This is a genomic window from Streptomyces sp. SID12501 (assembly GCF_010550245.1).
Classification (GTDB): Bacteria; Actinomycetota; Actinomycetes; order Streptomycetales; family Streptomycetaceae; genus Streptomyces.
The window spans coordinates 56,281-113,951 of record NZ_JAAGLU010000027.1 but is presented as its reverse complement, the minus strand read 5'-3'; the positions used below and the strand labels follow the sequence as shown (position 1 = coordinate 113,951).

General features: G+C 69.1%; 43 protein-coding genes, 2 pseudogenes and 1 riboswitch (1 of these 46 running past the window's edge). Of the genes and pseudogenes, 29 read left to right on the top strand and 16 right to left on the bottom strand.

Annotation, left to right across the window (positions count from 1 at the left end; all coding sequences use genetic code 11):
* Positions 1 to 61: 61 nt before the first annotated feature.
* From G3I71_RS29840 to G3I71_RS29825, 4 genes are all read right to left on the bottom strand, one after another.
* The gene (locus G3I71_RS29840) at positions 62 to 4,741 is read right to left on the bottom strand and encodes a CHAT domain-containing protein (RefSeq protein WP_164319322.1); all 4,680 of its coding nucleotides are present in this window, start codon (positions 4,739 to 4,741) and stop codon (positions 62 to 64) included.
* 190 nt (positions 4,742 to 4,931) lie between these two features.
* Positions 4,932 to 5,348, bottom strand: coding sequence for a hypothetical protein (locus G3I71_RS29835; protein WP_164319320.1), 417 nt, complete (start codon positions 5,346 to 5,348; stop codon positions 4,932 to 4,934).
* Between the two features lie 133 nt (positions 5,349 to 5,481).
* Positions 5,482 to 6,432 carry a hypothetical protein gene (locus G3I71_RS29830; protein ID WP_164319318.1) on the bottom strand — a complete coding sequence of 317 codons (951 nt, stop codon included), beginning with the start codon at positions 6,430 to 6,432 and terminating at the stop codon, positions 5,482 to 5,484.
* A gap of 3 nt (positions 6,433 to 6,435) precedes the next feature.
* Positions 6,436 to 6,684, bottom strand: a complete 249-nt coding sequence (locus tag G3I71_RS29825) for a hypothetical protein (protein ID WP_164319316.1) — start codon at positions 6,682 to 6,684, stop codon at positions 6,436 to 6,438.
* Between the two features lie 349 nt (positions 6,685 to 7,033).
* On the opposite strand from G3I71_RS29825, the gene G3I71_RS29820 reads away from it, so the two are divergent.
* The 4 genes and pseudogenes from G3I71_RS29820 (at position 7,034) to G3I71_RS29805 (ending at position 12,253) form a co-directional block, all read left to right on the top strand.
* Positions 7,034 to 10,474: a CHAT domain-containing protein gene (locus G3I71_RS29820; RefSeq protein ID WP_164319314.1), complete on the top strand. Its 3,441-nt coding sequence runs from the start codon at positions 7,034 to 7,036 to the stop codon at positions 10,472 to 10,474.
* 149 nt (positions 10,475 to 10,623) lie between these two features.
* Positions 10,624 to 10,708, top strand: a riboswitch (ZMP/ZTP riboswitch).
* Between the two features lie 34 nt (positions 10,709 to 10,742).
* Positions 10,743 to 11,075 carry a hypothetical protein gene (locus G3I71_RS29815; protein ID WP_164319312.1) on the top strand — a complete coding sequence of 111 codons (333 nt, stop codon included), beginning with the start codon at positions 10,743 to 10,745 and terminating at the stop codon, positions 11,073 to 11,075.
* Positions 11,076 to 11,228 (top strand): annotated as a pseudogene (locus tag G3I71_RS29810) (IS1380 family transposase); the annotation flags it as partial.
* Positions 11,229 to 11,647: 419 nt separating this feature from the next.
* Positions 11,648 to 12,253, top strand: coding sequence for an SMI1/KNR4 family protein (locus tag G3I71_RS29805; protein ID WP_164319310.1), 606 nt, complete (start codon positions 11,648 to 11,650; stop codon positions 12,251 to 12,253).
* A 67-nt stretch (positions 12,254 to 12,320) separates the two neighbouring features.
* Here the strand turns inward: G3I71_RS29805 and G3I71_RS29800 are convergent, their stop codons facing one another.
* From G3I71_RS29800 to G3I71_RS51420, 4 genes and pseudogenes are all read right to left on the bottom strand, one after another.
* Positions 12,321 to 16,685 (bottom strand): hypothetical protein, encoded by a 4,365-nt coding sequence (locus tag G3I71_RS29800; protein WP_164319308.1) that lies wholly within the window; start codon positions 16,683 to 16,685, stop codon positions 12,321 to 12,323.
* A gap of 1,060 nt (positions 16,686 to 17,745) precedes the next feature.
* On the bottom strand, positions 17,746 to 18,279 hold the full coding sequence (locus tag G3I71_RS51425; protein WP_239149423.1) for a hypothetical protein: 534 nt from the start codon (positions 18,277 to 18,279) through the stop codon (positions 17,746 to 17,748).
* Complete coding sequence (locus G3I71_RS29790) at positions 18,270 to 18,824, bottom strand: hypothetical protein (RefSeq protein WP_239149422.1); 555 nt, start codon at positions 18,822 to 18,824, stop codon at positions 18,270 to 18,272. Before G3I71_RS29790 ends, G3I71_RS51425 begins: the two co-directional genes overlap by 10 nt.
* Positions 18,825 to 19,195: 371 nt before the next feature.
* Positions 19,196 to 19,301: pseudogene (locus G3I71_RS51420) on the bottom strand (ATP-binding cassette domain-containing protein); the annotation flags it as partial.
* Between the two features lie 407 nt (positions 19,302 to 19,708).
* On the opposite strand from G3I71_RS51420, the gene G3I71_RS29780 reads away from it, so the two are divergent.
* The 4 genes from G3I71_RS29780 (at position 19,709) to G3I71_RS29765 (ending at position 23,671) form a co-directional block, all read left to right on the top strand.
* Complete coding sequence (locus G3I71_RS29780; RefSeq protein WP_203731728.1) at positions 19,709 to 20,806, top strand: IS110 family transposase; 1,098 nt, start codon at positions 19,709 to 19,711, stop codon at positions 20,804 to 20,806.
* Positions 20,807 to 20,838: 32 nt separating this feature from the next.
* On the top strand, positions 20,839 to 22,137 hold the full coding sequence (pcaC, locus tag G3I71_RS29775; protein ID WP_164319305.1) for a 4-carboxymuconolactone decarboxylase: 1,299 nt from the start codon (positions 20,839 to 20,841) through the stop codon (positions 22,135 to 22,137).
* 85 nt (positions 22,138 to 22,222) lie between these two features.
* On the top strand, positions 22,223 to 22,855 hold the full coding sequence (locus G3I71_RS29770; RefSeq protein ID WP_164319303.1) for an MBL fold metallo-hydrolase: 633 nt from the start codon (positions 22,223 to 22,225) through the stop codon (positions 22,853 to 22,855).
* A gap of 36 nt (positions 22,856 to 22,891) precedes the next feature.
* On the top strand, positions 22,892 to 23,671 hold the full coding sequence (locus tag G3I71_RS29765; RefSeq protein ID WP_164319301.1) for an exodeoxyribonuclease III: 780 nt from the start codon (positions 22,892 to 22,894) through the stop codon (positions 23,669 to 23,671).
* 180 nt (positions 23,672 to 23,851) lie between these two features.
* Here G3I71_RS29765 and G3I71_RS29760 read toward each other — a convergent pair whose 3' ends face one another.
* Positions 23,852 to 25,663, bottom strand: a complete 1,812-nt coding sequence (locus G3I71_RS29760; RefSeq protein ID WP_164319299.1) for a GDSL-type esterase/lipase family protein — start codon at positions 25,661 to 25,663, stop codon at positions 23,852 to 23,854.
* Between the two features lie 176 nt (positions 25,664 to 25,839).
* Here G3I71_RS29760 and G3I71_RS29755 point away from each other — a divergent pair, with 176 nt between their 5' ends.
* The 3 genes from G3I71_RS29755 to G3I71_RS29745 all read left to right on the top strand — a co-directional run bounded on the left by G3I71_RS29755 (position 25,840) and on the right by G3I71_RS29745 (position 27,351).
* Positions 25,840 to 26,280: a DUF6278 family protein gene (locus G3I71_RS29755; protein ID WP_164319297.1), complete on the top strand. Its 441-nt coding sequence runs from the start codon at positions 25,840 to 25,842 to the stop codon at positions 26,278 to 26,280.
* 124 nt (positions 26,281 to 26,404) lie between these two features.
* Complete coding sequence (locus G3I71_RS29750; protein WP_164319295.1) at positions 26,405 to 27,148, top strand: amino acid ABC transporter ATP-binding protein; 744 nt, start codon at positions 26,405 to 26,407, stop codon at positions 27,146 to 27,148.
* Positions 27,149 to 27,159: 11 nt separating this feature from the next.
* Entirely contained in the window at positions 27,160 to 27,351 is a 192-nt protein-coding gene (locus G3I71_RS29745) for a hypothetical protein (protein WP_164319293.1), read from the top strand.
* Positions 27,352 to 27,628: 277 nt separating this feature from the next.
* On the opposite strand, the gene G3I71_RS29740 is transcribed toward G3I71_RS29745, so the two are convergent.
* Positions 27,629 to 28,390, bottom strand: coding sequence for a hypothetical protein (locus tag G3I71_RS29740; protein WP_203731726.1), 762 nt, complete (start codon positions 28,388 to 28,390; stop codon positions 27,629 to 27,631).
* A gap of 103 nt (positions 28,391 to 28,493) precedes the next feature.
* On the opposite strand from G3I71_RS29740, the gene ggt reads away from it, so the two are divergent.
* Positions 28,494 to 30,302 carry a gamma-glutamyltransferase gene (gene ggt / locus G3I71_RS29735; RefSeq protein WP_164319291.1) on the top strand — a complete coding sequence of 603 codons (1,809 nt, stop codon included), beginning with the start codon at positions 28,494 to 28,496 and terminating at the stop codon, positions 30,300 to 30,302.
* A 1-nt stretch (position 30,303) separates the two neighbouring features.
* Here ggt and G3I71_RS29730 read toward each other — a convergent pair whose 3' ends face one another.
* Together G3I71_RS29730 and map are read right to left on the bottom strand one after the other, a co-directional pair.
* Positions 30,304 to 30,453 (bottom strand): hypothetical protein, encoded by a 150-nt coding sequence (locus G3I71_RS29730; RefSeq protein WP_164319289.1) that lies wholly within the window; start codon positions 30,451 to 30,453, stop codon positions 30,304 to 30,306.
* Positions 30,454 to 30,618: 165 nt separating this feature from the next.
* Complete coding sequence (map, locus tag G3I71_RS29725; RefSeq protein ID WP_164319287.1) at positions 30,619 to 31,410, bottom strand: type I methionyl aminopeptidase; 792 nt, start codon at positions 31,408 to 31,410, stop codon at positions 30,619 to 30,621.
* A gap of 32 nt (positions 31,411 to 31,442) precedes the next feature.
* Between map and G3I71_RS29720 the strand changes: the two genes are divergently transcribed.
* The 9 genes from G3I71_RS29720 to G3I71_RS29680 all read left to right on the top strand — a co-directional run bounded on the left by G3I71_RS29720 (position 31,443) and on the right by G3I71_RS29680 (position 42,832).
* A complete protein-coding gene (locus G3I71_RS29720; RefSeq protein WP_164319285.1) occupies positions 31,443 to 31,703 on the top strand; it encodes a helix-turn-helix domain-containing protein in 261 nt (86 codons plus the stop codon).
* 165 nt (positions 31,704 to 31,868) lie between these two features.
* Positions 31,869 to 33,641, top strand: a complete 1,773-nt coding sequence (locus G3I71_RS29715; protein ID WP_164319283.1) for a hypothetical protein — start codon at positions 31,869 to 31,871, stop codon at positions 33,639 to 33,641.
* 163 nt (positions 33,642 to 33,804) lie between these two features.
* Positions 33,805 to 34,647 (top strand): nitrilase-related carbon-nitrogen hydrolase, encoded by an 843-nt coding sequence (locus tag G3I71_RS29710; RefSeq protein ID WP_164319281.1) that lies wholly within the window; start codon positions 33,805 to 33,807, stop codon positions 34,645 to 34,647.
* A complete protein-coding gene (locus tag G3I71_RS29705) occupies positions 34,644 to 35,930 on the top strand; it encodes an aspartate aminotransferase family protein (protein WP_164319279.1) in 1,287 nt (428 codons plus the stop codon). Before G3I71_RS29710 ends, G3I71_RS29705 begins: the two co-directional genes overlap by 4 nt.
* A gap of 22 nt (positions 35,931 to 35,952) precedes the next feature.
* On the top strand, positions 35,953 to 37,521 hold the full coding sequence (locus G3I71_RS29700; protein WP_164319277.1) for a PucR family transcriptional regulator: 1,569 nt from the start codon (positions 35,953 to 35,955) through the stop codon (positions 37,519 to 37,521).
* Between the two features lie 189 nt (positions 37,522 to 37,710).
* Positions 37,711 to 38,553 carry a nitrilase-related carbon-nitrogen hydrolase gene (locus G3I71_RS29695; RefSeq protein WP_164319275.1) on the top strand — a complete coding sequence of 281 codons (843 nt, stop codon included), beginning with the start codon at positions 37,711 to 37,713 and terminating at the stop codon, positions 38,551 to 38,553.
* A 106-nt stretch (positions 38,554 to 38,659) separates the two neighbouring features.
* The gene (hydA, locus tag G3I71_RS29690) at positions 38,660 to 40,063 is read left to right on the top strand and encodes a dihydropyrimidinase (protein ID WP_164319273.1); all 1,404 of its coding nucleotides are present in this window, start codon (positions 38,660 to 38,662) and stop codon (positions 40,061 to 40,063) included.
* 16 nt (positions 40,064 to 40,079) lie between these two features.
* Positions 40,080 to 41,099, top strand: coding sequence for a TIGR03842 family LLM class F420-dependent oxidoreductase (locus tag G3I71_RS29685; protein WP_164319271.1), 1,020 nt, complete (start codon positions 40,080 to 40,082; stop codon positions 41,097 to 41,099).
* 161 nt (positions 41,100 to 41,260) lie between these two features.
* Entirely contained in the window at positions 41,261 to 42,832 is a 1,572-nt protein-coding gene (locus tag G3I71_RS29680; RefSeq protein ID WP_164319269.1) for an NCS1 family nucleobase:cation symporter-1, read from the top strand.
* Positions 42,833 to 42,897: 65 nt separating this feature from the next.
* On the opposite strand, the gene G3I71_RS29675 is transcribed toward G3I71_RS29680, so the two are convergent.
* Positions 42,898 to 43,560, bottom strand: a complete 663-nt coding sequence (locus tag G3I71_RS29675; RefSeq protein WP_164319267.1) for a hypothetical protein — start codon at positions 43,558 to 43,560, stop codon at positions 42,898 to 42,900.
* A 286-nt stretch (positions 43,561 to 43,846) separates the two neighbouring features.
* Here G3I71_RS29675 and G3I71_RS29670 point away from each other — a divergent pair, with 286 nt between their 5' ends.
* The 3 genes from G3I71_RS29670 (at position 43,847) to G3I71_RS29660 (ending at position 47,609) form a co-directional block, all read left to right on the top strand.
* Entirely contained in the window at positions 43,847 to 44,683 is an 837-nt protein-coding gene (locus G3I71_RS29670) for a class I SAM-dependent methyltransferase (RefSeq protein ID WP_164319265.1), read from the top strand.
* Positions 44,684 to 44,784: 101 nt separating this feature from the next.
* A complete protein-coding gene (locus tag G3I71_RS29665) occupies positions 44,785 to 46,677 on the top strand; it encodes a gamma-glutamyltransferase (RefSeq protein ID WP_164319263.1) in 1,893 nt (630 codons plus the stop codon).
* 86 nt (positions 46,678 to 46,763) lie between these two features.
* Positions 46,764 to 47,609 (top strand): inositol monophosphatase family protein, encoded by an 846-nt coding sequence (locus G3I71_RS29660; protein ID WP_164319261.1) that lies wholly within the window; start codon positions 46,764 to 46,766, stop codon positions 47,607 to 47,609.
* Here the strand turns inward: G3I71_RS29660 and G3I71_RS29655 are convergent.
* The gene (locus G3I71_RS29655; protein WP_164319259.1) at positions 47,545 to 48,207 is read right to left on the bottom strand and encodes a hypothetical protein; all 663 of its coding nucleotides are present in this window, start codon (positions 48,205 to 48,207) and stop codon (positions 47,545 to 47,547) included. The two genes, G3I71_RS29660 and G3I71_RS29655, sit on opposite strands and share 65 nt — an antisense overlap.
* Positions 48,208 to 48,303: 96 nt before the next feature.
* On the opposite strand from G3I71_RS29655, the gene G3I71_RS29650 reads away from it, so the two are divergent.
* Together G3I71_RS29650 and G3I71_RS29645 are read left to right on the top strand one after the other, a co-directional pair.
* The gene (locus G3I71_RS29650) at positions 48,304 to 49,713 is read left to right on the top strand and encodes an NAD(P)/FAD-dependent oxidoreductase (RefSeq protein ID WP_164319257.1); all 1,410 of its coding nucleotides are present in this window, start codon (positions 48,304 to 48,306) and stop codon (positions 49,711 to 49,713) included.
* A complete protein-coding gene (locus tag G3I71_RS29645; protein WP_164319254.1) occupies positions 49,710 to 50,222 on the top strand; it encodes an O-acetyl-ADP-ribose deacetylase in 513 nt (170 codons plus the stop codon). Before G3I71_RS29650 ends, G3I71_RS29645 begins: the two co-directional genes overlap by 4 nt.
* 157 nt (positions 50,223 to 50,379) lie before the next feature.
* Here G3I71_RS29645 and G3I71_RS29640 read toward each other — a convergent pair whose 3' ends face one another.
* The gene (locus G3I71_RS29640) at positions 50,380 to 50,730 is read right to left on the bottom strand and encodes a metalloregulator ArsR/SmtB family transcription factor (RefSeq protein WP_164319252.1); all 351 of its coding nucleotides are present in this window, start codon (positions 50,728 to 50,730) and stop codon (positions 50,380 to 50,382) included.
* 295 nt (positions 50,731 to 51,025) lie between these two features.
* The gene (locus G3I71_RS29635; RefSeq protein WP_164319250.1) at positions 51,026 to 52,789 is read right to left on the bottom strand and encodes a SulP family inorganic anion transporter; all 1,764 of its coding nucleotides are present in this window, start codon (positions 52,787 to 52,789) and stop codon (positions 51,026 to 51,028) included.
* 342 nt (positions 52,790 to 53,131) lie between these two features.
* On the opposite strand from G3I71_RS29635, the gene G3I71_RS29630 reads away from it, so the two are divergent.
* The 3 genes from G3I71_RS29630 to G3I71_RS29620 all read left to right on the top strand — a co-directional run.
* Positions 53,132 to 54,673 (top strand): AlkA N-terminal domain-containing protein, encoded by a 1,542-nt coding sequence (locus G3I71_RS29630; RefSeq protein ID WP_275409291.1) that lies wholly within the window; start codon positions 53,132 to 53,134, stop codon positions 54,671 to 54,673.
* A gap of 40 nt (positions 54,674 to 54,713) precedes the next feature.
* Positions 54,714 to 55,196 carry a methylated-DNA--[protein]-cysteine S-methyltransferase gene (locus G3I71_RS29625; protein WP_164319248.1) on the top strand — a complete coding sequence of 161 codons (483 nt, stop codon included), beginning with the start codon at positions 54,714 to 54,716 and terminating at the stop codon, positions 55,194 to 55,196.
* A gap of 250 nt (positions 55,197 to 55,446) precedes the next feature.
* A protein-coding gene (locus G3I71_RS29620) for a DUF4982 domain-containing protein (protein ID WP_343243112.1) crosses the window boundary here: on the top strand, positions 55,447 to 57,671 show its 5' portion. The gene runs 298 nt beyond the window's last position; the window shows 2,225 of its 2,523 coding nt (coding positions 1-2,225); the start codon lies at positions 55,447 to 55,449; its stop codon lies beyond the right edge, outside the window.

The following is a 57,671-nucleotide window of genomic DNA, read 5'->3' as shown; positions in this document are numbered from 1 at the left end:
GCGCGCCTGCGGGAACCTCGCCTACGAGTGCCCGCCCCCAGAAGACTAAAGACTGAGCCGCTCAGGCGCCGGTGTGCAGGTGGGCGACCCAGGTGCTGACCAATAGAGGATGGGTATCGCGGAGTTCGCGCTGGGCCTTGTGCAGTGCCAGAGCCACGTCGCCGGGTCCGGAGCCGGTCTCGGTGAGATGGCCGTAGAAGGCCGTGGCGATCTGGAGGGCGGTCGTGTCGTCCACTGGCCACAGGGTGCCGATGACATGAGGGAAGCCTGCGAGTTGGAACGCCGATGTGAGGTGGATGGCTTCGTCGAGCAGGGTATCGGCGGCGGTGACGGCCGTACTGCAGGCGGAGAGGTAGGCGAGCCGGCCCTGTCCGAGGTTGAGGGTGTTCAGACGTCGCACGGTCATGGGAGCGGAGGCGTGGTCGGTGAGGAGCAACGTGCTTTGCGAGGGTTCCGTCGGATGACACACGGCATGGCAGGCGAAGTGGACGATCGGGTAGTCGGCCAGGTGCTCCATGACCTGAGCGCTCGTCGCGTCCGTGAGTCGGAGGGACGCGGGAAGCCGGGACTTCAGTAGGTGGGCTTCCTTATCGGCGCAGTTGAGCGGGGCGTTCATGCCGGGGGTCGTCGGCATGGAGATGATCAGCGCCTTGTCGAGTGGCCGGTGCTGGCTTCTGTCGCGCGTGCGGGAGTGGTCGAGTGCCCGGATGCTGGGCGAGAAGGAGGAGACCACCCGGTCCAGTACGGTGCGGCGATCGGGGGCGTCGAGGGCCTCGTCGTGACGGCCGGCTGCGTGCAGGGGGAGCTGCCCGAGCAGACCGCCCGGTATCCACCACACTCGGGGCCATGGGGCTGATGTGCGGTGCGCGGAGTCGATGCCGAGGCGGTGCAGCACGGGACCGGCCGCACTGTCCCAGAGCCATGCGAGAACGGTCCGCATACGTCCTTGGGCGCCCGTACGATCCACGGCTCTCAGCTGCGGGTCGGTGGCCTGCCTCAGTGCATGCTGGAAGGCCCGCACCTGATGTCTCACGGCATGCGGAGTGAGAGTCGGCAGCGCCAGACTCATGATGCCGTCTTCAGTGATGATCAGGGCATCGCTGCGGTAGTCGCTCACGTTGTAGACGACGATGGGACCTTGGGCTGCCTGGGCTGTCAGCTGCCGCAGGGTCGGCGGCCGCGCGAACGAGGCGAAACCGGGCTGCCTGCGGATCTCCTGCAGCACCTCGGTGAGCTCTTCGGTCAGGCGGCGACTGTGCTGGGAGGCTCGGGTCGCTGAGCTGGTTGCTTCTCCTTCCACCTCGCCTTCGCCGTCGGGGAGATGGAGTGCGGCGCGCAGCTCTACGAAATGGTGGGCCAGTTGTGGATGGTGTTGCCGCAGGAGGGCGATGTCGCCCCGGACCTCCAGGGCCTGGCAGATCAGTACCGCACGGCCTGACTCCAGCAGGGTTAACGCCTGGTAGGCAGGCGGCTCCTGCGTCTCCGCATCCGCAGTGCGGAGCGTGAGTGCCGCGGCGTCGGCCACCAGGCCGGGGAAAGCGGACAGGGCGCTTTCCTGCAACGCGCGCGGCCGATGCCGAGGGGCCGTGTCGGGGAGCAGTCGCATCGCATTGGTGAGCAGTTGGGTGGCATCCCTGGGGCGGTCGGGGGCGCAGAGTGCGGCGGCGGATTGGGCGGCGTGGATGCGCAGGGACGGCGGTGCTGTGGGGACGGCCGCCGCCTGCGTGTACGCCTGGATCGCCGCTTCGCGGTCGGCCTCATCGCGCTCTTGTTGGTGGCGTTGGAGCAGCAGTGCGGCCAGCCGCGTCAGGTCGCAGGCGTGTGCCGCCCGCGGTACCACGGTTCCCGCTACGGCACACTGGGTAGCCTCGATGGCCGCGTCCAAGGTCGTGCTGTCCTGGGTACGTAGGTGAAGCGGCCGCAGCAGCTCTCCGAGACTTGACTGACACACTGTCCGATCGGGATCTCCCTCGGGCAGGTCGTCGTTCACGGCGCGGTAGGCACGGATCAGTTCCTTCAAGTCCTCGGTGGATTGTGCGGAGGCCGGGGTCCACCAGTTGATCAGTGCCCCGTACAGGTCGCAGTCGGGATGACCCGGAAGCACGTAGGCCCGTGCCAGGTATACCTGCAGGAGGGCCGTCGCCCCGTCCTCCTCACGCCCGGTCTGTTCGAAGACGCGCCGCAACGCGCAGGCGAGGTTGAAGTGGAGCCGGCCCCGCAGGCGGCACCGCCGGCATTGCCCACAGCCGCCACGTGGAAGCAGCTTGCTCAGGTGTCTCAGCGAGGCGATCACGCTGGTGAGGTCCTCTTGTTCGCCCGTCCGCTCGTACCGTTGCCACAGGGCATCGGCCAGGAAGCAGTGGTGCGCGGCCCGCTCCGGGTTGTTGAAAGGGGTGGCCGCCAGTGCAGCGCGCATGGCGCGTACGGCCGCGTCGAGCTCGTGCAGGTCACCGGAGCGCTCGTAGGTGGTGAGTAGAGCGCAGGCCAGCAGTTGGTGGGTGTACCGCGCAGGCACGGATGGCTCCGGTTCTTCGAGTGCCTTGTGCTGTGCGTCGATCAGCGTCTGGACGCGCAGCGCGCCGTACGGGCGGGCGGCGGGGTCACGGAGCTCGTGCCTGAGCGCCTTCAGCGAGGCGTCGTAGTCCAAGTGGCCGGTGGTCGTGGTTGGTAGGTTGATCGGCTGCAGAACGGCTCTGTAGGCGTTGATCAGTTCCTCTACCCCGGCCAGGCTGCCGAGGGCGGCCGGCGACTCACGCAGGACTTGCCTGAAGCGCTGCGCGTAGAGCCATCCGGGGGTCCCTGGAGGCACGTTGTCCAGAGCTTCACCCACCTGGGTCAGGAAGGGAATCAGACCTTCGTTCCAGCCGGGCGTCTCCGTATGCGCCACCCCCAGTCCATCGACGAGGACGGGGTAGAGAGACTGTGGCCAGCTGTCCGCCTGCATGAAGAGCCGGTCGGCGGATGACTCATCAGGGGGCGGATTCCCTTTCGTGGCCGTGGCCCCGGCCCACGCGTCCCGCCAGTCCCGGGTGAATGTGAAGCGCCACCGGTATGCCCCACGAAGAATGTGCTCCAGCACACCGACCTGCGGGGTGCCCTCTTTGGCCCACTGGAGGGCCGCGCTCAGTACGTCCACCGCCTCGTTCGCGTCGGACGGGGCGTTCACGGCTTCGGACCGCAACAGCAGTGCGATCCCAAGGTTTTGGGCGTGCAGCGGGTATTCCGGGTCCTCGGTGCCGCCGGCATCCAGCAGCAGCTGGTTGATGCGGATCTCCGCGTCGAGGTCCGCGGTGCTCCGGGTCAGGTTGTGTCGGAGATGATGGGCGCCGGCGAGGTCGTGCAGGAGCGAGGGACGTAGGGGGTGATCGGGCGGAGCTTCGTCGACAGCTGCCTTGGCGGCGGACACCGCCTTGTCGATGTCGTCAGGCCGGCTACCCGACCATTGAGCCCGCTGGCCCAGGGCCGAGCCCAGACGTTGCAGGGCGTCGAGTCGTACGGTCCGACCGGGCGCCGAAGCCGCCGCGGCCGACCCGTACAGTTCGATGGCCTTGTCAAGGTCCGCTAGTAATGCCAGGCGGCTCGCCCGCGTCTGCAGGATGCGGCCGTGGAGCAGGAGAACGTCGGCGGTCGGCGGCGCCTTGGCGGGCAGATCACGCTCGATGGTCTCGAGTAGCGTGATTGCTGCGTCGAGGTCCTTTGGCTGGCCGGTGATCTCGGAGCGGCCCGCCATGACGGTGACGAGATGGCGCAGGGAGGGGATGTACAGCGGGGACGTGATGCGGACGGTGTGGACGAGCGCGGTGAGCGCGTCGATCAGCTTGTCCAGGTCGGGCAACCGTTGGTGAAGCTGGTACCGCGCGGACAACAACTCGGCCAAAGAGCTGATCTCGTCGATGCGCAGGACGTCCGGGTGGTCGACCGGTGCACGGTCGTTCAGCTCCTGGAATGCGTTGATGGCGTCCTGCAAGTCGGTGGCAGACCGGAACCGTTGGTAACGGCTGTCCAGCGCGGTGGCGAGGTCGTGGAGCCGGGACTGTCGATCGGGGGCGGACTCGGCAGCCACCAGGGCGTTGCACGCGGCTCGGACGGCCTCGTCGAGTTCTGTCTTCCCTGCCATGTGCGCTAGTCGCAGGCGCCGCGTCTGGCGACGCTGGAGCTCCAGCTGGGTGGCCATCGGGTGGTCTGGCGGTGTGATCCCCTGAGCCCTGCGGAACGCCTCGTCAGCCGCTTCGAGGTCCGCTGTGGCGTTATTGGCGTGAAAGCGCTCGATCAGGCAACTGGCCAGTACGGACATGCCGGGGGCTTCATGGCCATGGCCCCGCGGAGTGGCTTTGGCGATGGCGCGGCCCACGTCGATCAGGAGGTCCAACTGCTCCGGCGTATACGTTCCGCCCGCGGGCAGCACTCGGGCGATGGTCTCCTCCCGAACCCCAGGCGCCGCCAGCTCCAAGCTGCGCGCCCACAGCGACACCAGCTCGCTGGGCGGAGGACCGGCCGAACCGGCGATCGTCTCCTCCAGCCGGCCGGTCGCCGACCGGAGAACGCGCGCGGCCAGGACCGGCACCACGGATGCCGGAAGGTCTTCCCGTCCAGCGACGTAGCAGGGCAACAGCAAGTCCTGGGCCTTCGCGGCGTTTTCCATGGCGTCGCGCCAAGGAAGGAGGCGACTGCGGTACCAGTGGAACAACCCCAGCGTGAAGTGGCACCTGAGGTCGACATCGGCGTTGAGGAAAGTGGCCAACGCAGCCGCCTCGCATTGGGCGCCTTCGTCCAGCAGATGCGCAGGATCACCACTGGTCCGGAAGCGCTGCAACCGCGCTTCCATATCCGCGAGGAAGTCTTGTTCCACCGCCCCGTCAGTCACCCCCGGTCACAACGATAACTAATCATCCCATGACGGGATTTGGCAGACCATCCCGCACTCAGCCCGGCTACCTTTGCCGGGGCCAGCCGACCGTCAGCGGGATGAGATGACCCTGCACCTGGACGGGCAGGGTCATGGCCTGCCCGGTCCGGGCGTCGAGGGGACCGGTGTGGTCGAAGCCCAGACTGCGGGCCAGGTCGCTCGCGTGCAGTCGGGGCGCCGCCTCCACCAGCAGGGCGTATGCCTGCACGGCCCGGCGCCCTCGCTGCCGTGCCGTGAGGAACAGGCCGGCGACCAGGAGGAAAGCGGGCCACCACAGATAGGCCACGGCGACGTAGAGCACGGCCCAGCCGGCCAGCGTTGTGGCCTCGCTGACCGCTTCTCTGGCCTCCTTTATCTCGGCGCGCGCGGTATCGGGCAGCACGAGCCACAGACGAGGCCACACACTCGGCAGGTCCAGGCCGCACTCCTGCCGGTAGGACACACCACCGTCTTGCGGAAGGGGAAACATCGTGACACGGACTCACGGTTCCCAGGCATTGCGAGCGCCCTGAAAACGGACTAACGGCCGACGGCATCCGCAGCGGCGCTCGTACTGGTCGAGGCTGCATCGGCCTTCAGGGAGACACACAGTCGGATGTGGACGCGGGCGGGCGGGTGTGCAGCAGGTGAGTGAGGGTGTCACCGAGTTGGGGAGTGAGGGGGCCGACATGATCGATGCCCAAGTGGCGTGCGAGCTCAACCGCGTGAAGGCGCGTGGCGGCTTCGCGTAGCAGCGCGTCCGTGGCAACTGCGGAACGAATCCGGTATCGGGCAGTGAGCAGAAGTGTTACGGCAACCGGGGCCGCGGGCCACCACCAGCAGGTGAGTGCAGCGTAGAGCACAGCCCAACCACCGAGCGTAGTGGCGCGCGTCAAGTCCTGACGTGCCATGGTGATCTCGGCACGTGCGGTGTCGGGCAAGTGGAGCCACAGATGAGGCCAGAGGGTACCCAGGTCGAGATGGTGGTCACGATCGAGGCGAACGGCCGTTGCATGGACGCGGTCCCCGCTCCAGGTCGGCCGGTCCGGCCTTTCGGAAGCGATCCGGGAGCGGGTCTGATGGGCGGCGCGCCACTGAGCGGAGTCAGGAGGTGCGCCTCCATGGTGCGTGCGACGGGCTCTCGCCACGCCTGCCTGGTAAGCCGAGTGGGCGCTGTCCCAGTGCTGTCGACGCTTACGTACACGATGGTCGGCGATCCATCGGAAGGGAGCAGGCCAGTTGCGCCATCCGACGGCGAGCGCGGCGCGCTCGACGAGGGAACCGAGTGCCTGAGCGGTGATGCCCGCCAGCGCCGCGCCCACGAGCACGGCGGCCAACACCACCACCTGGCCGCCGACGGTGGACGCGGCGGGAGCCTTCGCCCAGCCGCCGATCCGGTCGGCCAGTAGCACCACGTCGAGTGCGTCCGACTGTCCGAGCGTGAGCGCCGCTGTGGCGACGGAGAGGTACAGGGCCCCGGGTAGGACGAGCAGAGACAGCCAGCGCTCGGCGAGTTTCTTGCCGAGTTCTCCCAGGAAGCCGCCCACGGATCACAGCCTCGTGCGGATCATCTCGTGCCCGCTTATGCGGCAACGGAGCAGCGGCTCGGGCTGCGGCCAGGGGCGACCGGAACAGATGCGCATCGGGCACTTGTACCAGAGCTCGAGCGGCTCCTCGTCGTGCCCAGGGGGCAGCAGCGATCGTCGCTGCTGCCCGTACAGCCCCAACGCGTCGCCGGCGTTCAGTAGCGCAGCATGCAGGCGATCCAGCGCGGCCGCCAGGTCTCCGTCGCCGGTCACGGCGCTCAGCACAGACCCCAACGGCGTGTCGTCACCGTTGTCGGCGTCCCTTAAGACCTCACGAATTGCCTCCCGGGTCGCACACACGACCGCGAGGCCATCGGCAGCTCGCTGCGGCAGAGCCCTCATTATGTTCCCCTCCGGCGTACCCGGACTCCGACGGGCCGGGCCCGGACACAGCCAGGTTTGTGAAACGCATCAGATGATGAATCATCCGATCACATCCGCCCAAGTCATCGGATCCTAGGTCACATTCGGCTAGCGTCGCTGCCATATGGCGAAACGCGGGGGGCTTGTGCAGGAGCGAAATCACTGGACCGCGTGCCTTGAGTCCCGGCTTGCATGGGTAGTGGCACAGCACGACGTAACGGCGGTACTGGATCCGGCCGCTACAGAAGCAGCCCGCCGGCTGTCCGCCCTACTGAGCGATGACGACTACGACGTCCGGGCCCGGTACGCGTTGGCCTGGTTCCACTGGTACCGCTCGGTGGCCCTGGCCGACGAGCAGGCTCGAGGACATCGCGAGGCGGCAGTCGCCTTGTTCACGCTGTGCTTCGTATCGGGAGTCCACGACATTCCCCCTCCTCTGCTGCCAGACGTTGCAGACGCCGTACAGCCTGTGGCCCGCACTGCGCTGCAACAAGCTGTCGACGCACAGCACCCCGGTCTCCTCACCGCTGCCGTGACCCTCTGGCAGTCTGTCGTGACCGTCACCAGAGCAGACCATCCCGATCTGCCCGAGCGACTGTCGAACCTGGGCATCGCGCTTGCCGGCCGATACCGAAAGACTGGTGAACCGGACGACTTGGCGGCAGCGGTCGTGGCAGGGCGGGCCGCCGTGGATGCGACGGCCATCGACCATCCGAGGGCACCCGGACGATTGGTCAATCTCGGCAACGCCCTCATTGCCCAGTACAAACGGACGGACGCGGTCGCGGACATCGATGCAGCGATCGCCGTGGCCCGGGCAGGGGTGAACGCCGCCCTATCGGGCCATCCCGACCGCGCGGCAAACCTGACCCATCTGAGCCTCGCGTTATCAGCGCGGTTCGAGCGCACCGGGAACGCGGAAGACCTGCTTACTGCGATCGAGGCCGGTCGCGAGGCCCTTCTGATCACGCCCGACGGTCACCCGCACCGGCCGGCGCTGCTCTCCAATCTCGGCGGGGCTCTCAGGGCGAGATTCGAATTAACCCAGGACCCAGCCGACCTCGATGCCACGTTGGAGGCGGACCAGGCGGCCTTGAACGCCACCCCCGATGATCATCCGGACAGGGCCACCCGGCTGCTCAACCTGGCAACCACGTTACGGCTCCGATCGGAGGCCAGGGGCGACGCAGCAGCCCTGGACGCCGCTGTCGAGGCTCACAGGGCAGCACTGTCGGACATCCCGGACAACGATCCCGTCCGGGCCGAATCGTTGTCGAACCTAGCCGTGGCGCTGGAGCGGCGATACCGGCTGAACGGAGCCCTAGCAGACCTCAACGGTGCGGTCGAGGCCATGCGCGCCGCGGTCGCCGCGATACGGGCCGATCACGTCACATGGGCGGGCAGCCAGTCCAACCTCGCCTTGACCCTCACAACACGGTTCGCGCGACTCGGCCATCGGGCGGACATCGACGAGGCTGTCGAGGCGGCCCGAAACGCCGTCGACGCCACCCCGGAAGGCTCCCCCCGCCGCGCCGGACGCCTGTCGAACCTCGCTATGGCGCTGGAATCCCGGTTCGGGCGATTTGGGGGCAAGTCGGACATTGGTGAGGCTGTCGAGGCTGCCCGTAGAGCTGTCGACGACACCCCCTCCGGTCACCCCGATCAGGTGAAGTGGCTGGCCAACCTCGCCGGGGCGCTGCGGGAGCGCGCCGCTCGGTCCGGCGCCGCACGGGATATGGACGAGGCCGTCGACACAGCCCGGGCCGCGCTGTCCGCCGCCACCCGTGAACGCGACCACCCGCACCGAGACGAAGCACAGCTCACCTTCGGGCTGGCCCTGAGCGTTCGATACGCGTCTGCCCGTGCTGAGGCAGACCGCGATGTCGCGTCGACCGTCCTCGCGGGCGTACTCGAACGCGCCACCGCCGTGCCGCTCCTGCGCGTGTTCAGTGGCATCACCGCGGCGCAGCTGATCGCCCCGTCCAACCTCGGGCGAGCGTCCGACCTGCTTGAACACGCGATCACGCTGCTCCCGCTGTTGACGCCTCGGCACCTCCAACGAGGGGACCAGCAGCACGCTCTCGCAATCTTTACCGGGCTGCCTGCGGAATCCGCAGCACACGCCCTGTCTGACGGGCGACGGTCCGAGGACCGGCGAGCTGCCCGAGCCCTGCACCTGTTGGAAACGGGCAGAGCCGTTCTCCTCAACCAGTCAGTGGACACTCGAAGCGACCTTAGTGCCCTCCGCCGGGAACACCCTCAGCTCGCGGCGCGGTTCGTGGAATTGCGCGATCTGCTGGACAGCCTCCCCGACACTATGTCCGCCGACGCCGAAGAAACCTCCCCCTGGCTGCATCGCTCAGCAGACCAGCGGCGCAATATCACAGCCGAGTTCGAGACGACGCTGACCCTGATCCGCGATATCGACGGCTACGCCGACTTCGCACTCCCTCTGAGCGAAGAAGAACTGATCGCCCAGACCAAGGACGGGCCCATCGTCGCCCTGAATGTCAGTACCTACCGCAGCGACGCTCTGCTTCTCACGGCAGACGGCATCAGGTCCCTCGAACTTCCTGGCCTGCCGCGCTCAGAGGTGGTGGAGCGGATCACTGCGTTCCGTCAGGCACTCCGCTCCGCGACGGACGGAACGACGCCGACCAGCAGACGACGTGCCCAGGCCGACATCACTGACACGCTCGCCTGGCTCTGGGACGCCGTGGCAGAGCCGGTGCTCCGGGCTCTGGGCCATCATGGGCCGCCCCCAACCGGCGCGGTGTGGCCACGCATCTGGTGGGCGCCAGGCGGCCTGTTGAGCGTCCTGCCTCTGCACGCCGCAGGTCATCACTCGGACCCATCGGACGATCCGCGGTGCCGGACGGTGATGGACCGGGTCGTTTCCTCCTACACCCCGACCGTCCGCTCCCTGCGGCACGCCCGCCGGACCGCAGGCACCACAACGGAGTATGTACAGGACCGCGCGCTGATCGTCGCCATGCCCGTCACGCCAGGCGTCCCCGGGCGCCTGGAACACGTTCCCGCCGAAGTGTCCATCGTGGGCGACCTCCTGCCCCACCATGTGCTGCTCATGGAAAAGGAACGCGGACGTTACGCGGACAGCGACACGGCACGAGACAATCGCACCGTGGCCCAAGACCTCCGCCCTACTGGCGAGAACGTCCTGTCACACCTGCCCCGGTCTTCCATCGTCCACTTCGCCTGCCACGGTGACGACCATCCCTCGGATCCCTCCCTGAGCCGACTGCTCCTCCTCGACCACGACACGAGCCCGCTCACCGTGGCCCAACTCGCGCAGCTAAAGCTCGGACACGCCCGTCTTGCCTACCTGTCCGCATGCGGCACCGCCCTCTCAGCCGTGCCTGAACTGTGGGATGAAGCCATTCATCTCACCAGCGCCTTCCACATGGCAGGCTTCGCACATGTGGTGGGCACGCTCTGGGAGATCAATGATGCCTACGCCTGCAGGTTCGCTGAGCGCTTCTACAAGTACCTCTTCGCACAAGGCAAGGCGCTCGCGACCGAGAACTCGGCTCTCGCCCTGCATCACGCCGTGCGCGCCGCGCGGGATGAACTGGCCCGGCTGCCCTCCTTCTGGGCGGCATATCTCCACGTTGGCGCCTGATTGCCCAGCGAGCACCAGGAACTGAGGTCCCCGGGGCTCGGCGGTGGCCGGCACCGACTCCTACCGCCTGGCTGTCACCTGCGCCCGCGCCGAAGCGGCTGCCGCGAGTTGACTGCGCGCCCCGACCCGGCACGACGCCGAGTAGGATCCTGTTCGGCCGCAACTTGCGAAGGTGGACAACCACCGGGGAGCGGCCGTTTTCCCGTGTGAGCGTCGACCGCCTGGGCGCCTGCGTCAGTGATGTCCCGCTGACCCAGGAGGCTATGACGTGGATTTGCGTTACGGAATCAACCCGCAGCAGCAGGCGGCCTATGTCGCACCAGTACGCCCCGGCCAGTGGCCGGTCCGAGTGCTGCAGGGCAGCCCGTCCTACATCAACATGCTGGACGCGCTGAACAGTTGGCAACTGGTGCTGGAGGCCGCCCGAGCCCTGCACCGGCCAGCCGCCGCCTCCTTCAAGCACGTCTCGCCGGCCGACGCGGCGGTGGCCGGGCCCGTCGACGACGTCACGGCTGAGCTCTACAGCATCGACCGCGACGGTGTCGGTGCGCTCACCAGTGCCTATCTGCGGGCCCGCGATGCCGATCCGAAATCCTCCTAACCTCGCCGCCTGCGATTCCGCCTGTTCTCCGCGGCCGCTCAGCTCGTCACTACCGGCCGACGCAAGATTCTCCGCCTCGCCCAGCACTGGTCCTGGACCGGCGAGATCACCACTGCCCTCGAACGGCTCGCGCTCCTGGCCACCCCCGGCTGATCAGCAAACTTCCGCCATCCCGACGACAACACCACCCACCCCGGCCGTGGAACCCGGCGCCGCCCGACGCGACAACGGGGCCGTCGGCCTGCCCACCATCAGCTTCGGAAAGCGAAAGGGTCCACCGACTCCGTTGGCGGACCCTTGCGAATGATCGAGGTTAGCCGTTGTTAGCCCACTTCCGAGACGAGAAAACCCCGCCTGACCTGCATATTCTCTCGCCTCCGATTCTTGTGACATCTTTCCGGTGACGGGTGGCTCCATTTTCCAGGGGCGAGAGTCCGAGAATGACCTCGCTGCCGGGTTGCCACGTCGACGTGTGCACAATGGTCACGAAGGCGGTGCCTCTGGCAAGAAGCACGCGCCCGCTCCCCGTAGGACATGCTCGTGCTGTCATTGGCCGCGACAGGAGGTAGTTCGTGTTGTCTCAGGAAGTACGGATTCAGTGTGCATGGAAGAGGATCACCGAATGGTTGGGCGAGAATACGCCGCGTCATGCCGAAGCAATGAATCCTGGAGTCGGCGAGAGTCTTATCGATGCCGCTGAAGAGGAGATGCCGACTGCGGTCGTCCCCGCTGAGCTTCGGGCATGGCTGCTGCTGAACAACGGCAGTACCGCCAAGGACGTGCTGGATGGACGCTTTTATCAACCGCACCAGGATTCGGTTTTCCTACCCGGCAACAACGTCTTCCTCGACCTTCGCCGGGTCGTGGACGTGCATCGGGATCTCCTCGCCTCGGGGGCGGACTGGCAGCCTCAGTGGATCCCGTTCGCCCAGAAGTCCGATGCCCCCTACGGCTATTTCCTTGACACGGGTGCAAACTCTGCGCAGGCTCCGGTGATGTACTTCGCGGAGGCAGCTCTTCCCCAGCTCGTCTTTCCCTCTCTGGCCGAATTCCTCGAAGCTACGGCCGACGCCCTGGAGCACAGGAGCGGGATCCGCGCTCTGGGGAACCGAGTCCAGTATGGACCCGTCACAGACGCGGGGATGCTGCGCTGGAAGCGTGTGGAGACCGCCTCCTAGTGTCCCGATGAGGGACAACGCAGGTGGGCCCGGAAGCTCGCGCTTCCGGGCCCACCCTGTGCCTAGGTCACCTGACGTCGCAGACGCCGGCGGTCATCGCGCAGTTGTCGAAGCCCGGCAGGCCGACCCAGTAGTCGTCACCATCCTGCAGGCGGTTTCGGTTGATGAAGCCCCCGAAGAACGACATGGACTGGCTGTTCTGGTTGAGGGACATGCTGGAGCGACCGCATACCTCCCCGCCGACCGGCAGGTCGTAGTTGTCGTCGCTGAGAAGCGTCCAATGTCCACTTCCCGCCTTGACCGCGTACGTCGACAGGCACCTCGTCGGGTCCGTCACCTGGTTCGTGCCGCCCTTGCTGGCCGGCATGCCCGCACTCTGGTAACTGTTGGCGAAGGCGAACTCGTCACAGCTCGAACTGTCCTGGTTGGAGGAGCTCAGCTCCGGGGACAGGCCGATGTCCGCGCGGCGGACGTAGGCGGGCGTTTCCGGGCAGATGACATCCCGGTTGTCCGTGGAGGTCCAGTCGTCGCGGTTCATATACGTGAGCGGCGTACCGCCGCCCTTACGGCCGAAGTGTTTGTCGTTGCGCGTCTGCACGAGCCAGGCGTGCGCGGCTGCGGCCGGAAACTTCTTGGCGTTCATGACGTAGGTCGGCTTGTAGTGGTCGAACACGCAGCCGGGGCTGGCGGTGACCACCCTGTCGCACCGCAGCTGTGAGTACTGGTCCGTGCTGACGGCGACGACGTTCTGAGAGGGGTTCCCCGCTATGGAGGCTCCGAGTTTCCAGCTCACACCGACCAGGTCCGAGGTGCGGGTCTGTCCCCAGAACAACGACATCTGCACGTCGCCGACATGTCGGTCACCGACGCCCCATTCCCAGGTGGATGAGGTCTTCCAGATGGCGGTGCTGTTGGTGCAGTCGAACGCGCAGGTCTCGCCGAAGGTGATGGTGACCGGTAGCGTCGTTGCCACCCCGGTCGCGGAGGTCGGTACGAGCTTGAACTTGGTGTTCATGCCGTTCTCGTTGCTGTATGACTTGATCTCTGCCTGGACGTCGAAGTCCAGCGTGCCGAGGATCTTCTGGCTCTGGTCGGTGATGACGACTGGTATGTGGTCCTTCAGGCATGCCTGGGTGCGGTTGATCCACTGCACATGGTTGCTGAAGGGCTTCTCGTCGCACCATTCGACGAAGCTTCCGGTACCGGCCGCCTGGACGGCCGCCACCGAGGTGGCCGACGTGGCAGAGGGAGTCGCCGGGCCGGTGCCGCTGATCACGCTCAGGCTGACATCGGTCGGGGTGGTGATGTCAGCGGGCTGGTCAACGCTCAGGTCCGGATCGCCGAAGATCACGTCAGGCAGCTTCGACTGGTCACCCGGTACGAAGGCGACCGCGTCCCAGGCGATGTCCTTGTCCCCGGTGCCCCCGCTGGTGAAGTTGGACAGCCGCACCTCGGGGAGCTTGTCCTTGAAGCGATAACCGCCCAGGGAGACCCACTTGTTGGACTGGTTGGCGTTCTGGGAGATTGTCTTCTTCTTGGTGCCGAACGCGGTGACGATCTCGTAGATCGCCTCGGTAGTCTGCGCACCGTGGTCGGGTATGTGCACGAAGACCTCGGCGTCACCACCGCGGCCGGGGACCGTGGAGTTCAACTTCCAGACTCCGGTGGCCTCCATACGGTTGGCCGTGCCCGCCGTGGACTCTGGCTGACGGGTGTGAGCGAAGTAGAAGTGGTTGCCGTATCCCGCCCCGATCTGGTGGGTGTCGATCTTCCCTGGGTACGTCCCGTTCCACGGGCTGTAGTTGAGGGTGAACGTGCCGTCCGACGCGGACGCTCCGCAACTTCGTGACGCAGAGCCCGCCGGTACCACGCCCTTGTTGACGTCGTCGACGATCAGGGCGCCCGAGGGCAGGCCGCTGGAGCATCGCGGTGGGTAGGAGTTGGCGTCCGCCTGCTCGGGGTAGGTGGTGTTGAACCGGTGGACTTGGTTGCCGCACTGGGCGCCCGTCGTGCAGCTCTTCCATGTCACCGACTTGTTCCACCAGCAGTGCAGCCAGTGGCTGTTGGTGTCGCTGTTGCCGGAGTCGAGCGTGCAGGCACCCTGGCCGGGGTCGTTGGAGTCGTTGTCTCCGATCTTCGACGGGACACAGGAGTTGGAGGAGTCGCAGAACAGGTCCACCGGCGGCTTGGCCGAGGTGCGGTAGGCGTTGCTGTTCCACCACGCGGCGAGGTACCCAGCCTTCACGTCACCGGGGCCGAACAGGGCGGCGATGGGGCGCGCGGCCCAGCCGATGACCTTCTCCTCGTAAGGCCAGTCCTGCGGGTGCGAGGCGTCGGCATAGTTGTCGCCGCCGGCCGCGTTCTCAAGAAATGGCAGTCGGTTGGCCTTCCACAGCGGGTTGGCGGGGTTGTTGGTCCAGCCCACGCCCTGGTGCCCGGCGGAGTCGGAGGTGACGTAGAAGCCCGAGTTGTAGGCCCACAGGGCGAAGAACCAGTTCTCGATCCACCTCGGGTGGCCGTCGTTGACCTTCATACCCGCCTTGCGGGTCTGGTTCCACTTGCCCGACAGGATCTGCGCGCCATAGGCGATGTTGGCGGTGTAGTCCAGGGCGACGGCCTCCTGCTTGAGAGCGCTCATCGCCGTCTCGTCGGGCTTCTCCTTGCCGGCCAGCCGCATGCCGTCGGTGGCCTGGGTGATGCCGTAACCACAGTCCGCCTCCGACCAGTCGATGGCCCACGGATCCTGCTGCTCACCGCTCGCGCTGTAGTCGACGCCGTAGTAGTTGCCGATGAGGCTGTTGGAACTGACTCCGGGCACGGCGACGCGGGCAGCCTGCCACATATTGGACTCCTGGGCGGTGACGCCGAGGAGGATCTGTGATGGGATATGCCACTTGTCGTTGTCGCCGTCCTCGGTGTCCAGCTTCCCGTTGGGGTCGCCTTCGAGGAGGATCGGCGGGAACAGGCCCTGCGGCTGGTAGCCGGCCATGCCGGTGTTCTTCCAGTCCGGGGAGCGGTAGAAGTCGAGCTTGCCGACGACGGCCTGGTCTGCCGCCCATTCGACCTGGCGCGGAGTGGGCTGGAACGCCTGCTTCTTGACGTCGTTGCGGGCCACGGCGCAGGTGCGCTCGGAGGCGTCCTCGCTCGGGTTGCCAGCCGCGGAAGCGACGAGCTGGGTGGGCGCGGCCTGCGTGGAAAGGCCGGACGAACTCTTGTCCTGAATGGATGACTTGGTCAGCTGCGGCAATGCCGGGGAAGCCGCCGCTCCCTGCCGCTCCGACTTCTTGCCGCCGATACGGTGCTTGCCGGGCACGGCGTCCAACGTGACCGTCCGCTTCGTGTCCAGCAGGCGCAGGCTGACACGGGCGGTGCGCTCGGCCAGGGCTTCGTCGGCCCGGATGCGGCTGTCCTTGCCGTCGGCCCAGGCAGTGGTGAGGGCGGCGGCGCCATGGCTGGAGACGAGCGCACCCTTGGCGACATCGCCGGGGTTCCTCACCGTCTTCGGTAGTGTGCCCCGGGTGGTGGCCGTGCCAGAGATGTAGACGGTGCCGTCGGCCGAGGAGGTCAGGTCCCACTTGGCCAGCCCGCCCGAAGCAAGCGTGCTGGCCGGGGAGTTGCCCTTGCGTAGCCGACCAGCGTCCAGGTGCCGGGCGTAGCTACGGGCCGTCTTCTCGGTGCTGATGTCCTTCGCGCGGTCGATGTAGGTGACACCGCCCGTGGCGTCGACCGTAAGCTGAAACGGTACCGACTCGGTGCGCGTGATTTCCCTGAGCCTGCCCTTGGCCTGGGCGGCGACCAGCCGGTTGCCGTTGGCAGCGACGATGCCGTTCCTCGTCGGCACGGCGGAGGTAACCTCACCCGGATAGGTAGCCGGGGTGCTGGCCTTGCCCGTGGCAGCGTCCACAGTGACCAGCCGGGTCTGCTGTTTGACGTCGCCCTCGTACGAGAGCTGCGTGAACACGGCCTGCTCACCGTCACCACAGCCCGGGCTGAAGTAGGCCAGCGATGCCTGGAACGGCAGCTTGGTGACCTGGCCCGTGGTCAGGTCCACGAGAGCAGCGAAGGCCCCCCGCGTCATGAGTTCGGGCTTGTTGGTGAAGGTACGCGGGGCGTAGGCGACGGCTGCGCGCTTACCGGAGGCGGTCAGACACGCGTTGCCGATCCAGGTGTCGGTGTCGAAACCGGGCTCGGAGAGGGTCGCGGCGGTCTTCCAGGCATAGCCGTCGTTCTCGTCGGCGACCAGGAGGTGGAAGCCGGTACCGTCGCCGGAGGTCGTGAAGGCAGTGTCGGTGGACTCCTTGTAGCCTTTACCGAGGAATTCGGTGCGGTCCTTGGCGGGGATGCCGGCAGGCTTGTCGACATCCTGGGTGTCCGGGGCCTGCCATTGCACGGCGTTCTTCGGTGGCGTCGGTTCGGATGCTTGTGCGGGCATACTCAGTGGTAAGGCCAGCGCCGTGGTCACTGCGACAGTGATCGGCGCCAGGAACCGCTTACTTGCACGTCCTGTCTGTCTCACGTTTTTCCTCTATCGGTTTCGGTCGTACACCGTCGGGATTTCCGCAGAAATAGGCTGCCATCGCGCGTCACTCGACAACTGAGTGCGGTGACGTGCGGGTAGGGCTGAGAGTCTAGGAACCGTAGATGGCCTGGGAGATGCTCTGGTAACCGGAGTTGAAGTAGAAGCCGGTCATGGAAATTTCTGGCCGCTCTCCGAGGAACACTGGACCGGCGGTCGGCTCTCGTACTGTCGGCTGGCCCATCTGCCCCGCCGACAGGGAGTAAGTGCATTCCGCCGCCTGCATTACATCTGAAGCCCAGTACCGCCTGAGCATGTTGGCGTTGAACGCAACCGCGGGCAATCCTGGAACCGGCGGGTTGAACGTTTCGATTAGGCGATATCCGCGTACTTCCCGGACCCGGTCACGCACGCGTTGCCGATCCAGGAGTCCGCATCGAATTCCTCTTCGCGCAGGGTGGCTACGGTAGTGAACTTGTAGCCGTCCTTCTCCTTGCCGGTCAGGACATGAAAGCCGGTGCCGGCACGGTCCTTCTTGCTGACCTCACGGGGCTTGCTCGCAGCTTTCGGCAGACTCTTACCGCCCTGAACGGCGTTGTCGGGGACCGCGGGGTCCCTGAGCCTGCGCGGAGATGGGCAGTGACGAGGCGAGAAGCGCAGTCGCCGCCGCTATCACCACCGCGCGTTGCCTCTGTCTTATGCGCACAGTAAAAGGCGCTCCCTCTTCTGTTTTCGGTCAACGATGGGAGTGAACTCATCCAGCGGATCGAACCGCGGGCAAAGGAAGTGGCACCTCTGTGCGGGCAGAGATGTCGTGCCTGGCAGAACCTCAGGCGTTCGAAGTAACGGTTGGCGCGCAGAGCGAAGGTGCGGGACGTGCAGGCCAGCTTCACCGAGGGTTGCCGTGAGCAGACCGAAGACCGAAGACCGATGCGATGCAACGCTGCCGCACTTCCGCGTGGGTACAAGCGGTAGGTCAGTAATAGATGACGGAGTCGATGTAGATTTTCGGGTCGTCCGGTAGCTCCCCTTGGAAGGACGCACCCATGACAGCGCTTTCTGAGGCCGTCTGGCCGGCGGCGACCTGCCGGAAGTCGAACGTGTTGGTCGTCACCCAGTCCTTTCCGTCGCCCACACTGACAGTGACCCTTATGTTGTGAGCCCTGTCGGTGGAGTTGGTGGAGTTGCAGGCGATATTGATGCCGATCTCATTACGCGTGGCTCGGATCTCCGTATCACCGAGCGTGACGACTTTCGTCTTTCCCTGATGACTGATGACCGGGGTCTCACCGTCCGTTGCCGTCGGACGGCGGGACGGTTCCGGGTCGACTTCGGGTGATGTCGGCGTGCTCGATGTGCTTGGTGTGCTGCTCTTCCCGGCCACAGGATCGGGCGAGGAATCACGAACGGAGTCCTTGCTGCTCGAACACCCGGTGACCAGTACGGTGACCAGCAGCGCTGCGCCCCATGTCGCGGGGCGCAGCCCATGTGTCGGTGGCATCAGTCGCAAGCCCCCACCTTGAGATAGTTGTCGACGACCACTTTGCTTCCGACCTTCATGTAGGAGTACGCTTGGCCGCAGTAGCCCTTGTTCTGGTAGACGGGCCCGGCGTAGGTGCTGTACGTCCCGAAGTCCTGGTCGTCAGGGGTGGCGGTGTAGTTGTCCTTCAGGCGGACACCCATGGAGTAGGCGGTGCCCGTGTCATTGAAGAACACGGCGCAGATCGGCCTGTCGTAGTAACTGCTGCCTGACGTGGTGCCGTTGGTCCAGGTGTAGGCGGTCCCGTAGGTGCTGTAGCGGGCAGCGCCGGTGGATATGGTGTAGCCGGATCCGCACACACTAGCGGCGGCGGCGGCAACGACCGTGTCGGCCTGGATGATCTGCTTGGTCTCGGCAGATGCCTCTGTGTCGACCTTGATGCCGTTGACGTCCATGACCTCGACCGGCGTGTTGACCTCCAGGCCGGGGTGGTCGGCCGCCGACGCGGCGGGCGCGATCACGATGACAGCCAGCAGAGCTACTAAGGCCCCACCCATACGTGTTGCTAACTTCATTTTCTCCCCCTTGTAGTGACAGGCAGATGCCTGGAGCGCACGTAACGTATCGCAGTAAACGTACAAACGATCGATATTTTTCGATCCCTCTGTCCGTTAGGTGCCGGTTCTCCCACGCTTCACGAGCAAGCGTTTTCTGCCATATTCACCCTCGGGCCGATGGGGTTTGAGGCGGACTCCGGACCCGGCACGCGAGGTCGTACCGGCGGATTTTTGGGCATCTCCGAGTCGTCGGTGTTGAGGCGGTGTCGGCGCGGGCAGGTGATATCCAGCCGGAAGGAAAGTCGTCTGCCGACATGCTGGTGTTGCTGTCGCCGACTCACAGGTGGGCCTTCATGTACGTGCCCTTCAACGGGGTCCACCCCAGGCGGGAGGAGGGCAGCGGCGCGGGCCAGGGGCGAATTGCCCGCAGCCGCTGGGGCCGAGCAGACCGACCGCTTCGCCGGGCGCGACGGTCAGGGAGGCGTGCCGGACCATGGGCGCGTGCCGGTCGTATCCGGCTGGTGCGGCGGGTGACTTGGGTGTCCGTCAATGCCGGTCACGAGCAGACGAAGGGTGAGGCCATTCTCTCGTCTGGCGGCAGTAGTTGGTCTCCGGTCCGGACGAAGTCTTCCGAGAGTGATCGGACGCTGCCCCTGTGCCGGTCCTGGTGGGACTGTTGCGTGGTGCTGTCCCGGGCGGGGTCTGACTCTTGAGATCTTTGACCGAAGTGTCCAGTCACGGGCTTGTCGACTGTCGTTGCGGGATGGTGTCTGCTGTCACCGAGCCACAGGGCGTGTCCCAATAGGGGCCTTGCCGAAGTTCAGGCGCCATCACGGTTCAGACCGCCCGTCCAGGCCGGTGCCAGCCACCCAGTACGTCACCACGCGGGAGGCGAACCAATCATGACGACCCGACAGAGCAGCACCTCCTCCAGCACAGATCCTCCCGTTCGGCGCGAGGTCGTCCTGGGCGTAGACACGCACGGCGAGGTTCATGTCGCCGCCGTGATCTCCCCGCTCGGGCAAATCTTGGGCACCGAGTCCTTTCCGGCCACGGCGGCTGGCTACCGACAGCTGCTCGTCTGGGCCCGCAAGCGGGGGACGGTGCGCCGGGCCGGCGTGGAGGGCACCGGCACCTTCGGCGCGGGCCTGTCCCGCTACCTGCTGGCTCAGCGTGTCGAGGTGTTCGAAGTGAACCGGCCCGACCGCTCGGCCCGCCGTCAGCTCGGGAAGTCGGACCCGCTCGATGCGCAGGCTGCTGCGCGGGCTGTGCTCAGCGGTCGCGCCCAGGCCCGGGCCAAAACCGGCGACGGTCCGGTGCACAGCGCCCGGATGTTCAAACTCGCCAAGGTCTCCGCGGTCAAGGCCCGCACCCAGGCGATCAACCAGCTCAAGGCCGTCCTGGTCATAGCTGACCCCGCCTTGCGGGAGCGGTTGTCGAGCCTGGGCAATGCCGAGCTGTTCCGCACCTGCGCGCGCCTCGGCCTGCGCGACGGCGGGGGCGACGAGGACGCGGTGGCCCAGGCCACCCATATGACCCTGAGAATGCTCGCGGAGCGCATCGAGCAGCTCACCGGGCAGATCGATGAGCTGAACCGGCGCCTGACCCTGCTCGTCGAACGCCACGCCCCGCAGCTGCTCGTACCGGTGGGCATAGGCCCGGACAGTGCCGTCACGCTCCTGATCACCATGGGAGACAACCCCGAGCGGCTGAACACCGAGGCATCCTTTGCTGCCCTTTGCGGGGTCAGCCCCGTCGAGTACTCCTCGGGCCGGCGGAGCACGCGTCGGCTCAACCACGGCGGCGACCGGCAAGCCAACGCGGCCCTGCATCGCATCGTGTTCACTCGGCTGCGTCACGACCCGCGCACCCAGGCGTACTACGAACGCCGCACGCAGGAGGGCAAGACCCGACGTGAGATCATCCGATGCCTCAAGCGGTATGCCGCCCGAGAGGTCTTCAACCTGGTCAGACCGGTTTCCCGCACCCCCGCGTTATAGGGGCGTCCGTGAGAGATGAGAGGGTTTGACGGGTGAGCGAGACACCACCGAACACCCTGCAATACCGCTTTGACGGGCCAGAAGAGGCTCCGGTCCTGATCTTGGGTCCCTCCCTGGGTACTACATGGCACATGTGGGACCGGCAGGTGCCGGAGCTGGTGAAGCAGTGGCGGGTCTTCCGGTTCGATCTGCCCGGGCACGGCGGTGCCCCCGCGCATCCCGCCGGGTCGGTCGCCGGCCTGGCCACCCGTCTGCTCGCCACGCTCGACACGGTCGGCGTGCAGCGCTTCGGCTACGCGGGATGCGCGCTCGGCGGTGCGATCGGCGCCGAACTGGCGCTGCGCCACCCGGAGAGGCTGGCCTCGCTCGCGCTGATCGCCGCCTCGCCGCGCTTCGGAACGGCCGACGAGTTCCGCCAGCGCGGGGTGATCGTCCGGACGAACGGGCTCGGCCCCATCGCCCGTACCTCACCCGAGCGCTGGTTCACCAGCGGCTTCGCCGCCGCACAGCCGGCGATCACCGAGTGGGCCGTACAGATGGTCCGCACCACCGACCCCGGCTGCTACATCGCGGCCTGCGAATCGCTCGCCTCCTTCGACGTACGGGATGAACTGGCCCGTGTCGGTGTGCCGACCCTCGTCCTCGTCGGCTCCGACGACCAGGTCACCGGCCCCGCCGAGGCCCGCACCCTGGTCGCGGGTATCCCGGACGCCCGCCTCGCCGTGGTGCCCGGTGCCTCCCACCTGGTCCCGGTCGAGCAGCCCGCAGCCGTCACCGACCTCCTCGTACGCCACTTCTCGACGGCGTGGCAGCCCGCGTACGACACCACAACCGGCCGGACGGCCATCTCGGCGGATCCGGTCAAGCCGGTTCTGGCCGCACCCCGGCCGGCCACCCCCATCGCGGAGATCGCGCCGCCCGCCCCGCAGCCCGAGGCGCAGGGCCGCCCGGACCAGTACGACGCCGGGATCAAGGTCCGGCGTGAGGTGCTCGGCGACGCGCATGTCGACCGGGCGCTGGCGCAGGCGGACGAGTTCTCCGGGGACTTCCAGGACTTCGTCACCCGATACGCGTGGGGCGAGATCTGGAACCGGCCCGGCCTCGACCGGCGCTCCCGCAGCTGTGTCACCCTCACCGCCCTCGTCGCGGGCGGCCACCTCGACGAACTCGCCTTCCACACCCGCGCCGCCCTCCGCAACGGCCTCACCCCGGTCGAGATCAAGGAAGTGCTGCTCCAGGCCGCCGTCTACTGCGGGGTGCCGGCCGCGAACAGCGCGTTCAAGGTGGCCCAGCAGGTCATCCGCGAGGAGACGACGCCCGACGAGGAATGACGCTTGAGGGGCGACCCTCGATGCGGGTGGTGAAAGCACCAGCCCCAGCCGTTCACAGCCCGGGCCCGAGCGGCAGGATGGACCCATGAAACTCACGAAGAAGTCGCACGCCTGCGTCCGCCTCGAGAAGAACGGGCAGACGCTCGTCCTCGACCCCGGGGGATTCAGCGAGCAGGACGCCGCGGCCGGCGCCGACGCGATCCTGGTCACGCACGAGCACGGGGACCACTTCGACGAGGGACACCTGCGCGCCGCCCTGGACGCCAATCCGGCCGCCGAGATCTGGACCCTCGCCGCGGTCGCGGAGCAGCTCTCCGCGGCCTTCCCGGGCCGCGTCCACACCGTCGGCCACGGCGACACGTTCACCGCCGCGGGCTTCGACGTGCAGGTCCACGGCGAACTGCACGCCGTGATCCACCCGGACATCCCCCGCATCACGAACGTCGGCTACCTCGTCGACGGCGCCGTCTTCCACCCCGGCGACGCCCTCACCGTCCCCGACCACCCGGTCGACACGCTGCTGCTTCCGGTCATGGCCCCGTGGAGCAAGCTCTCCGAGGTCGTCGACTACGTCCGCGAGGTCAAGCCGCGGCGCGCGTACGACATCCACGACGCCCTCCTCACGGACCTCGCCCTCCCGATCTACGGCCGGCTGGTCGGCGGCCTCGGCGGCGCCGAGCACGCGCGGCTGACGCCGGGGGCGTCGGCTGAGGTCTGAGACGCGTTGTCAGACCCGGCGGGTAGGTTGTGAGGCATGCGTATCGCGACCTGGAACGTGAACTCGATCACCGCCCGCCTGCCGAGGCTGCTGGCCTGGCTGGAGAGCACCGGCACGGATGTGCTGTGCCTCCAGGAGGCCAAGGTCGCGGCCGAACAGTTCCCGTCCGACCAGCTGCGCGAGCTGGGCTACGAGGTGGCGGTCAACGCGACCGGCAGGTGGAACGGCGTCGCGGTGATCTCCAGAGTGGGCCTGGAGGACGTGGTGCGGGGCCTGCCCGGCGACCCGGGTTACGAGGGCGTCGAGGAGCCCAGGGCCGTCTCCGTGACCTGCGGCCCGGTCCGCGTCTGGTCGGTGTACGTACCGAACGGCCGCGAAGTGGACCACCCCCACTACGCGTACAAGCTCGGCTGGTTCGAGGCGCTGAAGGCAGCGGTCGCGGCCGACGCGGCAGGCAGCCGCCCGTTCGCCGTCCTGGGCGACTACAACGTGGCCCCGACGGACGACGACGTCTACGACCTGGCCGCCTTCGAGGGCCTGACCCACATCACGCCGGCCGAGCGCGCGGCCCTGGCCGCCCTCCGCGAGACGGGCCTGACGGACGTGGTCCCCCGCCCCCTGAAGTACGACCACCCGTACACGTACTGGGACTACCGCCAGCTCGGCTTCCCCAAGAACCGGGGCATGCGCATCGACCTGGTCTACGGCAACGAGCCGTTCGCCCAGGCGGTGAAGGACGCGTACGTCGACCGCGACGAGCGGAAGGGCAAGGGAGCGTCGGATCACGCCCCCGTGGTGGTGGACCTGGAGGTGTAGGGGACCTGTTCGCGGGGGGTTTGGTCTCAGGCGCGGTGACCTGCTCTCCTGGGCCTGGGGGACCTTTTCAGCGCCGGACGTGCGTCTCCGGCCCGTCCGGCGATTGAGGACGAGCGCGTTCAGCGCGAACGGGGGTCTGGGGGCAGCGCCCCCAGGGACGACCACCCGACCCACGGTGTCCTAGGGAACCAGCGCCCCCAACTCCACCGCCCCAGCCAGCGCAGCGAGCCCCGCGTCGCCCGGATGCAGATGGTCCCCACTGTCGTACGCGGGCAGCAACCGCGCAGGCTGCGCCGGATCCCGCAGCGCCGCGTCGAAGTCGACGACCCCCTCGAAACCGGAGTCGGCATCAGAGCCCGACGCGGCCTCCTCCCGGATCCACGTGTTCACGGCCACCCGCTGCCCGTCGACCACGGAAGTGCACCGCGCCTCACCCGCGCACGGCCCGATCGTCGCGACCAGCACCCGTACCCCGCGCGCCCGCGCCCGGTCCGCCAGCTGCTCCAGGCCGGCGATGACATCGTCGGCCGACGCGCCCGTCCGCAGGTCGTTCACGCCCTGGAAGACGATCGCCGTACGCGCCGACGTCTGGGCCAGGACATCCCGGTCCACGCGGTGCAGGGCGCTCACCCCGCCCGAGTCGGTCGAGAGGCCGTCGCCCGGGTAGCGGTCGGTGAGGACGCGGTTCGCGGCGATGCCCTGGTTGAGGACGCCGTAGTGGGGGACCGTGCTCTGGGCCAGCAGCCGGTCGGCGAGCACATCGGGCCAGCGCCGGTTCGCTTCCAGGGTCGATCGCTCGCCGTCGGTGATCGAGTCGCCGAGCACCACGACCGACCCGGGCCCGCCGCCGACGTCCACGCCGGTCAGCAGCGGCCACGTCGTCAGCGTCGAGGTGTACGGCGTCGGGGAGCCGTCCGCCGTGTGGTCGCCCGGCTCGCTGACGTACGAGCGCTGCTGCGTGAGCCGGTGCAGCGGCGCGGCCGTCACCGTGCCCGGCAGATGGAAGCTCACCAGCAGACTGGCGTCCGGGGGCACCGTGAAGTCCAGCGGATCACTGAACGCCTGTGCCCCGGCCGGGAGTTCGGTCCCGCGCGCCCCCAGGAACGTCAGCGGCACCGGCGTATCGCTCGCGGTGGCGCCCGACGCCTGCACGGCCACCGTCGCGCCGCCGATCCGTACCGGCGCCGACGCGAAGGTGTTGTCGAAGCGGACCCGTACCCGTGGCCCGCCGGCCGACGTGTGCACCACCAGCCGCAGCGTCCGGTCGGTCCACGGGCCGACGGTCGCGTACGTCGAGGTCGGCGCCGCCCAACTGCCCGTCCAGCCGGCCGTGTCGGGCCGCACCGAGAGGGCGAACACATGCAGGTCGGCCGCGTACGGCAGCCGGACGGAGTCGACCTGGCGCCCTCGCGTGATCGGCACCGTGACGACGTACAGCCGTGCCTTCTCGGCGAGTTGGCCGGTGGGCGTGTTCACATGCGGCAGCGCGACCGTCTTGGAGCCGAGGGGGCCGCCGCGCCAGTCGGGGGCGGTCAGCCGGTACGAGGACAGGGTGCCGTCCGTGTACGAGACGGTGCCCTCGCCGCTCACGTCGGCGCCACCGGTGCCCGCGACGAGGAACGCGAGGGCGTCCCCCTCTCCTCGGACACGCACGGGCTGGCCGGCGGCGCGGACGTTGTCCGGTTGGCCCGGTTCCCGGCACGGCCAGGTCAGCCGGGCGCCCTGGACGGTGAGGGCGCGGCCCCGGGTCCAGCCGGCGGCCGTCAGGTCCTGGGCCGACACGGAGGCGCCCGAGCCGTCGAAGTCGGCGGCGCCGGGAAGGACGTCGTCGCTGACGGCGGTGTTGTCGAAGTACTGGGTGAGGGGGAGGGGTTCGGTGGCGTGGGCCGTGGACGACAGGGGTGTCAGCGTCGCGCACAGGGCGAGGACGACGCCCGGTCCCCAGAGACCTCGGGCTCCCGGCCCCCGTCTGCCTCGGCCACCTCGGCGCATGTCCGTCCCTCCGGTCAGCTGGGCCCGCCGTTCAACGCAGTGTGAAGCTAAGGAGCCGCCAGGCGCCCGTCAATGCGGCAGGTGCGCCGGGCGGGGGCACACGCGGAAGTTGGCCGGAAGCGGCGGCCCCGCGCGCCCTGTGGTGCGGTCGGCGGTGTGAATGACACGCTGGACGTATGAACATCCCTTTCCTGGGCAACTGGCGCAAGAGGCATGGACCCGCCCGAGGTGCGGCGGTGTTCTCCGCGGGGGAGCACGACCCCGAGGCGGTCGCCGGGCTTCTCTCCGAGTGTGAGCTGCTCCGCTCCCAGGCACACCGGGCGGGCGTCGAACTCGATGACTCCGCCGCCTCGTTGGAGGCGCTGGACCAGCTGGTGCCGGGCTGGCGGGACGACGAGGACTCGCTGAACTGGCTCGGCAACGACGCGGGCCTCTATCTCGGCACGGTCATCGTGCGGACGGTCCCCGGCGCGGCCTGGGACTTCTGGCCGGACGGACAGCCCGTCGTACGGCTGTCGTCGGGCCGTGAGTTCGACGTCGTCGCCTCGGGACACGAGTGGGCGTCCAGCGGCGTGCCCGAGCTGTCGCAGCTGTACGCGGAGGTCGCGGAGACGTAAACACGGTGCACGCATCTGGCGTAAATACGGCTAATGCCCGAAAAGTGCGTGTCGCGCTTTAACTCCACTCTTGTCTGGATAGTTTGCGGCAACCACGACACAGCTGAAGTGAGTAGGGCTGGGCATGGCTGTCGATCCGTTGATCGAGCTGCATGAAGTCAACAAACACTTCGGTGAGCTGCATGTCCTTCAGGACATCAACCTCACCGTAGGCAGGGGTGAGGTGGTCGTTGTCATCGGCCCGTCAGGGTCGGGCAAGTCCACTCTGTGCAGGGCGATCAACCGGCTGGAGCCGATCGAGTCCGGGACGATTCTGCTCGACGGTCAACTGCTGCCCGACGAGGGCAAGCCTCTCGCGCGGCTCCGTGCCGAAGTCGGGATGGTCTTCCAGTCGTTCAACCTCTTCGCCCACAAGACCGTCCTCCAGAACGTCTCGTTGGGCCAGGTCAAGGTGCGCGGGCGCAGGAAGGACGAGGCCGACAGGCGCTCCCGAGAGCTCCTCGACCGGGTCGGCCTCGCCTCGCAGGCGCCGAAGTACCCGGCCCAGCTCTCCGGTGGCCAGCAGCAACGCGTCGCCATCGCCCGCGCCCTGGCCATGGACCCCAAGGTCATGCTCTTCGACGAGCCGACGTCCGCGCTCGACCCGGAGATGATCAACGAGGTTCTGGAGGTCATGCAGCAACTGGCCCGCGAGGGCATGACGATGGTCGTCGTCACCCACGAGATGGGCTTCGCCCGCTCGGCCGCCAACCGGGTCGTCTTCATGGCCGACGGACGCATCGTCGAGGACCGCAGCCCCGAGGAGTTCTTCACCGACCCGCGCAGCGACCGCGCCAAGGACTTCCTCTCCAAGATCCTGCACCACTGAAGCCAACACCATTGGCTGCCAAGGGAGTTGAGGAGGTCGTCAACCTGCTGACCGACAACCTCCCGACAGCGGCCAGGGCCGGAAAATCGGCCGCGCCGAACCTCGACTACGATTTGCCGTTCATCCCCATCGGGATGTGGACCGAGGTCGAGGCCGTCGCACCGGCCGAATCAGGGACGCTGCTGCCAGGCAGGCAGCGGTAGAAGGGCATGCGCTCGCCCGGCGGCAGCCGGAGATCACTGCTCGCGCAGGGGTAACGACGCCCATCAGGGGTCGTGCTCCGGCGGGCGGAAGGTCAGCTGCGCCGGTCGGGTTGTGCTCGACGCAGACGGGTCGACCTGACCGGCCGGCCTGCCGAGGCCGAGCGGGCCCGCGTCGCAGAGGTACGCGACGCGGGTGCCGCTCTCCTTGTTTCCGGTGACCGGACCGTCGTGTGCGACGTGATCGTTCCCCCGTACTTCCGTTCTCCCGTCCGCGCCGCTAGGAGGCGCGGTGGGAGTTGGGTGGAGCGACGGCCGCTACCGGCACAGGGGTCTGCGCCGCCCGGGTGATGTCCGTGACGACCTCGACGACATCCGGTCCGTACGCCTGCGAGTTGACGACCTTCAGGAGCAGGGCGAAGGAGTTGTTGCCGTGTTTGCGGGCCAGCCGTTCGTGGTTGCGGGCAAGGTAGCGGGTCGCCGCCTGGTTGGTGATCGCGCGCTGGCCGCAGAAGAGGAAGACCGGCCGGGCTTCGCCGCTCTGGCCGGCGGTGAGCCGCGCGAGGATCACGTACTCGCTCCTGCCCCCCTCCAGCCGGTAGCGCTCGGTGCCGATCTGGAAGGCGCCGCGGTCCGGGCCGGGTTCCGCGTCGACGTTGACGCGGACGCCGGGGAGCAGGGAGTGCAGATGCGCCAGCATGCGGCGGTTGGATGCGGGGCCGCCCACGCAGAACTCGGTCCGCTCGCCGAACCCCTGCTGCGCCGCGTCGTGGGCGACGACCTGGGCGTGGGCGTTGCAGTCCTTGATGAGGGCGGCGAGTTCCAGCAGCGCGAACACGTCGTGGCGCATCACCGTCAACTCGGGGCCACCGGCCTCGCGGTTCACCACGAGCAGCGACTCGGAGTTGTCCGGGAGCCCGAAGAAGGCCTGCTTACGGCGGAGTTTGCGCCTCCACAGATAGGTGCGGGCCAGCCAGCCGAGGGCTGCGCTGATACCGGCCGCGACCATACCGAGGACGATATTGCGCACATCGTCAGTCATGGGCGCGCATGGTAGCGGTCAACCGCAACGGTGTTCGAGAGGCCCTTACGGGACCGCGGGGATGAAGTTACGCTGCGCGGACGGCTGTTGACTGGAGGTATTGATGCGTCGCCCTGTCGCGCGGAGTCTGGCGGTCCTGGCGGTTTCGGCAACAGTGGTTTCGGTGGGGGCGGCAGCGCCACCTTCCGGCGCCACGCCGGCGGATACAGCTCTACGCAAGGTCCCGGTCGCCGTCGGGTACGGCGGTGCCGTGGCGAGCGTGGACGCGGATGCCTCGGCCGCCGGGATCGAGATCCTGCGCAAGGGCGGCAACGCGGTGGACGCCGCCGTCGCCACGGCCGCCGCGCTCGGGGTCACGGAGCCCTACTCCAACGGCATCGGTGGAGGCGGCTACTTCGTCTACTACGACGCCAAGTCCCGTACGGTACGGACGATCGACGGCCGCGAGACGGCACCCCTGACGGCCGACTCGGGCCTGTTCCTGGAGAACGGCCAGCCGATCGCCTTCGCCGACGCCGTCACCAGCGGACTGGGCGTCGGTACGCCGGGCACGCCCGCGACCTGGCAGGCGGCGCTGGACAGTTGGGGCACCAAGGGGCTCGGGACGCTGCTGAAGCCGGCGGAGCGGCTCGCGCGCGACGGCTTCACGGTGGACGACACGTTCCGCTCGCAGACCGCTTCGAACGAGACGCGGTTCAGGAACTTCCCGGACACGGCGAAGCTTTTCCTGCCGGGCGGTGCGCTGCCGGTGGTCGGGTCGACCTTCAAGAACCCCGATCTGGCTCGTACGTACGAGGAGTTGGGCCGCAAGGGCGTCGGCGCCGTGTACCGCGGGAAGCTGGCGAAGGAGATCGTCGACACGGTCAACAAGCCGCCGGTGGACCCGGGTTCGAGCTACAACGCGCGTCCCGGCAAACTGTCGCTGAAGGACCTGGCGGCGTACAGGGCGAAGCGGCAGGCGCCCTCCAAGACGTCGTACCGCGGCCTGGGTGTCTACTCGATGGCGCCCTCCTCGTCGGGTGGTACGACGGTCGGTGAGGCCCTCAACATCCTTGAGAGGACGGACCTTTCGAAGGCGAGCGACGTCCAGTTCCTGCACCGCTACATCGAGGCGAGCCGGATCGCCTTCGCGGACCGGGGGCGCTGGGTGGGCGACCCGGCCTTCGAGGACGTACCGACGAAGGAACTGCTGTCGCAGTCGTACGCCGACTCGCGGGAGTGCCTCATCAAGGACGACGCGGTGCTGACGAGCCCGGTCGCGCCCGGGGACCCGCGTAACCCGGCGGCCTGCACGAGCACCGGTATCGCGGCGCCGACGACGTACGAGGGCGAGAACACCACGCATCTGACGGTGGCCGACAAGTGGGGCAACGTCGTGTCCTACACGCTGACGATCGAGCAGACCGGCGGCAGCGGCATCACGGTCCCGGGGCGCGGGTTCATCCTGAACAACGAGCTGACGGACTTCTCCTTCGCTCCGGCCAGCCCGGCCGTCCACGACCCGAACCTGCCGGGTCCGGGCAAGCGACCGCGCTCGTCGATGTCCCCGACGATCGTCCTGGACGCCCACGGCAAGCCGGTGGTGGCTCTTGGTTCGCCCGGTGGCGCGACCATCATCACGACCGTCCTGCAGACCCTGACGGGCTTCCTGGACCGGGGGCTGCCGTTGGTCGACGCGATCGCGGCGCCGCGCGCGAGCCAGCGCAACCAGACGACCACCGAGCTCGAACCGGGGCTGTGGAACAGCGAGTTGAGGACCAAGCTGGAGGCGATCGGCCACGGCTTCCGGCTCAACCCCGAGATCGGCGCGGCGACCGGCGTGCAGCGCCTGCCGAACGGCAAGTGGCTGGCGGCGGCGGAGACGGTACGACGGGGTGGCGGGTCGGCGATGGTGGTGCGCCCGGCGTCCTGACTCAGCCGGCGACGGGCGGCGGCACGGTGTTCGAGGCCGGCCGCCAGTCCCCGTAGCGGCTGACGGCCGCCGCGGGCCAGGTGTACTCGTACAACGAGATCGCGCGGGCGTTGCCGTGCGGCACTTCCAGGCAGACGTCCCGGCCGGGCATGCAGGTTGTCCAGGTGGCCCCGGCCGGCCGCGGCCGTGTCCAGCAGGGTGAAGCCGCGCAACTCGCCGTCCTGCTCGGCGAGCGGCGGACAACGGGCCTCGGACAGGGCCGCGTTGCTCTCCGCGTCGGCGGAGGTGCCGTTCCTGATGTACATGCGGCCGTTGGTTACGCCCGGCTCGTGTGTGTCTCCTGTCGTGCCGTGAGCACCCGCGGCCCCGACTCCGTGATCGCCACCGTGTGTTCCGCGTGGGCCGCGCGGGAGCCGTCGTTCGTGCGGAGGGTCCAGCCGTCCGGGGCCTCGTGGTAGCCGTCCTTGCCGCTGCCGATCAGCATGGGCTCGATCGCCAGGACCAGGCCCTTGCGCAGCGGCATGCCCCGGCCCGGGCGGCCCTCGTTCGGGACCGGCGGGTCCTCGTGCATACGGCGGCCGATGCCGTGGCCGCCGAAACCCTCCGGGATGCCATAGCCCGCCGTGCGGCACACCTCGCCGATCGCGTGCGCGATGTCGCCGATGCGGTTGCCGACGACCGCCGCCGCGATGCCCGCAGCGAGGGCCAGCTCGGCGGTCTCGACGAGCCGTACGTCGGCCGGGCGCGGTTCGCCCACGATGAAGCTGATCGCCGAGTCGCCCGCCCAGCCGCCCAGTTCGGCGCCGAAGTCGGCGGAGACGAGGTCGCCGTCGCGCAACCGGTAGTCGTCCGGGATGCCGTGGACGATCGCGTCGTTCACCGAGAGGCAGAGCACCGCCGGGAACGGGGTGGGCGCGAAGGAGGGGCGGTAGCCGAGGAAGGGGGAGGCCGCCCCGGCCGCGCGCAGCACCTCGTGCGCCACCTCGTCGAGCTCCCGTAGGGAAACGCCCACGTCAGCGGCTTCCCGGACAGCCGTGAGGCCTCTGCCGACCACCTGGCCGGTCTCGTACATGGCATCGATCGCGGGGTTCGTCTTGAGTTCCACCATGCAAATTACTATACCGGTATTAGAATGGTGACATGGTACGCACTCCTCTCACCCCCGAAGAGCGTGAACGCGGCGAGCGGCTCGGCCGGTTGCTGCGTCAGGCGCGTGGTGGCCGCAGCATGGCGGAGATCGCGGCCCGCGCCGGCATCTCCGCCGAGACCCTCCGGAAAATCGAGACCGGCCGTGCGCCGACCCCGGCCTTCTTCACGGTCGCGGCGCTGACGCGGGTCCTCGGGCTGTCCATGGACGAACTGGTCGGGCGGTGCGAGCCTCTGGCCCCGGCCGCGGCATGAGCCCCGGGGGGGGGCGGTTTTGGCCAATGTGTCAGTGGTTCACGTCACGTTCCGCTGGGCGCGCGGTACTCTGCGTCCGGTCCGAAAACCCTTCGTAGCCCGTCCGTAACACGCTTGGTGTTTTCTACGGGGCGGAGAACTCCGGTCGGGCATGGGGTGGACGTCATGGCGGTGGAACAGCTCCCGGGGCAGGTGCGGGAGTTCGCGCGGTATCTGAACGGCCTGCTGGCCCGCCTCGATCAGGGCGCGGGCTGGTGCGGTGTGTTCTGGGAGCGCGATCCCGACGGTATGCGCGCCTGTCTGGAGGGGCGCGAGGTGCCGCCCTGGGACGTTGTGGAGGCGCTGCTCCAGGATCTCGCCACCGGGTTCGGACCGGGCGCCGTCGGTCCGGAGGGCGAGCAGGCGCGTGCCCTGCATCAGGCCTCCCTCGCCGCGTTCGACGCCCGCACCGGCGCCCGCGACACCCTCGGGGACCGGCTCGACGTGATGCTCCGGGAGCAGAAGTACGCCGCCGAACGGCTCGTCGAACTGGGGCGGTCGCTCGGCTCCGCCGCCACCCACGAGGAGGCCGAGGGTCTCCGCCTCGACCTCGCCTGGGCCCATGACGACCATGAACGCGCCTCCGCCCGCTGCATCGAACTCCGTTACCGCCTCGACCAGTTGGCCCGCCGGACGATGAGCCGGGCACCCTTCCAGCGCCGCGACCGCGACGACGAGGCGGATGTCTTCGTCGGCCGCGGCCACAACGCCCCGCACCCCGCCGACGCGCACGACGGCGATCCCGTGACTCTGCCCGGACAGCGCACGGACACCGACGAGCGCCGCCCGGACAACGACACGGCCGTCTGGTACGACGAGCGCGGCGCCCGCCGACAGCGGTCGGACGTCCGTCCGACCGCCGGATACGAGAACGTGCCCAGCTCCCGGCAGCAGGCCCCGGACGGCTCCGGCCCCGCCCGCCACGGAGACGACCGCCACGGAGACGACCGCGGCCCCGGCGGGCCACGTTCCGACGGCGACCTGCGCCCCTGGCGCGGCCACATCCGGCGCTCCGGCGAGGCGGACGACCACGACGACCCCCGCCCGGCCGACGCCCCGGAGCCCGCCGCCGAGAGCACGGCACCGCGACTCCCCGCCGACTGGTACGGGCCCTCCGCCCCCGAACCGGCCTCGGCGGACCCCGGCCCCGCCCCCAAGCAGCGCTCCAAACGCCGTGCCCGTGGCGGTGCCCGGTTCGCCGGGATGACGGACGACGCGGACACCGGCGCCACGCCCGTCGTCGACCCCACCCCCGCACCGGCCATGCCCGCGCCCGCCGCCCCGAGTCGCCGTAACCCGCGTGGGGCCCGGTTCGCCGGGGCCGCCGCAGCGGCCAAGCCCGCGGTGCCCGTGCGGGAGGCGCTGGACGACGACGCCCGGCACGACACCATCGACGCCGTCCGCAGCCTCGTACGGCTGCGTGGTGAGGGACGCAGCGGTGAGGCGCACGCGCTGCTCGTCGAGGCCTCCCAATGGCCCGCCGCCCGTTTTCCGCTCCTCGCCGCCGAGCTGAACCGCGCGGGGCTCGGCGCCGACTGGGCCACCCTGCTCTGGGAGGCCGCGTCCCTGCCCGCGGACCGGCTGGTCGCCGCCGCCGACGCGCTCGTCGCGGCGGGGCGGGCCATCGACGGCCAGCAGATCCTGCGGCAGGGCATCGTGCGGCCGGCCCAGGAGGTGGGTGAGGCCGTGCTCCGCCTCGCCGAGGAGGGAAGGCAGCGTGAGGTGCGTGCCCTCCTCGACGCGTACGTCCGGGTCCGCACCCCCGAGGAGGCCGCCCGCAGTGTCGCCGCCGACCCCCAGCGCCTCGTACCGCTGCTCCTGGAGGCGGCCCGGGGTGCCTCCGAGGACCGGTACTGGGATCTGGTGCACGCCCTCCGGGTCGCCGGGCACAGCGCGTGACCCGGCTGGCCGTGACTCGCCCACCGGGGTGTGAAACGTGATCGACTCCGCGGGTTAACGGCGATGGTCTTGGCAAGGCTCTTCCGGAGGCTTACTTTCAAGCCCCTACGACCTTTGTCTACGGGCGTAGAGGCTCTCTGACGTCCAGCCGAAGGAGCAGGTCATGGCCAACGTCGTACGTGCCGCTCTGGTCCAGGCCACCTGGACCGGCGACACCGAGTCCATGGTCGCCAAACATGTGGAGCATGCCCGGGAGGCCGCCCGGCAGGGCGCCAAGGTCATCGGATTCCAGGAAGTCTTCAACGCCCCGTACTTCTGCCAGGTCCAGGAGCCCGAGCACTACCGCTGGGCCGAGCCCGTGCCCGACGGGCCGACCGTTACCCGCATGCGGGAACTGGCGCGCGAGACCGGCATGGTCATCGTCGTACCCGTGTTCGAGGTCGAGCAGTCCGGGTTCTACTACAACACCGCGGCCGTGATCGACGCCGACGGGACCTACCTCGGCAAGTACCGCAAGCACCACATTCCGCAGGTCAAGGGGTTCTGGGAGAAGTACTACTTCAAACCCGGAAACCTCGGCTGGCCCGTCTTCGAGACGGCCGTGGGCAGGATCGGCGTCTACATCTGCTACGACCGGCACTTCCCGGAGGGCTGGCGTCAGCTCGGTCTGAACGGCGCGCAGCTCGTCTACAACCCGTCCGCGACCCACCGGGGCCTCTCCTCCCATCTCTGGCAGCTGGAGCAGCCCGCCGCGGCCGTCGCCAACGAGTACTTCGTCGCCGCCATCAACCGGGTCGGCCAGGAGGAGTACGGGGACAACGACTTCTACGGGACCTCGTACTTCGTGAACCCGCGCGGCCAGTTCGTCGGCGAGGTCGCGAGCGACAAGGACGAGGAACTCGTCGTGCGGGATCTCGACTTCGATCTCATCGATGAAGTCCGGCAGCAGTGGGCCTTCTACCGGGACCGGCGGCCGGACGCGTACGAAGGGCTGGTGCAGCCGTGAGCGATCTGTACGGGCGTCACAAGGCGGTTCTGCCGGACTGGCTCGCCCTCTACTACGCGGACCCGATCGAGATCACCCACGGCGAGGGCCGGTACGTGTGGGACGCGGCCGGAAAGCGGTACCTCGACTTCTTCGGCGGCATCCTCACCACGATGACCGCGCACGCGCTGCCCGAGATCACCAAGGCGGTGAGCGAACAGGCCGGGCGGATCATCCACTCGTCCACGCTCTACCTCAACCGGCCGATGGTCGAACTCGCCGAGCGCGTCGCCCAGTTGTCCGGCATCCCGGACGCACGCGTCTTCTTCACCACCTCCGGGACGGAAGCCAACGACACGGCTCTCCTCCTCGCCACCTCCTACCGGCGCAGCAACCAGATCCTGGCCATGCGCAACAGCTACCACGGCCGCTCCTTCAGCACGGTCGGCATCACAGGCAACAAGGGCTGGTCCCCGACCTCCCTGTCCCCGCTCCAGACCCTGTACGTCCACGGTGGCGTCCGTACCCGTGGTCCGTACGCCGATCTGAGCGACGACGACTTCATCGCCGCGTGCGTCGACGACCTGGAGGACCTGCTCGGGCACGTCCGCCCGCCCGCGGCCCTGATCGCGGAGCCCATCCAGGGCGTCGGCGGCTTCACCTCGCCGCCCGACGGGCTGTACGCGGCCTTCCGCCGGGTGCTCCAGGAACGCGGCATCCTCTGGATCGCCGACGAGGTGCAGACCGGCTGGGGCCGCACCGGCGAGCACTTCTGGGGCTGGCAGGCACACGCGGAGAACGGTCCGCCGGACATCATCACCTTCGCCAAGGGCATCGGCAACGGCATGTCCATCGGCGGGGTCGTGGCCCGCGCCGAGATCATGAACTGCCTCGACTCCAACTCCATCTCCACCTTCGGCGGCACCCAGATCACCATGGCGGCCGGCCTCGCCAACCTCACCTACCTCCTGGAACACGACCTCCAGGGCAACGCCCGGCGCGTCGGCGGACTGCTCATCGAACGGCTCCGGGCCGTCGCCGCGCAGCTGCCGGGCGTACGGGAGGTCCGTGGGCGCGGGTTGATGATCGGCGTCGAGCTGGTGAAGCCCGGCACCGACACCGCCGACCCGGAGACCGCCGCCGCCGTGCTCGAAGCGGCCCGGGAGGAAGGGCTGCTCCTCGGCAAGGGCGGCGGCCACAACACCAGCGCGCTGCGCATCGCACCGCCGCTGTCCCTCACCGTCGCGGAGGCCGAGGAGGGCGCCGCGATCCTCGAACGTGCTCTGAGGAGCTGCGTCCAGTAACACCACAGCAAGGAAGACCGTCATGCTCACGACCACCACCTTGGAACCCGCCCTGTCGGTCCGCCAGGTCCTCGGCCTGGAACGGGTGCTCGCCGGGGAGCCCGAGGTGGTGGCCGGCGCCGGCCAGCTCGACCGGGCCGTGCGCTGGGTGCATGTCGCCGAGGCCGCCGACGTCGGCGTGATGCTCAGCGGCGGCGAGATGATCCTCACGACCGGGGTGCTGCTCGCGGGCGACGAGGAGGCCCAGGTCGAGTACATCCGCTCGCTGCACCGGGCGGAGGCCTCCGCTGTCGTGCTCGGGCTCGGCCGCGCCTTTCCGGCGCCGCCGGACGTCATGCGGCGCGCCGCCGAGCGCTGCGGGCTGCCGATGGTGGTGCTCCACCGGCCCTTCCCCTTCGCGGAGTTGACGGAAGAGGTCCAGTCCCGGCTGGTGCGGCGGAAGTTCGCCGCCGTGAGCCTGTCCGAGACCGTACGGACCGCTCTCACCGGGCTCATCACCTCCGGCGCCCCGCTGCAGAGCCTCCTCGACGAGGTCGCCTCGCACAGTGCCTGCCCTGTCGTCATCACCAACCTCGCCCATCGGGTCCTCGCCACGGCGGGGGAGCGGTCGGCCGTCGATGACGTGCTGCGGGACTGGGAGCGCATCTCCCGGCAGGCCGGCGGGAGCGAGGGCGACGGGTGGATCCGGGCCGAGCTGGGCGGGCGCGGGGAACGCTGGGGACGGATCGTGCTGTGCGGGTACCGCGGTGACGCCGCCACCGGGCGGCTGCTCGCCGACCGGGGAGCCGAGGCACTCGTCCTGCACCGCATGCTCGGGGGCTCCGTGCACACCTGGGAGGAGCAGTCCGCGCAGAGCCTGCTGACGGACCTGGTGAGCGGAGTCGTACCGGCCCGGCAACTGCTGCCGCGCGCGCGGGCCGCCGGGCTGCCGGTCAACCGGCGGACCTTCGTGCCGCTCGTCGTACGGGACGGCGACCCCGTCGAACTCGACCGCGTACTGCGGCTGTTGGGACTGCCGGGACTGGTCGCCGAGCTGGCCGACGACGCCACCGCCGTCCTGCTGAGCCTCGCCCGGGACCAGGACGCCAAGGCGCTGGCCGCGCACTTCGCGCTCCGGCTGCGTACCGAGACCGGCGGGGGCCGGACCGTCGTGGCCGCCGCCGAGGCGCTCGCCAACTGGGACGACGTACCCACCGGACTGCGCGAGGCACTCCACGTCGCCGCCGCCGTCGCGGAGACGCCGGCGGGGCAGGAGCTGCCGGTGCTGGTGCATCTGAGGGACGTACGGCTGCGCGGCCTGGTCCGGCTGCTGCGGGACGATCCGCACGTGCAGGCCTTCGCGGAGCGGGAGCTGGACGGGCTGCTGTGCGGGACCGAGGGCGAGTCCGAGCTGCTGCCCGTGCTGCGGACCTATCTCGCCACCGGGCGCAACAAATCTCGTACCGCGCAACTGCACCATGTCTCGCGGCCCGCGCTCTACCGGCGGCTGGAGGCGATAGAGACGCGGCTCGGGCTCGATCTCGACGACTTCGAGCAGGCCGCGTCCGTGCATATCGCGCTCCTCGCGCACGACGCCCAGCAAGGCCGATGACCGCACTCTCCAGCGCTCCGTCTTACCGCTCCGAAACATCAGAGGACCAGGGAAAACAGTGGTGAAACATGGGCCGACGGCAGGGTGACACCGTGGAACGCCGGACGTCCGCAGGCGTGACACCGTGCAACTCAAACCCGCTCTCCAGGCTTCCTAGGCTCGCCGTACACCGAGTGACCGGAGGTCCCGATGAGCAGGGTGATTCGCGCCGCCATTTTCCAGACTGCCTGGACGGGCGACAAGGAGTCGATGATCCAGGTCCACGAGCAGGCGGTCCGCGACGCCGCGGCGCAGGGTGCTCAAGTCATGTGCTTCCAGGAGCTGTTCTACGGCCCCTACTTCTGCCAGGTCCAGGACAAGGCGTTCTACGAGTACGCCGAGCAGATCCCCGACGGCCCGATCGTCAAGCGCTTCCAGGCGCTCGCCAGGGAACTGGGCATCGTCCTCGTCCTGCCGATGTACGAGGAGGAGCAGCCCGGCGTTCTCTACAACACGGCCGCCGTGATCGACGCCGACGGCTCGTACCTCGGCAAGTACCGCAAGCACCACATTCCGCAGGTCGCGGGCTTCTGGGAGAAGTTCTACTTCCGCCCGGGCAACGCCGGCTGGCCGATCTTCGACACGGCCGTGGGCAAGATCGGCGTCTACATCTGCTACGACCGGCACTTCCCGGAGGGCTGGCGTGCGCTGGGCCTCGAAGGCGCGGAGATCGTCTTCAACCCGTCGGCCACCTCGCGCGGTCTGTCCGCCTACCTGTGGCAGCTGGAGCAGCCGGCGGCTGCCGTCGCCAACGAGTACTTCGTCGGCGCTATCAACCGGGTCGGCGTCGAGGAACTGGGCGACAACGACTTCTACGGAACCTCGTACTTCGTGGACCCGGAGGCGCAGTTCGTCGGCGAGGTGGCGAGCGACAAGGAGACCGAACTCGTCGTCCGCGACCTGGACCTGGCCAAGCTGCGCGAGGTCCGCGACCGCTGGCAGTTCTTCCGCGACCGCCGCCCCGACGCGTACGGCCCCCTGACCGCGCCGTAGTAACAAGTCGACGGCGGGTTCCCGCGCCCCCGAGGGGCGCGGGGCACCGCGCGACCCACCACACACGACCCGCACTTCTCGACACAACCCAGCGGAGCGTAATTTCATGAGCAGCCGTACCGTCATCCGGGGTGGTCTCGTCATCACCGCGTCCGACGAGATCCATGCCGACGTCCTGATCGAGGACGGCCGCATCGTCGCCCTCGCCGCGAGCGGAACCGCGGCCGCAGAGGCCTGGACGGCCGAGCGGACCATAGACGCCACCGGGAAGTACGTCATCCCCGGCGGTGTCGACGCGCACACCCACATGGAACTGCCGTTCGGCGGTACGGCCGCCTCGGACACCTTCGAGACCGGTACCCGGGCCGCCGCCTGGGGCGGTACGACCACGATCATCGACTTCGCCGTGCAGAGCGTCGGCCAGTCGCTGCGCGACGGACTCGACACCTGGAACGCCAAGGCCGACGGCAACTGCGCCATCGACTACGGCTTCCACATGATCGTCTCCGACGTGAACCAGGACACGCTCAAGGAGATGGACCTGCTGGTCGAGGAGGGCGTCACCTCCTTCAAGCAGTTCATGGCCTACCCGGGCGTCTTCTACAGCGACGACGGCCAGATCCTGCGCGCCATGCAGCGCTCCGCCGAGAACGGCGGCCTGATCATGATGCACGCCGAGAACGGCATCGCCATCGATGTGCTGGTGGAGCAGGCGCTGGCCCGTGGCGAGACCGACCCCCGGTACCACGGCGAGGTCCGCAAGGCCCTCCTCGAAGCCGAGGCCACGCACCGAGCCATCAAGCTCGCGCAGGTCGCGGGGGCGCCGCTGTACGTCGTCCACGTCTCGGCGCAGGAGGCGGTCGCCGAGCTGGCACGGGCGCGCGACCAGGGGCTCAACGTCTTCGGCGAGACCTGCCCGCAGTACCTGTTCCTGTCCACCGACAACCTCGCGGAGCCGGACTTCGAAGGCGCGAAGTACGTGTGCAGCACGCCGCTTCGGCCCAAGGACCACCAGGCCGCGCTCTGGCGAGGCCTGCGGACCAACGACCTCCAGGTCGTCTCCACGGACCACTGCCCGTTCTGCTTCGAGGGCCAGAAGGAGCTGGGCCGGGGCGACTTCTCGAAGATCCCCAACGGTCTCCCGGGCGTCGAGAACCGCATGGACCTGCTTCACCAAGGCGTCGTCGACGGGCACATCAGCCGCCGCCGCTGGATCGAGATCGCCTGCGCCACCCCGGCCCGGATGTTCGGCCTCTACCCGAAGAAGGGCACCATCGCCCCGGGCGCCGACGCGGACATCGTCATCTACGACCCCACGGCCGAGCAGATCGTCTCCGCCGAGACGCACCACATGAACGTCGACTACTCGGCGTACGAGGGCAAGCGGCTCACCGGCCGCGTCGAGACCGTCCTCTCACGCGGCGAACTCGTCATCACCGAGCGGGAGTTCACCGGACGTGCGGGTCACGGCGTCTACACCCCCCGCTCCACCTGTCAGTACCTGATCTGAACTAGGAGCAGCGCCCATGGACTTCGGCCTCGTCCTGCAGACCGACCCGCCGGCCTCGCGTGTCATCGAGCTGATGCAGCGCGCCGAGGGCAACGGCTTCACGTACGGCTGGACCTTCGACTCCGCCGTGCTGTGGCAGGAGCCGTTCGTGATCTACAGTCAGATCCTCTCCAGCACCGAGAAGTTGACGGTCGGCCCGATGGTCACCAACCCGGGCACCCGCACCTGGGAGGTCACCGCCTCCACCTTCGCCACCCTCAACGACATGTTCGGCAACCGCACGGTGTGCGGCATCGGCCGCGGCGACTCCGCGATGCGCGTCGCCGGCCGTACGCCCAACACGCTGGCCCGGATCAGCGGCGCGATGAAGGTCATCCGCTCGCTCGGCCGGGGCGACGAGGCCGACCTCGGCGGCACGGTGATCAAGTTCCCGTGGGTGCGGCCGGGCGCCGAACTCCCCGTCTGGATGGCCGCGTACGGCCCCAAGGCGCTCAAGATGACCGGCGAGGAGGCCGACGGGTTCATCCTCCAGCTCTCCGACCTCTATCTGACCGAGTACATGGTCAAGACGGTCAAGGACGCGGCCGTCGCCGCCGGACGTGACCCGTCCGAGGTGAAGATCTGCGTCGCCGCCCCCGCGTACATCACCGAGGACGACTCGCCCGAGGCGCTCGCCCACGCCCGCGACCAGTGCCGCTGGTTCGGCGGGATGGTCGGCAACCACGTCGCCGACCTGGTGTCGAAGTACGGCGAGCACTCCGCCGCCGTACCCGAGGAACTCACCGACTACATCAAGGCCCGCGAGGGCTACGACTACTCCCACCACGGACGGGCCGACAACCCCGACACCCAGTTCGTGCCCGACGAGATCGTCGACCGGTTCTGCGTCATCGGCACCCCCGAGATGCACATCGAGAAGCTCAACAAGCTGCGTGAGCTCGGCGTCGACCAGTTCGCCGTCTACGACATGCACGACGCCCAGGAAGCCGTCATCGACGCCTACGGGTCGACGGTGATCCCGGCCGTCAACGCCTGACGTACCCGAACTCGTCGCTGTGTTACGCACCCACCATCTCCTCCTCCCCGGCGTTCAGGTAGCCGGGGAGGGGGTCAGGACTCCTCCGGGTGTCCTGTGCGCATCCCCCAACGCGCCACCCGCACGGCCTTTCCCGACCCACCTCATTGATTGGCCTGCCCATGACCGACACCGCTCCCACGGCCATACCGCCGTCCTCCCAACTCACCCTCCCCGACGGCCGGGTGGAGATCTCCCCCGACGCGCCCGTTCCCAGCGGGCCGTACGCCAACGAGGACCTGCTGCCGGTTCCGGTCGAGAAGCGCACCTGGAACACGTACAACTTCTCGGCCCTCTGGGTGGGTATGGCCCACAACACGGCCTCCTGGACCCTCGCCTCGGGTCTGATCGCCGTGGGCATGGACTGGAAGCAGGCCGTGCTCACGATCGCCCTGGCGAACGTGATCGTGCTCATCCCGATGCTGCTCACCGGGCACGCCGGGCCCAAGTACGGCATCCCCTTCCCCGTCTTCGCCCGCGCCTCCTTCGGCATCCGGGGCGCCAACCTCCCAGCTGTCGTACGGGCGTTGGTGGCGTGCGGCTGGTTCGGCATCCAGACCTGGATCGGCGGCGAGGCGATCTACTTCCTCGCCGGCAAGCTCATCGGGGACGGCTGGGCGAACGCCTCGCACATCGGGGGCTACGCCTGGACGATGTGGCTGTCCTTCGCCATCTTCTGGGCGATCCAGGTCGCCATCATCTACCGGGGCATGGAGACCATCCGCCGGTTCGAGAACTGGGCCGCGCCCTTCGTGCTCCTCGGCGCCGGCGTGATGCTGTGGTGGATGGCCGACAAGGCCGGCGGCTTCGGCCCGCTGCTCGACCAGCCCTCCAAGCTGGGCTACGGCGCGGACTTCTGGAAGATCTTCGCGCCCGCCCTCATGGGCATGATCGGCTTCTGGTCCACGCTGTCCCTGAACATCCCGGACTTCACGCGGTACGGCAAGAGCCAGAAGGCCCAGACGTGGGGACAGGCGCTCGGTCTGCCGACCACGATGACGCTGTTCGCGTTCCTGTCCGTCATGGTCACCTCGGGCTCGCAGGCCGTGTACGGCGAGGCGATCTGGGACCCGGTACAGCTCGCCGCCAAGACCGACAACGTCTTCGGGCTGCTGTTCGCCCTGGTCACCGTGCTGGTGGCGACCCTGTCCGTGAACGTCGCGGCCAACCTTGTCTCGCCGGCCTTCGACTTCTCCAACATCGCGCCCCGGAAGATCAGCTTCCGGGCCGGCGCGCTCACCACCTGTGTCCTCGGCGTACTGATCTTCCCGTGGAAGCTGTACTCCGACCCGCAGGGCTACATCTTCACCTGGCTCGGCCTGGTCGGCGGGCTCCTCGGCACGGTCGCCGGCATCCTCATCGCCGACTACTGGATCCTGCGCCGCGGCAAGCTCGACCTCGCCGACCTGTACCGGGCGGGCGGACGCTACTGGTACGACAACGGCTGGAACTGGCGGGCGGTCGTCGCCTTCCTGGTCGGTGGCGTACTGGCCGTCGGCGGTGCCGACTTCCACCCGCTGATCGACGGGCGGCCCATCCCGGCACTGTCCTCACTGGCGGACTACGGCTGGGCCGTGGGCCTGGGCACCTCGATGGCGCTCTACCTGGCGCTCATGCTGGCGACCGGGAAGGGGAGGACCGAGTCGGAGGAGAAGACCTGGCTGGAGGAAGAAGACGACGGTCTGACCCCGTGACGTGGTCCGACGGATCTGAGTGACGTGACCTGACGGATCTGATGTTCGGTGGAGGGCGGCCGGTGCTACCGGCTGCCCTCCAGTGCTGCCACCGCGTCCCGGGCGGCCTTGATGGCGCCCTTGTTGATCACATCCGTGCTGGGTGCCTTCTTCGACTCGAAGTCGCTGCCGTTGTACGTGATCACCACCAGCGCGTTCGACGCGCGGACCAGGACCACACCCTCGCGGGTCTGCTGCTTGTCCTCGGTGGTCAGGTTCACGACGGAATAGGCGGCGTCACCGAGACCCGGAACCACCCCGCCGCCGCTCTTCTCCGTCAGGCGGTCCTTGTACGTCTTCTCCGCCGCCGCGTCCGTGTCGGACAGTTCGAACGACACGTCGAGCCAGCGGTAGTCGTACTCCTTGAGCGCGTTCCAGGAGCAGGTACGGCGCGCGTCCGTGTCCGTCGACGGGATCTCCTTGCCGGCTGCCTTGGCGCCCGGGACAAGGGACTTGATCGTTCCCGGGGTCACGGCCGAGCAGGGTGCGGGCGCGGCGGCGAAGGTCTTCGTGGCCGCCGAGGTCGAGGGCGCGGTGGGCGACGCGGACGCGCCCGTGGTGGCCGCCGTCTCGTGGTTGTCGGCCGGCGCGGCGGCGAGCGGGCCCGAGGACAGCGCCCAGCCTGCCGTGGCGAGCACGGCGACGGGCGCCAGACGGGTGGTGAGTGCGAGCGGCAGAGGAAGGCTCAAGGCGCACTTCTCGTGGGGGACGGTGCGGAGGGGGGTCCGCACTCCGGACGGGACGCCAGTGTCACATGACTGCCTGTGGGGCGGAAGTACGAACTCGCTCTGTGGCTGTGCGATGACTGTCACTTGTTGTCGGGCGCCCGGACTGTCCGTCGGAATGCGCAAATCAACACCAATAGAACCCAATTCGCCACTGATGCCATGTATCGCGATGAAGCTCTCATAGGTGATGAGGCAGGCGCATCGATATCGGCTTGCGCAGCTCCACGCCGATCCGGAGGCTTGACGTATGTCCTCCAGATCACCCACCACAGACGTCACGCGTGTCGACCTTCCCGCTGTGCCCGAGGAGATCCTCGCCTACTACGCGCGCGGCAAGGAGGACGCCCGTATCCGGCGGGGTTCCGGCCGGCTGGAGTTCTGGCGGACCCAGGACGTGCTCCGGCGGCTGCTGCCCGCGGCCCCCGCGCGCGTGCTGGACGTCGGTGGGGGCAGCGGAGTGCACGCGGAGTGGCTGGCGCGGGACGGGTACGAGGTCGAGCTGGTCGATCCCGTGCCGCTGCATCTGGAGCAGGCGGGGCGGTTGCCCGGTGTCACCGTGCGCCTCGGGGACGCCCGTGAGCTGCCCGCCGACGACGCCTCCCGCGATGTCGTCCTGATACTGGGGCCGTTGTACCACCTGCCCGAACGACCTGACCGGCTACGGGCGTTGGGTGAGGCGCTGCGGGTCGTCCGGCCCGGGGGACTGGTCGTCGCGGCCACCATCAACCGCCATGCCGCGCTGCACGACCTGCTGCGGAAGGAGCGCTATTTCGACCAGGCTCACCGGGCCCGCACCGACGAGGTCAGCACCACCGGCAGACATGGCGCCGACGGCGGCCTGTTCACGACCGCCTACTTCGCCGAACCGACCGAGGTACCGGCCGAGTTCAGCGAGGCCGGACTCGTCCTGGAGGGCCAGTACGGGCTGGAGGGCGTCGCCTGGCTCATGGGCGGCGTCGAACAGTGGCTGGACGACCCGGAACGCCGCGAGGCCGTCATGTCCGCGACCCGCCGCATCGAGTCCGAACAGGCGCTGCTCGGCGCGAGCGGCCACGTGCTGACGGCGGGACGGCGTCGGCCGTAGCCGAGGGGTGGGCCGGCGCGGGCGGTGCATGGGATGTACCGGGGGAGCGGCGTGAGATACGTACGATCATCGGATCGTGTGCCGCAGTGAAGGAGCCGCCCGTGTTCACCACCCGACCCACGCTCCAGGGCACCTTCGGGATGGTGTCCTCCACACACTGGCTGGCCTCGCAGTCGGCGATGGCCGTCCTGGAAGCCGGCGGCAACGCGTACGACGCCGCCGTCGCCGCGGGCTTCGTCCTGCACGTCGTCGAACCGCATCTCAACGGGCCCGCCGGTGAGGTGCCGATCATCATCGCCCCGGCCGACGGCGAGGTGCGGGTGCTGTGCGGGCAGGGTGTCGCGCCCGCCGGGGCCACGGTCGCGCACTACCGGGGACTCGGGCTCGATCTCGTACCCGGCACCGGGCCCCTCGCCGCCGCCGTGCCCGGTGCCTTCGACGCCTGGATGCTCCTCCTCCGCGACCACGGCACCAAGCCGCTCGCAGACGTCCTCAAGTACGCCGTCGGATACGCCGAGGACGGGCACGCGCCCGTGGAGAACATCGGCGCGACCGTGGAGACCGTACGGGAACTGTTCGAGACGGAGTGGACCTCCTCCGCGGACGTGTACCTGCCCGGCGGACAGGCACCCCGGCCCGGCGAGCTGTTCCGCAATCCCGCGCTGGCCGCCACCTGGAAGCGCCTGCTCGGCGAAGTCGCCGGGGCCGGGGACCGCGTCGCCCAGATCGAGGCGGCACGGGAGGTGTGGCGCAACGGCTTCATCGCCGAGGCGCTCGTACGGCAGTCCGTGCGACCCACCCTCGACACCAGCGGAACACACCACACCGGCACCCTGACAGCCGCCGACCTCGCCTCCTGGTCCGCGTCCTACGAGGCCCCGGCGACCTACGACTGGCACGGCTGGACCCTCTGCAAGGCCGGCCCCTGGAGCCAGGGCCCGGCCCTCCTCCAGCAGCTCGCACTGCTCCCGCCCGAGCTGCCCGAGTACGGGTCCGCCGACTACGTCCACCTGCTGATCGAGGGCTGCAAGCTCGCCATGGCGGACCGGGAGGCCTGGTACGGCGATGCTTCCGGTGGAGGCGGCGTACCGCTCGACGAACTGCTGTCCGACGCCTACAACGCCGACCGGCGGACCCTCGTGGGCGACAAGGCCTCGTACGAGCTACGGCCGGGCAGCCCCGGCGGGCGCACCCCGCGACTGTGCGCACACGCGCGCGTGGTGGCCACGGACGATCCCGGATTCAGCCCCCTGGGGGCCGGGGAGCCGACGGTCGCGGTCGGTGGCCTGCCGGGGGCCGGGGAGCCGACCGTCGCCAAGCACCAGAGCGTCGCCGAGCACTCGGCCTCACCCGGGCCCGGCGAGCCCGAGATCGCCGCCGACGGCTCCACCCGGGGCGACACATGCCACCTCGACGTCGTCGACCGCTGGGGCAACATGGTCGCGGCCACGCCCAGCGGCGGCTGGCTCCAGTCCAACCCCGTCGTACCCGAACTGGGCTTCCCCCTCGGTACCCGGCTCCAGATGGCCTGGCTGGAGGAGGGCCTGCCGAACTCCCTCACCCCTGGCCGTCGCCCCCGGACCACCCTCACGCCCTCCGTCGCGCTGCGCCACGGGGTGCCGGTGCTGGCCTTCGGTACGCCCGGCGGGGACCAGCAGGACCAGTGGCAGCTGCACTTCTTCCTCGCGGTCGCCCTGCGCCCCGAAGTGCGCGGCGGCCTGGACCTCCAGGGCGCGATCGACGCCCCGAACTGGCACAACGACAGCTTCCCGGGTTCCTTCCACCCGCGCGGCATGCGCCCCGGGAGCGTCACCGTCGAGGCCCGCACGGCAGGTGAGGTGATCGAGGAGCTGCGCCGCCGGGGGCACGACGTGACGATCAGCGACGACTGGTCCGAGGGCCGGCTGTGCGCGGTCGCCCGGCACCCGGAGACGGGTGTCCTGTCGGCGGCGGCGAATCCGCGGGGGATGCAGGGGTACGCGGTCGGGCGCTGATGTCCGAATCCTGGTCTTCAGGCGGATTCCATCCGATGTCCACCGGCCCGGCGGGGATTGTCAGTGACGCGTGCTCTCATGGAGACATGATCGAAGAAAACGAAACCATCGAAGAGTTTCTCGCTCGGCACGCGTCCGACGTCGAAGAAGCGGTCCGTGAGGCGGCGGCCGCGGAGATCATGCCGCGCTTCCGGCAGCTCGCCGCCCACGAGGTCGACGAGAAGAGCGGCCCGCACGACCTGGTGACGGACGCCGACCGCAAGGCCGAGCTGTATCTCACCGAGGTGCTGCCCAAGCTGCTGCCCGGCTCCGTCGTGGTCGGCGAGGAGGCTGTGCACGCCAACCCCGCTTCGTACGGGGCGATTCAGGGTGAGGCGCCGGTCTGGATCGTCGACCCCGTGGACGGCACCCGGCAGTTCGTCCACGGCGACCCCGGCTTCTGCACACTCGTCGCGCTCGCACACCGCGGGGTCGTCCGCGCGTCGTGGACGTTCGCCGCGGCCCGCGACCAGCTCGCCACGGCGATCCGCGGACAGGGCGCCTTCCTCGACGGCACACCCCTGCACGCGGGCGCGCCCGAGCCCGGCCGCGACCTCCGGGTGGCCACCTCCCACCCGGACTACACGACGGACGAAGAGAAGCGCGCGCTGCTCGGCCTGTGGACGGACGGCGTCCGGCCGCGCGCCTGCGGCTCGGCAGGCCTGGAGTATCTGGCCATCGCCCGGGGCGAGTTGGACGCCACCGCGTTCTCCTGGGAGGCCGCCTGGGACCACGCCGCGGGCATCCTCCTCGTCGAGGAGGCCGGCGGCGCCCACCTGACCCGCGCGGGCGAGCCGTTCCGCATAACCGGCGGCAACGTCCTGCCGTTCACCGCTGCGCGCGACGCGGCCACGGCTCGCCGGGTGGCGGAGCTGCTGTCGGGCGCAGCCTGATCTGCGGGCGGGCCGAGCTGAAGCGCAGGGTGACGACCTCGAACTCGGCCATGGTGCCCACCGTCGGCCAGTCCGCGGGGTCGAAGGGCAGCCAGGCGATGTCCACGAAGGCGTCCACCGGCAGGTTGATGTCGACGAACAGACCGGTCCGGCCCGCCCCCCACGGCAGCGCGCACACCATGCCGGTGAGCAGGGAGCCCTCCGGCAGCGGGCCGGTGACGTAGTGGCTCAGATGCCGGTGCCGCAGGGCCGTGGACCACGCCCGCTCGAACTCCGGCTCGGTCACGTCCACCGCCTCCGGCGGCACCTCCACGGCGCCCTCGGTGAACGCCCCGTACACGGTCTGGTAGAGCTGGACGCCCAGGCGCCCGAACCGTTCTCGCACGAGCGCCAGTTGGGCCTGTGCGGCGGCCATCGAGGCGCCGCCGGAGGTGGTGCCGTCGGCATTCTGGAGGGGCTCGCAGGTACGCGGGACCTCCAGCGCCGCCTCGAACACCGCCTGCCGCAGCACCCAGCCGTCTTCCTCGACCTCGAACCAGTACCAGGCGGTGTCGTCGGCGTCCTCGCCGGGCGATTGGATGCGGAAACGGCGCGTCATCCGGCCGAGGTTACCCGCGCCGGGCAGTGTCGGTGTCCCGGCATATCCTGATCTGAAATGGCCGTCGGCTGACAAAGGAGTCCGAAGGTGCCGTCGATGCTTGATGCGGTCGTGGTGGGGGCAGGGCCCAACGGGCTGACGGCTGCCGTGGAACTGGCCCGGCGGGGCTTCTCCGTGGCCGTCTTCGAGGCGCGCGACACCGTGGGCGGTGGCGCCCGAACGGAGGAGCTGACGCTGCCCGGCTTCCGGCACGACCCGTGCTCGGCGGCGCATCCGCTCGGCGTCAACTCCCCGGCGTTCAGGGCGATGCCGCTGGCGAGGTACGGGCTGGAGTGGCTGCACGCAGACCTGCCCATGGCCCACCCCTTCCTGGACGGCACGGCCGCGGTGCTGTCCCGTTCCGTGGCCGAGACGGCTGCCTCCTTCGGGCCGCGTGACGCGGGCGCGTACCGCAGGCTGGTCGAGCCGTTCCTCAGCAGGTGGGACACGCTGGCCCACGACTTCATGTCCCTGCCCCTGACCTCACTGCCCCGCGACCCGGTCACCCTCGCCCGCTTCGGACTGGTCGGTCTGCCGCCCTCGACCTGGCTGATGCGCCGCTTCCGCGACGAGCGGGCGAAAGCTCTGTTCGCAGGCCTCGTCGGACACGTCATGGCTCCGCTCGACGGGGTCGCCACCGGTGCGGTCGGCCTGGTCTTCGCGCTGGCGGCACACGCCCGCGGCTGGCCGGTCGCCCGCGGCGGCTCCCAGTCGATCTCCGACGCGCTCACCGCCTATCTGACGGACCTCGGTGGCACCGTCCACACCGACTACGAGGTCAAGCGGCTGGACGACCTGCCACCCGCACGTGCGTACGTCTTCGACACCTCACCCACCGCACTGGCCCGTATCGCGGGCTTCGGCGGCTACTACGAGCGTTATCGCTACGGCGCGGGCGCCTTCAAGATCGACTACGCGCTGGACGGCCCCGTGCCCTGGACCGCGCCGGAGGCCCGCACGGCGACCACCGTCCAGGTCGCCGCGGACAGGGCCGAGATCGACACCGCCCTGCGCGCCGCCTCCCGCGAGGGCAAGGCACCCGACACCCCCTTCCTGATCACCGTCCAGCCGAGCGTCGTCGACCCCTCCCGGGCCCCCGACGGCAAGCAGGTCTTCTGGGCCTACGGACACGTCCCGAACGGCTGGACGGGCGACCTCACCGACGCCATCGAGCGCCAACTGGAGCGCTTCGCCCCCGGCTTCCGCGACCGGGTCCTCGCCCGCGCGACCGCAGGCCCACCCCAACTCGCGGCCCGTAACGCCAACTACGTCGGCGGCGACATCGGATCCGGCGCGGCCAGCGGCCTCCAGCTCGTGCTGCGCCCCAAGCTCTCGCTGTTCCCGTACGCCACCCCACACCCGGCAGTCTTCATCTGCTCCTCGGCCACTCCGCCGGGCCCCGGCGTGCACGGCATGTCGGGACACAACGCGGCGAAGGCCGTCTGGAGAAGGCTGAGGCAGTCATGACCGCCATCACGCTTGTCAAGGGCGACATCACCCGACAGAGTGCCGACGCGATCGTCAACGCGGCGAATTCTTCACTCCTGGGTGGGGGAGGCGTCGACGGGGCGATCCACCGGAGAGGCGGTCCCGAGATCCTCGCGGCCTGCCGAGCGCTGCGCGCCTCGCAATACGGCAAGGGACTGGCCACCGGAAAGGCGGTCGCCACGACCGCCGGCAACCTGGACGCGCGCTGGGTGATCCACACGGTGGGACCCCGGTTCCTCCCCGAGGAGGACCGATCGGCGCTGCTGGCCTCGTGCTATCGGGAGTCGCTGAGGGTGGCCGACGAACTCGGCGCCCGCACGGTGGCGTTCCCGGCGGTTTCCGCCGGTATCTTCGGGTGGCCGATGGAAGACGCGGCTCGTATCGCGGTGGAGACCGTTCGGATCACGGAGACCGAGGTCGAGGAGGCGAGGTTCGTCCTCTTCGACGATCAGGCGTACGAGGCGTTCGCCGCGCAAGTGGACTGCTGACGGCCGGGGTTCGGTCTGCACCCATCGGTGCGGGTGCGGGGGGCGGCTGCCGTGCGCGGTCGACGTTGCCCGGTCCGAGGGGCCCATGGCGAGGCCACGGACACCGGACCCGGCGACGGGCAGGCCGATGCCGCATCGGTCACGGGCTGTCTCGACGTCAGGACGACTGTTTGGCCTCTCCCTGGGCTGCCCGCAGGTCGGCCAGCAGCTCCGCCTGCCCGGTCAGCACGCCGGACAGGATGATCCGCGCGACCCGGAGCAGTTCGGCCACATGTGGGCTGGTCAGCGAGTAGTACACGGTCGAGCCCTCCTTGCGGGTGACGACCAGGTTGGCCCGGCGTAACACCGCCAACTGCTGCGAGAGGTGCGCGGGTTCGATGCCGACCTCGGGCAACATCTCCGCGACGGAGTGCTCACGTTCGCTCAGCAGTTCCAGGACGCGGATACGGGCCGGATGCCCGAGGGTCTTGAAGAACTCGGCCTTGAGTTGGTACAGCGGCGTGCTCATCGTGCCATCGCCTCCTCGGGACAGCCGTACGTCAGCACTGGCCGGTCCTCGGCGCATCGCACCCGCCCATTCATGAACACCATGGTGCTCATCCTCGCTCGCGATTCCCGCCGGACAGAATCCGGCCGCGGATTCCGGGCCGTGGGAATCCCGACCGTGCCGTCCCGGAAGGCACACGACCAGCCAGTAGGTGTACGGCGCGCGGGCGTACCTCCCATGTCGCTGAGCCGATGAGGGAGGGCGGCGGCCTCGGCTCCGGACGCGTCGACCACGTACCGGGTGGCGGGGGAGGCACTCATCGGGGCACCTCCTCGTTGTCGCCCGTGGACCCGGCCGTGCTGGTGCTCCTGGTCCGGACCGTGGTCCTGGTCCTCGGGGTCGGTACGGCGGACAGGACTCCGGTGGATTCCAGGTGGGCGCGCGCCCCCTGGATCGCCTCGGGGGTGGTGTCGTACTCGCGCTCCTCCTCTCGGAGCAGGTCCAACAGGCCGACGGAGTCGAGGACTTGACGCTGGCCGGGACGTATTCCGGAGAACATGACGACGATGCCGCGCCGGTTCAGCTTCTGGACCGCGTCCTTCAGGACCAGCGCACCGGTCGCGTCCATGGTCGACACCCGGGACATCCGCAGGATCACGACCCGTACGTCCGCCACCTCGGTCAGCTCGAGCAGGAAACGGTGGGCGGCGGCGAAGAACAGCGGCCCGTCGATGCGGTAGGCGACGATGTGCTCCGCCAGCAGCGCGTGCTCCTCGGCGCTGTGGTCGCCCCGGTCCAGCGGGACCTCGTCGAGGCGGGCCTGCGCGGCCACGGCCCTGAGCGCGAGGGCCCCCGCGACGACCAGACCGATGATCACGGCGTACACCAGGTCGAGGACGAGGGTGGCGGCGGCGGTCAGAACCAGGATCAGCGCGTCCGAGCGGGTCGCCCTGGCCATCGCCCGCAGCGAGCCGACTTCGACCATGCGGATCGCGGTGGCCAGCAGGACGCCCGCCAGCGCGGCCAGCGGAATCTTCGAGACCAGCGGCGCTGCCGCGAAGACGATCACTGCGAGGACCACGGCATGAGTGAGCGCGGCGAGCCGGGAACCGGCGCCCGAACGGACGTTCACGGCGGTCCGTGCGATCGCGGCCGTGGCCGGGACGCCGCCGAACAACGGGGCGGCGAGGTTGGCGACGCCCTGCCCGAACAGCTCCCGGTCCGGGTCGTGCCGCTGGCCGACCGTCATGCCGTCCGCGACGGTCGCCGACAGCAGCGACTCCAGCGCGGCCAGCGCCGCCACCGCCACGGCCGGGGCGAGCAGCGAGGACAGCGCCGACAGGTCGAGGAACGCCAGCGAGGGTGCGGGCAGGCCGGCGGGAAGCTCTCCGATGGGAGTGGCCGCGTCCAGGTGGAGGACCTGCGCCAGCACGGTGGCGACGATCACCGCGACGATCGAGAACGGAACGGTCGGCCGCCATCGCGCACCGAGCAGCATGACGAGCGCGACACCCGCAGCCAGCATGAGCGCCGTCCAGTTGGGATGGAGGACGAACGTCTCGACGGCCCGCCAGGCGACGCTGAGAACCTTGTCGCCCTCGGGTCGCGCCACCCCCAGCGCGTTCGGCAACTGCTGCAGTCCGATGACGCAGGCGATACCGAGTGTGAAGCCCTCGACGACGGGAGCGGGCACGTACCGCATGTACTTGCCCGCACGGGCCAGGGCGAGCCCGATCAGGAGCAGCCCGGCCAGCAGCCCGACGGTCAGTACACCGCCCGGCCCGTACCGGGCGACGATCGGTACGAGGACCACGGTCATCGCCCCGGTCGGCCCCGACACCTGCAGATTCGATCCGCCGAACACCGCGGCCAGCGCGCCCGCGACCACCGCGGTCGCCAGCCCCGCCGCCGCACCGAGGCCGGAGGAGACCCCGAAGCCGAGCGCGAGGGGGAGCGCCACGATCGCCACGGTCAGTCCGGCGAGGAGATCCCGGCGCGGATCACGGACCATCGCCTCGACGTCGGCACGCACGGGCAGCAGGGACCGCACCGACCCCCATGCGCGGCTTGCGCCGCTCATTCCGTCGTGGCCTGGTACAGCGAAACGGACACGTCCGGCTCCCTCTTCCGCTTGACTGCCTGGACGGACGCAGCTATCTGCGAACACAGCCAACAAAGCATCTAGGCAATTGCTAAATTAAGCAATTCAGCATCCCATGGCGACCGGCCGGCCGCCATGGGATGTCTGTCTGTCCGACCGCCACCGCCACCGCCACCGCCACCGCCTCCGACGCTCCCGTTCGGCGGCGCGGGTCGCGGGGGCTCGACCGTCCTCGCAAGCGATCCGGAGCCTCCCTGGACACGCCACCTTGATGTCGGATTCTCGCCAGCTCCGGTCCGGCCCATCGCCGATGCTGGACGTATGCGGAACGCGATGCACACCGACACCGAGCACTGCGTACGTGCCGTCCAGTCCAAGGACGCGCGCTTCGACGGCTGGTTCTTCACGGCGGTCCTGACCACCCGGATCTACTGCCGGCCCAGTTGCCCGGTGGTGCCGCCCAAGCCCGAGAACATGACCTTCTACCCGAGCGCGGCGGCCTGCCAGCAGGCCGGCTTCCGGGCCTGCAAGCGATGCCGGCCCGACACCAGCCCCGGCTCACCGGAGTGGAACCAGCGCGCCGATCTCGTGGCCCGCGCGATGCGGCTGATCGGCGACGGGATCGTGGACCGCGAGGGCGTCCCCGGCCTCGCCGCCCGCCTCGGCTACAGCACCCGCCAGATCGAACGGCAACTCAACGCCGAACTGGGCGCCGGCCCACTCGCCCTCGCCCGTGCCCAACGCGCCCAGACCGCGCGGCTCCTCGTCGAGACGACCGCACTGCCCATGGCGGACGTCGCCTTCGCGGCCGGCTTCTCCTCGATCCGCACCTTCAACGACACCGTCCGCGAGGTCTACGCCCTCTCCCCGAGCGAACTCCGCGACCGTCTCCCGAATGCACGCACTGACAAGACACGCACCGACAAGACACGCACCGATGCGCGTCCGAGCAGTACAGGCGGGCCCGTCGGCACCCCGGCCGCCCTGAACCTCCGCCTCCCCTTCCGCGCCCCGCTCAACCCCGACAACCTCTTCGGCCACCTCGCCGCGACCGCCGTACCCGGCGTGGAGGAATGGCGCGACGGCGCCTACCGCCGGACCCTGCGGCTCCCGTACGGACACGGCATCGCCGCCCTCACCCCGAAGCCCGACCACATCGCCTGCCGCCTCACCCTCAGTGACCTGCGTGACCTGCCCGTCGCCATCAGCCGGTGTCGCCGGATGCTCGACCTGGACGCCGATCCGGTCGCGGTCGACGAGCAGTTGCGTACGGATCCGGTGCTGGCGCCCCTCGTCGCGAAGGCCCCGGGGCGACGTGTTCCACGCACGGTCGACGAAGCGGAGTTCGCCGTACGGGCGGTGCTCGGTCAACAGGTCTCCACGGCCGCCGCCCGTACCCACGCGGCTCGTCTCGTCACGGCCTACGGCGACCCGGTCGACGATCCGGAGGGCGGCCTCACCCACCTCTTCCCGACCCCGCAGGCCCTGGCCGCCCTCGACCCCGAGTCCCTGGCCATGCCCCGCACCCGGCGGACCACTTTCACCACTCTCGTCGGTCAACTCGCGGATGGCGTCCTTCACTTGGGTGTCGAGAGTGACTGGTCGGAGGCCCGCGCCCGGCTCCTCGCCCTCCCCGGATTCGGGCCCTGGACCGTCGATGTCATCGCGATGCGTGCCCTCGGCGACCCCGACGCGTTTCTCCCCACGGACCTCGGAATCCGGCGCGCAGCCCAGGAGTTGGGCCTCCCGTCCACGCCGGCAGCCCTCACCGCACGCGCGGCGACTTGGCGACCGTGGCGGGCGTACGCGGTCCAGTATCTGTGGGCGACGGACAGCCACCCGATCAACTTCCTCCCCGTATAAGGCATATGGCGTTTGACGTATAAGGACGTGAGGAACAGCAGTGAAGCAGCACACGGTCATCGACAGCCCGTACGGCCCCCTCACCCTGGTGGCCGACGACGGAATCCTCTGCGGTCTCTACATGGTCGACCAGCGCCACCGCCCGCCCGAGGAGAGCTTCGGCGCACGCGACGACACACCCTTCGGGGAAGTGGCCGACCAGCTGAAGGCTTATTTCCAGGGCGGGTTGAAGGAGTTCACCCTCGAACTCCGCCTGCCCGGAACCGACTTCCAGCGCAGCGTCTGGGAGCAGCTGTGCCGTATCCCGTACGGCGAGACCCGCTCGTACGGCGAACTCGCCGACGCTCTCGGCAATCCGAAGGCATCCCGTGCCGTGGGCCTCGCCAACGGCAGGAATCCGGTCGGCATCATCGTGCCCTGCCACCGGGTGGTAGGCGCCGACGGCAGCCTCACCGGGTACGGGGGCGGGCTGGAGCGCAAGCAGCGGCTGCTGGACTTCGAACGGGGGCCGGCGCTCTTCTAGCTCCTCCCGCGGCTTCTGGACCTCCTGCACCTCCTGCACCTCCTGCGCCTTCTGTCCCACGCCTCACTCGAAGGACCTTCGTCCCGCACCTTGTCGCCCGCCACACCTCGGCGCATGATGTGAAGCGCTTTCTGTCGCGTTCATGGCAATAATCTGGGCGGGTGTGCCGATGGGCGCCCGCTTCGAAGGGCGGTAGACGATGGAGTTCACCAGCCGTTCCGCAGATACCGCGCCGTCCGCTTCCGACCGCGTGAGCAGACGGCGCGTACTGCAAGGGGCCGCCGCGGGCGTGGGCGTGGCGGCCCTGTCGGCGGGCGGGAAGGCGTCGGCTGCGCAGGTCGAGGCCACTGAGCGGCAGAAATTCAGCCTGAATCTCGACTGGCGGTTCATCAAGTCGAATGTCGTCGGCGCCGAACGGATCGCGTTCGACGACTCCGGATGGGCCGTGGTCAGCGCGCCGCACACCTACAACGACGTGGACTCCTTCGACAACTGGATCGGCAGCTCGGGCGAGTCCTCGGTGGCGATGCAGCCGACCTGGTACCGCAAGCGCTTTCAGTTACCGGCCGAGCAGTCGGGCCACAAGGTGATCCTGGAACTGGAGGGCATCCGCCAAGCGGCGACGGTCCACCTGAACGGTGTCCTGATCGGCAGCTACGAGGCCGGCGTCACCCCCTTCGGCTTCGACCTCACCGACGAGGTCCTGTTCGGCGCCGACAACGTGCTCGCGATCTGCGCGGACAACACCAAGTGGCGGCCGGAATCCGCCACCGCGATGCCTTTCCAGTGGGACACCCGGGACTTCAACCCCACCTTCGGAGGCCTCACCCGCAACGTCATCCTGCACGTCGTCCCGAAAACCCACTTCACGCTCCCGCTCTTCAGTAACCTGGGCACCACGGGGACCTACGTCTACCCGTCCGCCGTCAACGTCTCCGGCCACACCGCGACGATCAACGCGGAGGCGCAGATCAGCAACGAGGAGGACCGGTCCCGGACGCTCTCGGTGACGGCCGAAGTCCTCGACGAGCAGGGCGCGTCGGCCGGCACGCTGCCCGCCTCGACGGTCACGCTGGCCGCCGGTACCAGTCATGTCTTCAAGGTCGGCAGCCGGATCAGCGGGCTGAACTTCTGGTCGCCGTCGTACCCCGCCCTCTACACCGTGAGGTTGACGCTCGCGGAGGGGACGACGGTCGTGGACACGTACACGGTGCGCACCGGCTTCCGGAAGGCCGAGTTCCGTGGTGGGGCGAGCACCGGCGGCGTGTACATCAACGACAAGCAGATCTTCCTCACCGGCTACGCGCAGCGCGCCACCAACGAATGGGCGGTGCTCGGCGACGCCGTACCCGAGTGGCTGCGCGACCATGACGGCCGGCTCATCCGGGAGAGCAACGCCAACCTGATCCGCTGGATGCACCTCGCCGCGCAGCCCGCGAACATCCGGATGACCGACCGGTACGGACTGGTGTCGGTCCAGCCCGCCGGGGACAAGGAGGCCGACGCCACCGGTGTGCAGTGGGACCAGCGCCTCGCCGCGATGCGGGACGTGATGATCTACTTCCGCAACAGCCCGAGCATCCTGTTCTGGGAGTCGGGCAACAACTGGCTGTCCGCCGACCACCAGCAGCAGATGCGCGCGCTGAAGCAGACCTGGGACCCCAGCGGCATGCGCGCGATCGGCTCCCGGGCGACCTCCGACAACTCCGCCTACGGCGGCACGGCGGCCGTGGACCAGTGCGAGTACATCGGCACGATGCTCAACCGCCACTACAGCGACTACGCCCGCGACCGCATGCCGCTCATCGAGTCCGAGTTCACCCGCGACGAGGCCCCGCGCCGCGTCTGGGACACCGCCTCCCCACCCGACTTCGGCTACGTCACCGGCCCGGACGTCACCTACCACTGGACCTCGGAGGACTTCGCGGCCACCGTCGCCGCGAGCACCCGCTACGAGTTCTGGAGCCAGCGCATCCAGGGCCCGGGCAACCGGCGCTACTCGGGGGCGGCGGCCCTGACCTGGGCGGACTCCAACCAGCACGGCCGCCAGTACAACTGGGAGACGTGCCGCCTGTCCGGCCGCGTGGACGCGGTGCGCATCCCCAAGGAGACCTACTACACCCACCGCGTCATGCAGAGCCCGACCCCCGACCTGCACATCGTCGGCCACTGGACCTACCCGTCCGGCACCGTGAAGCCGGTGTACGTCATGGCCGCGGGCGTCTCCCGGGTGGACCTGCTGGTCAACGGCAGGACGGTCGGCACGTCAACCTCCCCCCAGTACGACTTCCTGCACACCTTCACGGACGTCGCGTGGCAGTCCGGCACGATCACCGCCGTCGGCTACGACTCGGCCGGCACCGAACTGACCCGCGCCCAGAAACAGACGACGGGCACACCGGCCGCCCTCCGTCTCACGGCACACGTCTCACCCGACGGACTGAAGGCCGACGGCACCGACGTGGCGATGATCGA

What these genes read in the sequence shown, in the direction of transcription:
- G3I71_RS29695 (WP_164319275.1), top strand. Translation starts at nt 37,711, where the DNA reads ATGAGCAGGGTGATTCGCGCCGCCATTTTCCAGACTGCCTGGACGGGC.
- ggt (WP_164319291.1), top strand. Translation starts at nt 28,494, where the DNA reads ATGCGTCGCCCTGTCGCGCGGAGTCTGGCGGTCCTGGCGGTTTCGGCA.
- G3I71_RS29715 (WP_164319283.1), top strand. Translation starts at nt 31,869, where the DNA reads ATGGCGGTGGAACAGCTCCCGGGGCAGGTGCGGGAGTTCGCGCGGTAT.
- G3I71_RS29770 (WP_164319303.1), top strand. Translation starts at nt 22,223, where the DNA reads ATGAAACTCACGAAGAAGTCGCACGCCTGCGTCCGCCTCGAGAAGAAC.
- G3I71_RS29640 (WP_164319252.1), bottom strand. Translation starts at nt 50,730, where the DNA reads ATGAGCACGCCGCTGTACCAACTCAAGGCCGAGTTCTTCAAGACCCTC.
- G3I71_RS29680 (WP_164319269.1), top strand. Translation starts at nt 41,261, where the DNA reads ATGACCGACACCGCTCCCACGGCCATACCGCCGTCCTCCCAACTCACC.
- G3I71_RS29670 (WP_164319265.1), top strand. Translation starts at nt 43,847, where the DNA reads ATGTCCTCCAGATCACCCACCACAGACGTCACGCGTGTCGACCTTCCC.
- G3I71_RS29780 (WP_203731728.1), top strand. Translation starts at nt 19,709, where the DNA reads ATGACGACCCGACAGAGCAGCACCTCCTCCAGCACAGATCCTCCCGTT.
- G3I71_RS29720 (WP_164319285.1), top strand. Translation starts at nt 31,443, where the DNA reads ATGGTACGCACTCCTCTCACCCCCGAAGAGCGTGAACGCGGCGAGCGG.
- G3I71_RS29750 (WP_164319295.1), top strand. Translation starts at nt 26,405, where the DNA reads ATGGCTGTCGATCCGTTGATCGAGCTGCATGAAGTCAACAAACACTTC.
- G3I71_RS29630 (WP_275409291.1), top strand. Translation starts at nt 53,132, where the DNA reads ATGCGGAACGCGATGCACACCGACACCGAGCACTGCGTACGTGCCGTC.
- G3I71_RS29700 (WP_164319277.1), top strand. Translation starts at nt 35,953, where the DNA reads ATGCTCACGACCACCACCTTGGAACCCGCCCTGTCGGTCCGCCAGGTC.
- G3I71_RS29740 (WP_203731726.1), bottom strand. Translation starts at nt 28,390, where the DNA reads ATGACTGACGATGTGCGCAATATCGTCCTCGGTATGGTCGCGGCCGGT.
- G3I71_RS29710 (WP_164319281.1), top strand. Translation starts at nt 33,805, where the DNA reads ATGGCCAACGTCGTACGTGCCGCTCTGGTCCAGGCCACCTGGACCGGC.
- G3I71_RS29790 (WP_239149422.1), bottom strand. Translation starts at nt 18,824, where the DNA reads ATGAAGTTAGCAACACGTATGGGTGGGGCCTTAGTAGCTCTGCTGGCT.
- G3I71_RS29645 (WP_164319254.1), top strand. Translation starts at nt 49,710, where the DNA reads ATGACCGCCATCACGCTTGTCAAGGGCGACATCACCCGACAGAGTGCC.
- G3I71_RS29685 (WP_164319271.1), top strand. Translation starts at nt 40,080, where the DNA reads ATGGACTTCGGCCTCGTCCTGCAGACCGACCCGCCGGCCTCGCGTGTC.
- G3I71_RS29765 (WP_164319301.1), top strand. Translation starts at nt 22,892, where the DNA reads ATGCGTATCGCGACCTGGAACGTGAACTCGATCACCGCCCGCCTGCCG.
- G3I71_RS29755 (WP_164319297.1), top strand. Translation starts at nt 25,840, where the DNA reads ATGAACATCCCTTTCCTGGGCAACTGGCGCAAGAGGCATGGACCCGCC.
- G3I71_RS29730 (WP_164319289.1), bottom strand. Translation starts at nt 30,453, where the DNA reads ATGCCCGGCCGGGACGTCTGCCTGGAAGTGCCGCACGGCAACGCCCGC.
- G3I71_RS29660 (WP_164319261.1), top strand. Translation starts at nt 46,764, where the DNA reads ATGATCGAAGAAAACGAAACCATCGAAGAGTTTCTCGCTCGGCACGCG.
- G3I71_RS29655 (WP_164319259.1), bottom strand. Translation starts at nt 48,207, where the DNA reads ATGACGCGCCGTTTCCGCATCCAATCGCCCGGCGAGGACGCCGACGAC.
- hydA (WP_164319273.1), top strand. Translation starts at nt 38,660, where the DNA reads ATGAGCAGCCGTACCGTCATCCGGGGTGGTCTCGTCATCACCGCGTCC.
- G3I71_RS29760 (WP_164319299.1), bottom strand. Translation starts at nt 25,663, where the DNA reads ATGCGCCGAGGTGGCCGAGGCAGACGGGGGCCGGGAGCCCGAGGTCTC.
- G3I71_RS29635 (WP_164319250.1), bottom strand. Translation starts at nt 52,789, where the DNA reads ATGAGCGGCGCAAGCCGCGCATGGGGGTCGGTGCGGTCCCTGCTGCCC.
- map (WP_164319287.1), bottom strand. Translation starts at nt 31,410, where the DNA reads ATGGTGGAACTCAAGACGAACCCCGCGATCGATGCCATGTACGAGACC.
- G3I71_RS29800 (WP_164319308.1), bottom strand. Translation starts at nt 16,685, where the DNA reads ATGCCCGCACAAGCATCCGAACCGACGCCACCGAAGAACGCCGTGCAA.
- G3I71_RS29650 (WP_164319257.1), top strand. Translation starts at nt 48,304, where the DNA reads ATGCTTGATGCGGTCGTGGTGGGGGCAGGGCCCAACGGGCTGACGGCT.